This is a genomic window from Bradyrhizobium sp. CCBAU 53421, from assembly GCF_015291625.1.
Taxonomy (GTDB): Bacteria; Pseudomonadota; Alphaproteobacteria; order Rhizobiales; family Xanthobacteraceae; genus Bradyrhizobium.
In genome coordinates, this window is record NZ_CP030047.1 from 3,574,610 (window position 1) to 3,632,280 (window position 57,671).

The window sequence follows — 57,671 nt, forward strand, 5'->3', positions numbered from 1 at the left end:
GCGGTGCTGGCGGTGGTCCAGCTCGGACATGGGCTCAGCTTCGGCCTGACTCAGGTCGGCATCATGGGGTTGATGGTGCATCACGTGCCGCCTCATGTGATGGCGCGCGCGCAAGGCTATCTCACCGCCTGCGGCGGCATCGTCGCGAGCACCACGGCGATCGTCAGCGGCATGGTCTATGCGCGCTTCGGGCTCGGCGTCTATGACATGATGGCCGCGATGGCGGCGACCGGCGGGCTGGTGATGTGGCTGGCGCGGCATAGGTTCGTCGTTGCGACCAAGCCGGATACCGGTTCAGGCTAGGCAAAGCGACGCGTGTTCGAGCTGTCTCTCATTGCAATGGCGGCAGGAGTGCCTTGCTCCGACGATGCCGGATTAGACGCAGAGCAAAAAATGCCGCGACTATGCCACCGGCAATGCCGGCGGATGCCAGCCAGGCCAGAAAGAGACAAACGGCGAAGCGTGACTGGAATGTTGTCTCCCCCACAAAGGGCGACGCGGCGAAGATCGCGGGATAAAGCGAGAGAACCGCTCCCCCGGCAAAGCTGATTGCCACAGCAGATGCCAGGCGGATGGAGAACTTGAAAAGCAGGATGCCGAATGCGCAGACGAAGAGCATCCCGGCGAGCGTGGCCATGATGAGGAGTACGAACAAAGGTCCCATGGCTCTTGCCTTATCGACGAGGATGCCGAGACAGCCTTTTGGCCGCGGTCATCCCCAGAGCGCGGCATCCGGCGGATAGACCAGGCTGCCCTCGTAGCGCAGGCCATTGTCGCGGTCCCTGGCCAGCAACAGCGGGCCGTCGAGATCGACGAAGCGCGCGGCTTGCGCGATCAGCATCGCCGGCGCCATCGCGAGCGAGGTCGCGACCATGCAGCCGATCATGATCTCGAAGCCGAGCGCGCTTGCGGCGTCCGCCATCGCGAGTGCCTCGGTCAGCCCGCCGGTCTTGTCGAGCTTGATGTTGACGGCGTCATAGCGGCCGCGCAGGCCTTCGAGCGAGGCGCGGTCGTGCACGCTTTCGTCGGCGCAGACCGCGACCGGGCGCTTGATCTGCGCCAGCGCCTCGTCCTTGCCCGCCGGCAGCGGCTGCTCGATCAGCGTGACGCCGGCATCGGCGCAGGCCGCGAGATTGGCGGCGAGGTTGGCCTCGGTCCAGGCTTCATTGGCGTCGACGATTAGTTCGGAGGCCGGCGCGGCCTTGCGCACGGCGGCGATACGCGCCGCGTCGCCATCGCCGCCGAGCTTGATCTTGAGCAGCGCGCGATGCGCGGCCATGGCGGTGGCCTCCGCCATCGCCTCTGGTGTCCCGAGCGAGATCGTATAGGCGGTGGTGCGCCGCTCCGGCGCGGGCCGGCCGAGCAGGTTCCAGATGCGCTGACCGGCGCGTTTGGCCTCGAGGTCCGCCAGCGCGCAATCCAGCGCATTGCGGGCGGCGCCGGCGGGCATCCGGGTTTGCAGGGCGATCCGGTCCATGCCGCCGGCGAGCGGCTCCCGCATCGCCTGGATCGCCTGCAGCGTCGCTTCGGGCGTTTCGCCGTAGCGCGGGTAGGGTACGCATTCGCCGCGGCCGATCAGGCCGCCCTGGCTCACCTCGGCCACCACGACGACGGCCTCGGTCTTGGCGCCGCGGCTGATCGTGAAGCTCCCGGCGATCGGCCAGCGCTCGATCCCAACGCTCAGGGAAATCGCTTCGGATGGGCTGGAAGTCATTTTAAAGTCTACTATTTCCTGAACCGTAGCTTGCGACGCGCAACCAACTATGGCTGGTTAGCGACAGATTCGACAAGCCGATCCGGCAGCGCCGGAGATCTGAGTGAGCGGCGGCCAGCCGGCTTGAGGGGTAGGCAAAAGGTGACCGGCGACCCGACACTGGAGCGGATAGCCCAAGGCGAAGGACTGGCGTTGTGCGCGGCGGGCAATTGGACGGCCCGCTTTGCGCCCGCGCTCGAGCGCATCGTCTCCGACGCGGAAAAGTTGCGCGGCAGCCGGCCCCACATCTTCATCGACGTGTCGCAGGTCGCAAGCCTCGACACGTTCGGTGCCTGGCTGATCGAGCGGCTGCGCCGCAGCCTCAGCGATGCCAGCGCCGAAGCGGAGATCGCGGGCCTCTCGGCCAATTATTCCAGCCTGGTCGACGAGGTCCGCCGTGTCGGCCCTGCGCCGAGGGTCGTGAACGACCGGCTGTCGGTCACCGGCATGCTCGAGCAGATCGGCCGCACCGTGGCCGGGGTCGGCGGCACGATCATCGGCCTCATCGACATGCTCGGCGCGGTGCTGGCCGCGGCCGGCAAGGTGCTGATCCATCCGCGCAGCTTCCGCCTGACCTCGACGGTGCATCACCTCGAGCAGGTGTGCTGGCGTGCTGTGCCGATCGTGGTGCTGATCACCTTCCTGATCGGCTGCATCATCTCGCAGCAGGGCATCTTCCATTTCCGCAGGTTCGGCGCCGACATCTTCGTGGTCGACATGCTGGGCGTGCTGGTGCTGCGCGAGATCGGCGTGCTGCTGGTCGCGATCATGGTCGCGGGTCGTTCCGGCTCGGCCTATACCGCCGAGCTCGGCTCGATGAAGATGCGCGAGGAGATCGATGCGCTGCGCACCATGGGCTTCGATCCGATCGAGGTCCTGATCCTGCCGCGCATGCTGGCGCTGGTGCTGGCGCTGCCGATCCTGGCCTTTCTCGGCGCGATGGCCGCGCTCTATGGCGGCGGCCTGGTGGCCTGGCTCTATGGTGGCGTCGATCCGGAGGCCTTCCTGCTCCGCCTTCGTGATGCCATATCGATCGACCATTTCATCGTCGGCATGGTCAAGGCGCCGGTGATGGCCGCGGTGATCGGCATCGTCGCCTGCGTCGAAGGGCTGGCGGTACAGGGCTCGGCGGAGTCGCTCGGCCAGCACACCACCGCGTCGGTGGTGAAAGGGATATTCTTCGTGATCGTGATGGACGGCGTGTTCGCGATCTTCTTCGCCTCGATCGGGATGTGATCATGGCCGAGCAAGACGACGCCATCATCCGGGTCCGCGACATCACCGTGCAGTTCGGCAAGACGCGCGTGCTCGACGGCCTCGACCTCGACGTCAAGCGCGGCGAGATCCTCGGCTTCGTCGGCCCGTCGGGCGCCGGCAAGTCGGTGCTGACGCGCACCATCATTGGCCTGGTGCCGAAAGTCTCCGGCCGCATCGAAGTGTTCGGCGTCGATCTCGATGCCGCGAATTCGTCGCAGCGCCGCGCCGTCGAGCGGCGCTGGGGCATCCTGTTCCAGCAGGGCGCGCTGTTCTCCTCGCTCACGGTGCGCCAGAACATCCAGTTTCCGGCGCGCGAATATCTGCGCGTCTCGCAGCGGCTGCTCGACGAGATCATGGTGGCGAAGCTGGTGATGGTCGGGCTGAAGCCCGAGGTCGCCGATCGCTACCCGTCGGAACTGTCCGGCGGCATGATCAAGCGTGTCGCGCTGGCGCGCGCACTCGCGCTCGATCCGGAGCTGGTGTTTCTCGACGAGCCGACCTCGGGCCTCGATCCGATCGGCGCCGGCGAGTTCGACGAGCTGGTGCGCACCCTGCAGCGCACTTTGGGGCTGACCGTTTTCATGGTAACCCACGATCTCGATAGTCTATACACCGCATGCGACCGGATCGCCGTTTTAGGGAACGGTAAGATCATTGCTGCAGGATCGATCGCCGACATGAAGGCATCGCAGCATCCATGGCTGCAGCAATATTTCAACGGCAAGCGCGCCCGTGCCGTTGTGGCCTAGCCCATGATCCCGAAACCTGGAGCCGATTTTCGGACGAGATCATGCGCCAACAGGGAATTCGACGGGCCCGAACGCAGCCTGACTGCGTGCGGGTCCAAGAGTGATGAACGCGAGTAGGTGATGGAAACGCGGGCGAACTACGTCTTGATCGGGGCTTTCACGCTGGCGGTGATCGCCGCGGCGTTCGGCTTCGTGTTGTGGTTCCAGAGCCTGCACACCACCAAGCAGCGCAGCCCCTTGCGGGTAATCTTCGAGGGGCCGGCGTCGGGCCTGCGCAATGGCGGCAACGTCAATTTTAACGGTATCCGGATAGGGGAAGTGGTCTCGGTCAAGCTCGACAACCCGAGACGCGTGGTCGCGCTGGCGATGATCGAGAACAACGCACCGCTGCGCAAGGACACCCTGGTCGGCCTCGAATTCCAGGGCCTGACCGGCGTCGCCGCGATCTCGCTGAAGGGCGGCGAGGAGGCCGCCCCGCCGGTGCCGCTGGATGAGGACGGCATCCCGGTTCTGACCGCCGATCCGAACGCGCTGCAGGACGTCACCGAGGCGATCCGTGCCACCTTGCAGAACGTCAACCGCATCGTCGCCGACAACCAGCAGTCGGTGAAGAATTCGCTGAAGAATCTCGAGGTCTTCACCCAGGCCTTGGCGCGCAATTCCGAGAAGATCGACAACGTGATGCTCAAGGTCGACGGCGTGATGGGCAAGGCCGACAATCTGATGCTGGGCCTCAATGCGATCGCCGGCGGCAACAACGGCAGCGAGTTGAACCTGATGGTGAAGTCGATCCGCGAGCTCGCCGACAACGTCGACAAGCGTACCAATCTCCTGATCAACGACGGCCGCCGCACGCTGTCCGACATCAGCCGCGCCGTGAACAATTTCGATCGCAATCCGAGCCGGGTGATCTTCGGCGGCAGCAACAACGCCGCGCCCGAGCCTGCGCCGGCTCCCGCCGCAGCACCGGCCGGGCCGCGGCGGCGGCAGCAGTGACGTAGCGGGCCAGCGGCAAGTAGCGAGTAGGGTTCGCTGCTATAGACGACCGTCATTGCGAGGAGCGTAGCGACGAAGCAATCCATTCTCCCGCAAGCGGCGAAATGGATTGCTTCGCTCCGCTCGCAATGACGGTGGCTGATGCTGGCGCGCTACGCTCGATACGGTCCCCGCGAATCCATTCACGCCAATCTTTAAACAAAAACGGAGACCTTTCGGTCTCCGTTTTCCATTCGCTATTCGCTATTCGCCGCTCACCCCAGCCGTCCCGCGGCGTGGGCGAGCAGGGTGTAGACCAGCCCGGTCTCCGAGGTCAGGTGGCCAGCCAGCTCCTGCTGGCCGCGGCCTTCGCGGGCGACTTCGTCGAGCAGGCGCTCGAACTCCGCGATGTAGCGGTCGACCGTCTGCTTGAAGCCGCGGTCGGCGCGGTACTTGCGGGCCACCTCGTCGAAGGCCTTCTGGCCGGCCGGCGTGTAGAGGCGCTTGGAGAACGCCTTGTTCTCGCCGCGCTGGTAGCGATCCCACATCTCGGCGGCGAGGGTGCGGTCCATCAGCCGGCCGATGTCGAGCGACAGCGACTCCAGCGGATTGGCGGCCGGCTGCGCTTGCGGACGCGGGCGCTGCTGGGCGTCGCGGCCCTGCGGGGCAGGCGGCGGCGCGTCGCTGCGGTTGAGCAGGTCGGACAGCCAGCCGTCGCCGTTGTTGGGACCGGCCGGGCTGACTGACGGGGCCTCGGTGCGGCGCGAGGATGCCATGCCGAGATCCGGCGGCGGCAGCGTCGAGGCGCTGTTACCGTTGTCCCGCACGCTGTCGCGCATCCGCACGTCGGCGCGGCCGCCGGCGGCAGCCATCACCGCCGGCTCCTCGTGGCGGACGCTGGCGCGGCTGGTCGAGACCACGTCGAGCCCGCGGCCGTGATGGGCGACGATGCGGTTCAGCTCGGCCAGCGCCTCGATCTGGTCGACGATCACCTTGCGCATCTGCGCGGTGTTCTCGGCGGCCTCCTGCGGCATTTCGAGAACGCCGCGGCGCAGCTCGTTGCGGGTGGCTTCGAGCTCGCTGTGCATCTCGCTCGCCATCTGCTTCATCGCCGTGACCATCGCGGAGAACTTCTCCGTCGATTCCCTGAACATCGCATCGGTCTCGGCGTTGCTCTGCTGGTAGAGGTCGTTCATGGCGTCGACGGTCTGCTGACGCTCGTTCTCGGCGGCCATGCGCACCGCCTCGAACTGCTTGCTGATCGCAGCCGAACCTGCGCCTGCGGTCTCCGCCACCACACGCGCGATGTCGCGGGCGCGTTCCTCGGCCGCGCTGAGCGATTCATCGAGCAGCCCGGTGAAGCGCGACAGCCGCTGGTCGAGATCGGTGGTGCGCAGGTCGATGGTCGTGACCAGCGATTCCAGCTCCGACTTGCGCTCGCTGACGGAGGTCGTCGTCGAGCGGTTGGCCTGCTCGACCACGGCAGCCGCCTCGATCAGCGCCTTGCCATGGGTCTCGAACTGGCTCGACAGCGCGCCGAGATCCTCCAGCGCCTTGCCGGTCTTGCTGTTGAACACCGAGAGCTGGTCTTCCAGCGTCTGGGTGGCCACGCCGTTGCGCGAGGTGACGTCGTTCATGGCGGACACGAAGTCGGCCACGCGGGTCACCAGCGCGCGCTCGAGCGAGTTGAGGTTGTCGTGGGCGCCGGTCAACACTTCCTGCAGCAGGATGTTGCCCTCGCGCAGCCGCTCGAACAGCGCGACCGTGTCGGTGCGCAGGATCTTGCTGGTCTCCTGCATCTCCGTGACGGCCGAGATCGAGACCTGGCGCGACTGGTCGATCGCCGCGCGCGAGGCCTGCTCGAGCTCCTTGAGCGACTTCGCCACCGCACCGGTCGCCTGGTCGCCGGCCGAGGTGATGTTGCGCGCGACATCGCCGCCATGCGCCGCCATCGACTGCGAGAAGGCGAGGCCGCGGGTTTCGATCGCCTTCAGCGCATCCGCGGTGGCGCGATCCATGTCGTTCGACAGCTGCGTGGTCTTGGCGGTCAGCGCCTCGACCAGCGAGCCGCGGCGGCCGTCGACCATCTGCGACAGCCGCTCGGTCTGCTGCTGCACATAGGTGACGATCTCGTCGGTCTTGCCGGTCATCGCCGAGCCGAATGCGCTGGAAGCCGACAGCACCGAGCGTTCGATGTCGGCGGAGGTCGTCTTGACCTTGGTCGAGACCTCGTTGGACATGTTGATCAGCGCGGCCTGTGCGTTCTGCGCAGAGGTCTGGATGTTGTCGGTGGTCTTGGCCGTGACCGAACCCAGCGCGCGCTCGATATCTGTCGAGAGCGTGCGGATCTGGGCGGCGGCATCGGCGGAGGTCGCCGCAAACGAGCTCTGGGCCTCGCGGGCGCTGCCCAGGATGGCCTGTGCGGTCTCCGCGCTGGCCGCGGTCAGCGAGCGCTCGATCTCGACCGAGATCGCGCGCATCTGGCTTGCGGCCTCGCTGGAGGTCGACACGAACGAGGTCTGGGCATCGCGGGCACTGCCGAGGATCGTCTGGGCGGTGTTGGTGCCGACCGAGGTCAGCGTGCGCTCGACATCGGCTGCCAGCGACTTGACGTGGTTGGCTGCTTCCGTCGACGCCGTGACGAGGGTGTTCTGCGCCTCGCGGGCGCCGGCCGTCAGCACCTCGATTGTGCCGGAACCGGCCATCGACAGCGCGCGCTGGATGTCGGCGGCGAGCGCCGTCACCTTCGTCGCGGACTCGGTCGATGCGTTGACCAGCATGCTCTGGGCTTCGCGCGCGCCTGATGTGATCGATTCCGCGGTGGCGGAGCCGGCCATCGACAGCGAGCGCTCCATGTCGGCCGCCAGGCTGCGAACCAGATCGGCGGCTTCGGTGGATGCGCCGGCCAGCGTGCTCTGGGCCTCGCGGGCGGAGGCGACGACGGCTTCCGCGGTGGCGGAGCCGGCCATCGACAGCGAGCGCTCGATGTCGGCCGCCAGGGTGCGGACCAGATTGGTGGCGTCGGTCGACGCGCCGGCCAGCGTGCTCTGGGCCTCGCGGGCGGAGGCGACGATGGATTCCGCGGTGGCGCTACCGGCGGTCGAGAGCGAGTGCTGGATGTCGGCCGCGAGCGTGCGGACGACGTTGGTAGCGTCGGTCGACGCGGCGGCCAGCGTGCTCTGGGCCTCGCGGGCGGAGGCGACGATGGCTTCCGCAGTGCCGGAGCCGGCGGTCGAGAGCGAGTGCTGGATGTCACCCGCGAGCGTGCGGGCGAGGTTGGTGGCTTCGGTCGACGCACCGGCCAGCATGCTCTGGGCCTCGCGGGCAGAGGCGACGACGGCTTCGGCGGTCGCGGAACCGGCCATCGACAGCGAGCGTTCGACGTCGCTGGCAAGCGACTTGACCTGGCCGGTGACGTCGGTCGACGTCGAGATCAGCGTGGTCTGGGCCTCGCGGGCACCGGTCATGATCGCTTCGGCGGCGGCGGAGCCGGCCATCGACAGCGATTGCTCGACGTCGCTGGCGAGCGACTTGACCTGGCTTGCGGCTTCGATCGAGGCGGAGACCAGCGTGGTCTGCGCGTCGCGGGCGCCCGACAGCACCGAGGCTGCGGTGGCGCTACCGGCTGCCTGCAGCGTGCGCTCGACGTCCTCCGACAGCGACTTGATCTGCGAGGCGACGTCGCCGGATGCGGAGACCAGCGACACCTGGGCGTCGCGGGCACTGGTGAGGATCGAGTTGGCGGCGCTGGTGCCGACGGCGGTCAGCACGCTCTCGACCTCGGCCGAGCTCTGCTTGAGCTGGTTGCCGACATCCGCGGACACGCTGAGCAGCGCCTGCTGCGCGGTGCGCGCGCCGGTCTGGATGGTTTCGCTGGTATTGACCACGAGGTTGGTCAGCGAGCGCTCGGCGTCCTCGACATGGGACTTGATGCTCGACGACAGCAGCTCGGCGCGGGACATCATGTCCTCGCTCGCCTGGCGGCCGCTGCTCTCGATGCGGCCGGCGACGGCCTCGACGCGCGAGCCGAGCAGGTCCTCGAACTGCGCGACACGGGTGTCGATGTCACCGGCGATGACGCCGACGCTGCTCTCGATGCCCTGCTGGATGTCGGCGAAGCGCGCCGAGATGGTGTCGGTCAGGTTCGAGCTATGGCCACTGATGGTCTCGACGAGTCGGCTGTTGTGACCGTTGATGGTGTCGGCGAGGCGGGTGCTGTGGCCGTTGATGGTGTCGACCAGACGGTTGCTGTGGCCGTCGATGGTCTCGGTGACACCGCTGATGCGATGGTCGACCGCGGCGATCGCCTGCACGGTGCCCTCGGTCAGGGTCGTGGTCAGCAGGCCGAGGCGCGAGTCGATCGAGTGGATCGCCTGGGTGGCGCCTTCGGTCAGCTGGGTCGCGAGCGTGCCGAGATGGCCGTCGATGGTGTCGGTGACCGACTTGGCGCGGCTCTCGAAGGTGACCTCGAGCGTCCGCATGCGGCCGTCGATCGCGTCATCCAGCGACTGCAGGCGGCCGTCGAACGAACCGATCTTGGTGGCGAGCGATGAGTCGAACGACGACAGCTTGTCGGTCAGCGAGGCGTCGAGGTTGGTGACGCGGCTGCCGAGCGTGGTCTCGAACTGCAGCAGGCGCTGGTCGAGCGAAGCGGTGATCTCGCCGCTGTTGCTGGTGACGCGATTGTCGAAGGTGTCGACATAGGTCTTCAGGCTGTCGGCGATGTCCTGGGTCCGCTGGCCCATGCGCTCGACGATGTCGCCGCCGAAGGTCTTCACGGTGCGGTCGAATTCCGAGATGTGGCGGGTGATCAGCGCGCCGAGCGTGCCGGAGTCGCGGGCGAATTTCTCGGCGAGCTCGCTGCCGTGGTTCTTCACCAGGTCGTCGAACGCGCTCATCTGCAGCGACAGCGAGTCGTGCGCGGTCTCGGTCTGGCCCACCACCTTGGCGACCAGCGAATTGACGGTGACGTCGAGCGCCTCGCTCGCGCGGTCGCCGGACGTCATGATCTGGCCGGCGAGGCGGTTGCCGGCGTCGTCGATCTTGCTGACGAGGTCGTTGCTGCGCAGTTCGAGCTCGAGCAGCAGCGAGTCGGCGGAGTTCTTCAGGGAGTCGTGGACCTCCTCGGTGCGATCGGAGATGCCGTCGACGATGGCGGACGAACGCTGCTCGAACTCGCCGGTGATACGGTCGACACGCTCGTTCAGCATCTCGTGGACACGATCGGCCAGATCGACGAACTCGTCATGGACGTGGCCGGTCTTGAAGTTGAGGCTGGTGGTGAGCCGCTCGGAGGCGTCCATCACCGCGCGCGTGGTCTCGGCGCTGGCTTCCTCGAGGCGGTCGAGCAGGTCGCCGCCGCGCTCGCCGAGCGCGAGGATCATGTTGTCGCCGGCATGGCTCAGCGCGGTCGTGATGTGCTGGCCGCGCTCTTCCAGCGCGCCGGTGATGCTCTTGGCGACCTCGTCGACGCGCGAGGCGATCGCGTCCGAGATCAGCGCGATGTCGTGGCGCAGGTCGATCTGCACGCCGGAGATCGCGCTGCGCACCTGCTCGGCCTGGCCGACCAGATTGTCGCGCTGGTGGGCGATGTCCTGCAGCAGCGCGCGGATGCGCACTTCATTGTCGGAATAGGCGCGCTCCAGCGCCGCCACCTCGTTGGCAACCAGGGTCTCGAGTTCGCCGGCGCGCGCGATCGCGCGTTCGACGCCGTCGCCCATCGCCGCGACTTCGCGGCGGATCGCCTGGCCGACCGTCACCATGGAATCGGCGGCGGCGTTTTCCGGCTCGGAAAATCGCATCGCGACCTGCGCCATCGATTGCGCGATCATCTGCATGCGCTGACCGTGCGCGGCGAGGCTGGCGAGATAGTAGAACAGCAGGATCGGAACGGCGAACAACGCGGCGAGGCCCGCGAGCACCAGCACGCCGGTGCCCTGGGCCATCGAAGCCTGCAGGGCCGGCCAGAAGGCGATGGTGAGGATCACGCCGCCGAGCAGCCAGGCACCGGAGCAGACGAAGAACAGCGTGAAGGCGTTGCGGGCGCGCCCTCCCTGCAAGGTCTGCAGCATCTGGCCGATGGTCTCGCGATCATCATTGGCGGCGCGGCGCGGCGCGCGCGGTTCCTCGATCTGCTCGAACACCGAACGATCGGTATTCGGGCGCTGATCGAACGATGCGGCTGAAAAATCCGGAGCGGGCGGCGGCAGATTGGGCGGCGCGGCGCCGTCGTTGAGGGGGCTGCGGTTCTCCGCGCCTTGTTCGCTGATGTTGAGGGCTTCCTGGATGGCAGAAAGCGCGACTTCGGTGGGATCTTTGACCTTCTTGGGAGTGTTCGCCATGTTCAGTCTAAGCCCTCTCACTATTTTACGCGTCGGCGAGCCTGCGATTGTCCCCGCGCAAGCTCGAAGCCGGTGCCCACAAGCGGAGCGCAAGCGGCCCCCTCCGGCGGCTTGTCCGCTACATCCGCAAACATCCTATTGGGAGAGCGATGCGAATGAAATGCTTGCGATTAATACTTTCTTAATCATCGTTAACAGCTTTGCGCCATAAGGCCTTATGGGTACTCGAAATTCCGGCTGCAGAGGGTCGATTGTGTCCGGAAATTGTCCAGAATCGGGCGGTTTTGCCGATCATCCCGACAACAATTCGTTAACCAGTTTCGTGATTGGCTGGCCGACGGTCCGCCGGTGAAGCCCCGGCAGAGACGACAGGGACAGGCCATGCCGCTTCATCTCGAACGGGTTGAATGGACGCAATCGCCGCCGCTCGCGCCTGGCGACGGACCGATCGACGTCGACCACCTTCGGCGGATGACGCTGGGCGACCCGGCGCTGGAGCGCGAAGTGCTGGCGATGTTCTCGACCCAGTCGGCCCGGATCCTCGGCGAGCTGGCTGCCTTGCCGCCCGAGGCTCCGACCCACGCCCATACCCTGAAAGGATCGGCGCGTGCGATTGGCGCCTTCGGCGTCGCTGAGGCCGCCGCCAACCTCGAAACCGCGCTATCGGGCGGTTCCGACCCGGCTCAGCCGCTGGCCGCGCTCGGGGCCGCGATTGCCGAGGCGCGCACGGCGATCGAGCTGATTCTGGGCCGCCCCTAGGCTTCAGGCGCTTGCTGCAACGGCTTTAGGCTCTCCGCCGCCGGCTGGGCGCCGTCCTGGCCGGCCGGCAGGTTTTCGGTCTCCGCGCTAGCGCTGTGCGGATCGACCCGTTATACGACTGCCGGGACCTTTCCATCCATCGTCCGGCGCATTCCGGCAGCACGAGCAATCATGGCCAAAATCCACTTTATCGACCACTCCGGCGAGAAACGCTCCATTGATATCGAGAACGGCGCGACGGTGATGGAAGGCGCGATCCGCAACGCCATTCCCGGCATTGAAGCCGAATGCGGCGGCGCCTGCGCCTGTGCGACCTGCCATGTCTATGTTGATGAAGCGTGGCGCGAGAAGGTCGGCGCGCCGTCGCCGATGGAAGAAGACATGCTGGATTTCGGCTTCGACGTGCGTCCGAATTCGCGGCTGTCCTGTCAGATCAAGGTGACCGACGATCTCGACGGACTGGTCGTGTCGACACCCGAACGCCAGGCTTAAGATCGCTTATTCGCCGTCCGGGTTCACACCGCGACGGACCCAACGGCGGAAGTTCTCCTTGACCTCCGCCGGCAGCGGCGTCGGCCTGCGCGTGGTCTCATCGATCATCACGGTGACCGCCTTCGCCGACGCGACGCATCTGCCTTCCGAAAATACCACCTGATCGAAGGTGGTCGATGTCCGTCCGAACCTGACGAGACCGAGCCCGAGCTCGATCTGGCCCGGCCAGTGCAACTCGGCGCGGAAATGGATGTCGAGCCGCACCATGATCCAGCCAAGCCCGGCCGGCATCAGCCCCATGGTCGGATCCTTCACCAGCGTGACGCGGCCGGTCTCGAAGTAGCTCGCATAGACGGCGTTGTTGACGTGCCCGTTCGGGTCGAGATCGGCAAAGCGCACATTGTCGGACAGGCGATAGGGAAAGTCTTCCAGGCACAGTGCATCGTCGGCGCGGACAGGGGCGTTCACGAGGGGGATCTCCGTCGGTTTCCCGCCCATACAGCCGAGTTGCGCAGGCTCGGCAAGGGGTTGCCGCGCCAGCCGCTGTCCCTATTATGCATGTCGCGATCCGGCCCACTTGGCTGGACAGGCGAAAGAGCCGTCCAGTCGACCTCAACTGAAAAGAAGCGGACATGAGCGAAGCGATCAAGACCGATGTGCTGATTATTGGCGCGGGCCCCTGCGGACTGTTCGCCGTGTTCGAACTGGGCCTGCTCGACATGAAGGTGCATCTGGTCGACATCCTCGACAAGATCGGCGGCCAGTGTGCCGAGCTCTATCCCGAGAAGCCGATCTACGACATTCCCGGCATTCCCTTCGTCACCGGCCAGGGCCTCACCGACCAGCTGCTGGAGCAGGTCAAGCCGTTCAATCCAACCTTCCATCTCAACGAGATGGTGGAGAGCATCGAGAAGATCGGCGATCCCTTGTTCCGCGTGAAGACCGATGCGGGCAAGGAGTTCGAGTGCAAGGTCGTCGTGATCTCCGCGGGCGGCGGTTCGTTCCAGCCGAAGCGTCCGCCGGTGCCGGGCATCGAGGCCTATGAAGGCACCTCGGTATTCTATGCGGTGCGCAAGATGGAGCAGTTCCGCGACAAGAACATCCTGATCGTCGGCGGCGGCGACTCCGCGCTCGACTGGACGCTCAACCTGCATCCGATCGCCAAGCGCATCACGCTGGTGCACCGGCGCGACGATTTCCGCGCGGCGCCGCACAGCGTCGAGCAGATGCGCACGCTGGTGGCCGACGGCAAGATGGATCTGAAGATCGGTCAGGTCACCGGCCTCGAGGGCGCCAACGGCCAGCTGTCGGGCGCAGCCCTGAAGGGCAATGACAACGCGATGTCGACGATCGCCTGCGATACGATGCTGCCGTTCTTCGGGCTCACCATGAAGCTCGGCCCGGTCGCGAACTGGGGCGTGGCGCTGGAGAACAATCTGGTGCCGGTCGACACCGCGGCGTTCGAAACCAACGTTTCGGGTATCTTCGCGATCGGCGACATCAACACCTATCCGGGCAAGCTGAAGCTCATTCTCTCCGGCTTCCACGAGGGCGCGTTGATGGCGCAGAAGGCGCACCGCTACGTGTATCCGGACAAGCGGCTGGTGTTCCAGTACACAACCTCGTCATCAAGTTTGCAGAAGAAGCTTGGAGTGAATTGATTCCACTCCGGCAGCGACCAATGCCAAGGGGAAATGGGTCTGCACGGGTCATTTCCCGTGCGGCGCGGGCACTGGAACACTCCGCGAAATGGCCGTAGTCTGCTCGTAATCGAGCTTGTCGATTGATCAGGTGATGATGATGCGGAACACGCTATCCAGACTGCGGCTGATCCTGGCGATCGCCACGGCCTTTGCGCTGGCTGCTCCGTTGGCTGCGACGGCGGCCGACCCGACATCGGCGGCGGGCCTCTGGCAGAAGATCGAGGACGGCAAGCCGGAAGGCTGGTTCCTGGTGATCGATCACAACGGCATCTTCGAAGGCGTGATCGCCAAGATGTTCTCCGATCCCAATGATCCGCCGAATCCGGTCTGTTCGAAATGCACCGACGATCGCAAGAATGCGCCGTGGCTTGGTCTGTCCTTTATCCGCGACATGAAGCGCGATGGCCTGAAATACGAGAACGGCAACGTGCTCGATCCGCGCGACGGCAAGATCTACAAGGCCAAGATGACGCTGAGCGCCGACGGACAGAAGCTGACCATGCGCGGCTATCTCGGCATCTCGCTGTTCGGCAAGGATGAAGTCTGGACGCGCTTGCCGGACAGTGCGATGGCCCAGCTCGATCCCGCGATCGTCGCCAAATATCTGCCGGCGCAAGCCGCAGCGGTGAAGCCGCCGCCACCGCCAGCGCCGGCGGCTTTGCCGGCGACGAAGCGGCACTAAAGCGCGATGAGATTGGGTTGAATCGTCATCGCGTTTTAGATTCTTGTTTGAGCATGATCTTTTCGGAAAACCGCTTCGCACTTTTCCGGATCATGCTCTAGCACTTCCCTTGCGCTCCTGATCCGGATCGCGCTCGCAGCCGTGCGGCGCGAGCGGTCAGCGTTGCTCCGGTGCGGTCGGCAATGGCGCGACCGGCTCGGAGATCACCTCGGGCACGCTGGTGTTCAATCGCAGCACGGTGGCGGCTGCGGGCACGGCGGCGTCGGCCATCGCCGCATGACCTTCGGCGCTCGGGTGCACCGCACCGCCATACACCGCCGACAGGATGCCCCATGTCGCGTCGTGGATGTCGGTCGGCTGCATCGACGACGGCAGGCCCTGCGGGTAGGTCATCGCCGCGAAATAGCTGTCATTGGCGTCGCGGATCCAGCGCGCACGCGGCAGATAGGCGCGGTATTCGCCGGCGCTGCGGCCGCATTTGAGCGGCTGGCTGGCCGCCGCGACGATGTCGGAGACGAAGCTGTCGCCGTTGGCGGCGAAGCAGTCGCGGTCGAACTCCGGATCGGTCGAGGCGCGTGCGCAGAAGCCGTGACTTGCGAACGCATCCTGATGCGCATCGACGAAGGTCATGCGGTCGGCCTGCGGATTGCGGCAGATGATGCCGGACTGGCACTGCGCGATCGCCTTGAGCTGCGGCAGGAACTCGTTCTGCACGAAGCCCGAGACCGCCGCGAGCCGCTTCGGATCGGCGTTGAACGAGGGATGGATCTCGAAGCCGGCGCGGCCGCCGGGGCAGGGCGCGCCGCCGTTGGCCAGCGCCGGATTGGCGTAGGCCGTGTAGATCACGTGCGAGAGGTCGCCGCCGACCAAGGGCTTCAGCGCATCGCGCAGCTTGGCGAAATCGGCCGGCAGGTCGCGCGCCAATGCCGAACGCGCATCGTCGACGCTGGCCATCGAGCCGCCCTGGCTGAACAGCGTGCGTTCGGTCGGCGTGTCGACGATCACGTTGGCGACGAGGCCGGAGAAGTAGATGTCGTTGGCGCCGATCGACAGCAGCACGAGATCGAGCGCGCGGCCCGGCTGGCGGCGCTTGGCGGCCGCCATTGCCGTGCGCAGCTCCGCGATTTGGCCGTTGACGGTGCCCGAGCAGGTGTTGGCGGTTTTCGTCGGCAGACATTCCCGCGCCTGCTGCGAGCCGAGCAGGCCGTCGGCGATGGTGGCGCCGGTGCAGGCCAGCGGCAGATAGGTCACCGCGATGTGCGGGTATTGCACGGCGAGCGCAAGCGCGGTGCGGGTCTGGTAGCTGTACAGCGAACGATGACAGGCCGAGTTGAGCCACAGCGCGCTCTGGCGCTGCCAGTTGGTCAGGGTGTCGGGCGCTTCGCAGGCGCGGCCGCCTTTGTAGCCGGCGCGGCTCGGCCGGTAGTATTGCGCCCCGCCGAGATAGGAGCGGAAGCAGAAGCCTTCGTCGGACAGCGCAATCGCGCGATCGGGATTGCCCTCGCCCGATGCGATGCTGTCGCCGAGGCCGGCGATCAGCAGATCGCGCACCGCGATCTGGGTGGTCACGCGCTGGTTGGCGTCCGAGCCGCTGGCGACGTCGACCGTCGCGACCGTGGTGCGGCCGTAGCGGACGCGCAGATTGACCGGCTCGGCGCAATCGAAGGTCTGGGATTGCGGCCCGTCGCCGTCGTCGAACGACCAGGCGCAGGTCGCGCCGACCGGAACCGGGCCCGTCAGCCGTACGACGATCGGATGATCGATCGGCGTCAGATAGCTTTCCTTGACGTTGTCGCGGGTGCAGGGCTCGTTGACGCGGCCCTGCAGGTCGATGCAGAGCCGGTTGATCGTGTTGCGCGCCCAGCCGCGGCCGTCGCTTTGCAGTTCCAGCGCCTGTTCCGAGGCCAGCACGCTGCGGCCGAGCCCGCTTTCGACGTGCAGGCGGAAGTCGCGTTCCTCGCGGAACAGCCGGAAGCGGTTGCGGACCTCCCAGGAGATCGAGAGCTGGTCATCCTGCGCGTCCGCGGCCGAAGCCAATACCGCCGCGAGCGCGCTGCCGAGCAGCACGCTGCAAACCGTGACACGAAACGAAAATCGAACCAAAAAGCCAATCATGGCGCGGTTTGACGCGAGTGGTACGGCGAAAATAAGAGAAGCGGCGGCGGAGAGCAAAAATCCGGGATCAAAGCAGGGACCCTGGGGCCGATAACGTCGTCTCTGTTACCGTCTCAGCCGCCTGATCTGCTGCTGCCGGCTTTCGATCGGTTGCCGCACGGTCGCCGAAGCCGTGCAGGCTTGGCTCAATCTCTTTCGTTCTTGCCATGGTCGCACCACGTTGAGCCACAGCTCGCGCATGCCCATGATCGAGATCGAGATCCCGAATGGAATGAGGAAATAGAGGATACGGAACACGACCAGCGTCGCCAGCAACTGCTCCTTGCTGAACTCCGGCAGCGCCACCAGCATCGCAGCGTCGAACACGCCGATCGAGCCGGGGGCGTGGCTCGCAAAGCCGAGCAGCGTCGCCAGGATGAACACCACCGCCAGCGAGACGAAGTCGATATGCGGCTCGCTCGGCATCAAGAGATACATCGCGAGCGCGCAGAAGCCGAGATCGACCACGCCGATGACGATCTGCAGCAGCGTCAGCTTGGCCGAGGGCAGCACCACCTTCCAGCCGTTCTGGCCGAGCTCGCGGCGCTTCTCGCCGGTCAGCAGCCAGACGAAATAGACGCCGATGCCGGCAAGGCAGCCGAGCGCGATCAGCCGGTTCATCGCCGGCGGCAGCAGGTCCATCGCCGACGCCGCGGCGGGGTGCCAGGCCATGCCGAAGCCGAGCACGAACAGATTGCCGAGCCAGAAGGTCAGCCCCGACAGGAAGCAGATCTTGGCGACGTCGATCGCGGAGAGGCCGTAGTCGGAATAGATCCGGAAGCGGATCGCGCCGCCGGTAAAGACGGTGGCGCCGATATTGTGGCCGATGGTGTAGCTGGTGAAGCTCGAAAGTGCTGCGATGCGGTAGGGGACGTGGGTCTTGCCGATCGTGCGCAGCGCGAAGAAGTCATAGAAGGTCAGCGTGCAGAACGCCCCGACCACGCACAGCGCCGCGAGCGCGATCCGGTGCGGCGCGATGTCGGTCAGCGCGGTGAGGATGATCCCGGTATCGACGCCCTTCAGGGTGTGGACCAGCGTCGTGATCGCGAACACGATGATGAGCACGCTCGCAGCGATCCCGAGCCGTTTCCAGCCGATCTTTTCCTTGAAGCCACGCCCGAGCGTGGTCAGCAGCCGAAGCATTCATCCTCCCGGCAGGGACAATTTCAGTGGGACCCGGTCACGGACGGCGACGGGTGACGGGCAAACGCACCGTACGCGATGACCCATAAGGCAAAACCGATGCGTTGTGCAGCCCTTGACAAGCCAACCTTCGGCTCCCGTCCAGCGTTGTTGTCATACTGGCTACATATGTTCTCGCTCTGCGGAATGTGAGTCGCGGCCATATCGTGCTCCGCGACGGGACCATTGTGTGTTCCGCCGTCCTTCGGCCGTTCATGGCGATTCGTCGGTATTTCCGCCGATTTTGCTGCAGTCACAGCGCAGTCGGAGCGGAACGAATAGACGATATGCATCAGCGTGGGGACGTCCGGGCCGGCCGCGGCGTTTACCAAAGCGTGAAGTCGGTGTGCGCATATGCGTGATCGGGCTGTGGACCGCCGTTCGGGCCGGAATGAGGCGCCGCCGAGGCAGTCCGTAGGTCTATTGAGGCAAAACGCCGCGCAACGCCGCTGCGGCCGGATCGGCCGGCCGGCATGATCATGACACACTTCGACCGATGGCGAAGTATCCTTGAGAAACGAAGATCTATCTCTGGCATTGGTTGCCCAGAGCGAGGTCAAGACCATGCAACAGACATCCCTGAATCTCCGGCGCGTGCCGGACCAGCGCGCGGCTTCGCAACAGCAGTCGACCGGGCTTGCGGCGACGTTGACGCTCGCCGCGATGAGTCTCGGCTACGGCGTCGTGCAGCTCGACGTCACCATCGTCAACACGGCGCTCAACGCCATCGGCGGCTCGCTCGGCGGCGGCGTTGCCGAGCTGCAATGGGTGGTCAGCGCCTACACCATCGCGTTCGCCGCCTTCATCCTGACCGCGGGCGCGCTCGGCGACCGGATCGGCGCCAAGCGGGTCTTCATGGCGGGCTTTGCGATCTTCACCGCGGCATCGGTCGCGTGCGCCGTTGCGCCTGACGCCGTGACGCTGATCGCCGCGCGCTGCGTGCAGGGGCTGGCCGCGGCCATCCTGGTGCCGAACTCGCTCGCGCTGCTCCGGCACGCCTATGCCGACGAGAAGGAGCGGGGACGCGCGGTCGGCGTCTGGGCCGCCGGCGCGAGCCTTGCGCTGACCGCCGGCCCGTTCGTCGGCGGCGGGCTGATCACGCTGGTCGGCTGGCGCGCGATCTTCCTGGTCAATCTGCCGATCGGCCTCGCCGGCCTCTGGCTCGCCTGGCGCTTTGCCGGCGAAACCACGCGCCATCGGCAGCACCGGCTCGATCTGCCGGGACAAATTGCGGCGATCGCCGCGCTCGGCACGCTGGCCGGCGCGCTCATCGAGGGTGGCGCGCTCGGCTGGAGCAGCCCGTTCGTGGTCGCGGGCTTCGTTCTCGCGGCCGTCTTCTCCGTGCTGTTCGTGTGGCATGAGGCGCGCGCGGCGCAGCCGATGCTGCCGCTCTCGCTGTTCAGCCACAGGATGTTTGCCCTGGCCTCGCTGGTCGGCCTTTTGGTGAACGTTGCGTTCTACGGGCTGATCTTCGTGCTCAGCCTCTACTTCCAGCAAGTCAATGGGCTGTCGGCGTTCACGACCGGCCTCGCGTTCGTGCCGATGCTCGGCGCCGTGCTGCCCGCCAACCTGATCGCGCCGCACGTCGCCGAGCGGATGGGCGCGCCGCGGACCATCGCGCTTGGCGCCGCGATCTCGGCCGCCGGATGCCTGGCGATGCTTTTCATCGGTCCCGGCACGAGCTATCTCGCGATCTGCCTGCAACTGCTCGCCATCAGCGGCGGCCTCGGCCTGCTGGTGCCGCCGTTGACCTCGACGTTGCTCGGCAGCGCCGAGCCGCAGCATGCCGGGATCGCGGCGGGGGTGCTGAATGCGACCCGGCAGACCGGCAGCGTGCTTGGCGTCGCGCTGTTCGGCTCGATGGTCGGTCGCTCCGCGGCGTTCATCGCCGGCCTGCATGCGGCACTGGTGATCTCCGCCGGCGTCTTGCTTGCCGCTGCCGCGCTGATCTGGGTCGGCGCATCATCACAAGCGCGGCAATGAGCGAGGCCGTCGTTGCGTGGTCGCGGCGCGGCATCTAACCTTGCGCCGTTGGGGACTGTCGCCGCCGGGGGCCGACCAGATGCCTGCGCCAATCGACCGTCGTCTGTTGCTGCGCCGCGCCACCGTGCTCGGCGCCTCGCTTCCCTTTGTCGGCCTGATCGGTCCGGTGCGCGCAGAGCCGCCGGCTCTGATCGCGCGCAGGGTGTTCTTCGACAATCCCGATTACATCAATGTCCGTCTCAGCCCGGACGGCACGCAGCTGTCCTGGGTCGCGCCGCTCGACGGTGTGAACAATCTCTGGGTCGCGCCGCTGTCCGACCTCAGGGCGGCGCGGCCGGTGACCCGCGTCACCGATCGCAACATCTCCGCTGAATATCGCTGGGCCCACACCAACCGCCACGTGGTGTTCTTCCGCGAGCGCGACGGCGACGAGAACTGGCGCGCCGCCAGCGTCGACATCACCGACGGGAAGATTGTGCCGTTGACGCCGGAGACCGGCGTCAGAGCCTTCCTGCAGGAGTCCGATCGCAAGTTTCCCGAGGAGATGCTGCTGCGGCATAACCAGCGCGACAAGCGCTACTTCGACATGTACCGCGTCAACGTCGTGACCGGCGCCAGCGAACTGGTCTACGAGAACCACGACTATACCGGGCTGATCACCGACAGCACATTCCAGCTGCGGCTGGCGTCGCGCCTGATCGCCGACGGCTCGGCCGAGGTGTTCGAGCGCCATCCGGACGGCAGCTGGGCTCCGTTCATGACGGTGCCGATCGCCGAGACCGACACGACCCATCTGCTGGATTTCAGCGCCGACGGCAAGATGCTGTACCTGATCGATTCACGCGGCCGCGACAAGGCGGCGTTGTTCGCCGTCGACATGGCGACCCGCCAGACCACGCTGCTGGCCGCCGATGATGATGCCGACATCGTACGGGCGATCTTCGACCAGGATCGCCGGCCATTGGCGGCGCTGGCGATCACGGACCGGATGCGCTGGCACGCCGTCGATCAAAGCGTCGCCAACGACCTCGCCGATCTCGGCCGCTATGGCGCCGGGGATATCAACTTCGTCAGCAACAGCGACGATCTCCGGCTCGGCACGGTCCATTTCGAGCGCGACACCGAGAGCGGTGAATTCGCGCTGCTCGACCGGAGGACGCGGGAGGTACGCAAGCTCTTCACCCAGCGGAGTGCGCTCGATGGTCTCGCATTGCGTACGCTGCAGCCGGTCGTGATCCCCTCGCGCGATGGCCTGCGCCTCAACGGCTATTTGACCCGCCCGGTCGAAGCCGCGGCCGGGGTGGTGCCGCTGGTGCTGGTGATCCACGGCGGGCCGTATTACCGCGACACCTGGGGGTTCAGCCCGGTCCATCAATGGCTCGCCAACCGGGGCTATGCGGTGCTTGCCGTCAACTACCGCGGCTCGACCGGCTTCGGCAAAGCCTTCATCACCGCCGCCGACCACGAATGGGGCGGCAAGATGCATGACGACCTGATCGATGCGGTCGATTGGGCGATCGCGCAAGCCATCGCCGATCCGAAGCGCATCGGCTTCTTCGGCGGCAGCTATGGCGGCTATTCGGCGCTGGTCGCAGCGACCAGGACGCCCGACGTCTTCGCCTGCATCGTCGATCTGTTCGGCATCTCCAATCTCGTGACCTTCATGGCGACGATCCCGCCCTATTGGGGCCCGTGGATCAGCGTCTGGAAGAACCGGCTCGGCGATCCCGGCACCGAGGCCGGCCGGGCGTTCCTGGTCGAACGTTCGCCGCTGACCCACATCGACCGTGCCGTGAAGCCGATCCTGATCGCGCAGGGCATGCGCGACGTGAGGGTTGTGGCTGCCGAGTCCGAGCAGATGGTCAATGCGCTCAAGCAGCATGGCGTGCCCGTGACCTACATCACATTCGCCGACGAAGGGCACGGCTTTGTGCGGCCTGAAAATCGGCTCGCCTTCTATGGCGTCACCGAAGCCTTCCTCGCCAAGCATCTCGGTGGTCGCTGCCAGCCGGTCGGAAACGATTTCGCCGGCTCGTCCCTCAAGGTCGAGACCGGGGCTGAACTGGTGCCCGGATTGCACGGCTGAGACGAATTGCACCGGCGGATTGCGGTTTTCCGTGATCATGTCGCGTGCATTCAAGGCTTTTTCACCATGGCACAGCCTTGCTGCGGTGCGGTTACCGTTCGTACACGAATGCACTTGTTTTTATAGGCCCATAACGGGGGCCTATATGTATCGCGTTCTGACCTGTCTCACCCTGGAACATGACTGGCGGTTGGTCGTCCTTGGCGGGGTGATCTGCCTGCTCGCCAGTGCCGTCGCGATCAGCCTGTTTCACCGGGCTCGCGCTGCAGAGGGCCGCGCCCGCGAGATCTGGATCGGACTTGATGCGGCGGTCGGCGGATGCGGCATCTGGGCCACCCATTTCGTCGCCATGCTGGCGTACGATCCCGGCATCGAGGCCGGGTACAACATTCCGATCACGCTGCTGTCGCTGGTGCTCGCGGTTGCGATCCTGGCGGTTGGCCTGGCGGTCGCAACGCTCAACCAACGCTGGCACACGGTCGCGGCCGGCGGCGCAATCGTCGGCGTCGGTGTCGCGGCGATGCACTACACCGGCATGCTCGGGCTGGAGCTGCCCGCGCGCATCGTCTGGTCGCCCGGCATCGTCATCGCATCGATCGCATTCGGAAGCCTGTTTGGCGCGCTTGCGCTGGTCGTGGCCGCGCGCGGCGAGCGCCTTGGCATCACTGCGGCTGCGACGGGTCTTCTGACGCTTGCGATCGTCTCGCATCATTTCACCGGCATGGGTGCGGTGACGGTGGTCCCGGATCCGACGATCGTGCCCGACGGACTCTCGGTCTCGCCGCGCGTGCTCTCGTTCATGACCGCCGTGGCGGCCTTCGCGATCCTCGGCCTGTCGCTGATCGCCTCGATCCTCGATCGTCGCGCCAAGACCGAGCTGCACAAGCAGAAGGTGGTGCTCGATACCGCGCTCGAGAACATGTCGCAGGGGCTGTGCATGTTCGATGCGGATGGCCGCATCATGCTGTTCAACGAGCGCTACAGCGAGATGATGGGGCGCAGCCGCGTGCCGCTGCAAGGACGCCTGCTGATCGACGTCCTGCAGGACCTGCATTCCATCGGGGAGTGGGACGGCGATCCCGAGGAGTTCTGCAATGCGCTCGTCGCCGAGGCAAAGGCCGGCCACAGCGCGACGCGGATCGTCAGCCGCAACCAGCGCGCGATTCGCGTCGTCGATCAGCCGATGAAGGGCGGCGGCTGGGTCGCGACCTTCGAAGACATCACCGAATGGCAGCAGGCGCAGGAACAGATTTCCCACATGGCGCGGCATGACGCGCTGACCAATCTGCCGAACCGGACGCTGTTCCGCGAGCAGCTCGAGAAGGCGTCAAGGCTGGCCAAGCGCTCCGACCAGCTCGCGGTGCTCTGCCTCGATCTCGATCATTTCAAGGAGATCAACGACACGCTCGGACATCCGATCGGCGATGCGCTGCTGCGTGAGGTCGCGCGGCGGCTCGGCGAGTGCGTCACCGAGCACGACACCGTGGCGCGGCTCGGCGGCGACGAATTCGCCATCGTGCAGTTCTGCAGCAATTGCGAGCCGTCCGTGGTGTCGTCGCTGGCGAGTTGCGTGGTGGAGCGGATCGCGGCCCCTTATGAGATCGAGGGCCACCAGCTCGTGATCGGCGTCAGCATCGGCATCTCGCTGGCGCCCGAGGACGGCAAGGACCCCGACGAGCTGCTGCAAAAGGCCGACCTTGCGCTATACCGCGCCAAGGCCGACGGCCGCGGCACCTACCGGTTCTTCGAGGCGGGGATGGATGCGCGGGCGCAGGCGCGCCGCCTGCTGGAGCGTGACCTGCGGCTCGCGCTCGAGCGCGACGAGTTCACGGTCTATTACCAGCCGATCCGTGATGTCGAGGGCGACCGGGTCGTCGCCTTCGAGGCGCTGGCACGCTGGAATCACGCGCAGCGCGGCTTGATCGCACCGAACAATTTCATTCCCGTCGCCGAGGAAACCGGACTGATCGTTCCGCTTGGCGAGATCGTGCTGCGCAAGGCGTGCGCCGATGCCGCGGGCTGGCCCGAGGACATCGCGGTCGCCGTCAACCTGTCTCCGGTGCAGTTCAAGAACCCGAACCTGGTGTCGTCGGTGAAGGCGGCGCTGGATGCGTCGGGTCTGTCGGCGGATCGGCTCGAGCTCGAGATCACCGAATCGGTGCTGCTGCAGAACAGCGAGACGACGCTCGCGGTGCTGCATGAGCTGCGTGGCTTCGGTGTCCGCATCTCGCTCGACGATTTCGGCACCGGCTATTCCTCGCTGAGCTATCTGCGCAGCTTCCCGTTCGACAAGATCAAGATCGACCGTTCCTTCGTGACCGACCTTGCGACCCGCGAGGACTCGATGGCGATCGTGCGCGCGGTCACCGGCCTCGGCAAGAGCCTCGGCATCGTCACCACCGCAGAAGGGGTCGAGACCGACACCCAGTTCGATCTGCTGCGTCAGGAAGGCTGCACCCAGGCGCAGGGCTATCTGTTCAGCCCGCCGCGGCCGGCGGCCGACGTCGCCAAGATGTTGCGCCGGGCGCCGGAACGATCGGTCGCCTGATCTGGGAGAAGGTTGGGGCGCTCAGCTCTTGCGCAGGGCAAAATAAGCGCCGCAGAACGCCATCACCGCGCCGAGGCACAGCGCGGCGAGGCCGGCGAGCACGGCGGATATGGTCGACACCGTGCTTGGCGCCGATGCGGCCTGGCCGGCGCCGGCCAGCATCAGCACGCCCACGACGATCAGAAACTGCCGCATCCGCTGCGGGATCTGGCCGGCCACCGCGCTGTGCATCAGGTTGGCCGTGAAATAGCCGCCCGAAAATCCGACGCTCGCGATCAGCCACCACGCGATCGCCGCGCCCGCCGGCATGAACTCGTGGCTATCGGAGCGCCACAGGCCGCCGAGATCGAGCCCGTAGCGCGCGCCGAGCATGTGCACGGCGAGCGCCAGCAGCACGCCGGATATCATCGCGCCGCCGAGGATGAGGTAACGCGGAAAATAGGTCGTCTCGGGCATGGCTCGCTTGTAGGATAGGCGTGACATCGCATGCAAGCGTGTGGATGTGTTCGAACAGGCGGAACGGCGGATTGCCAACAGCGTTGCAGGACCGGTCGGAGGCGGGCGAGGGCTCGCCGCTGCGCTATGCCTACAAAGCCTCATTGGTCGGCTCGGCGCACCAGTTCGAGCTGACCGGGGACGGGTTGTCGTGGCGGATCGCCGGCAGGTCGGGCGTATGGGATTACGCCGACATCTCCGCCGTGAAACTGTCCTATCGGCCGGTTTCGATGCAGCAGCAGCGGTTTCGCGCCGACATCGACAACGCCAAGGGCGGCCGGATCGCGATCCTGTCGACCACCTGGCAGACCGCGACGCTGGTCGCGCCGCAGGGGCATCTCTACCGCGACTTCATCGTCGAGCTGCATCGCCGCATGCAGGCGGCCGGCAGCACGGCGAGGCTGGTCGGAGGCCTCGGGCCGAAGACGTACACCGCCGCGCTGGCGCTGCTGGCGTGTCTTGCGGTGGCAATGGCGGGATTGCTGGTGATGGCGCTGCTGGCTGCGAACTGGATGGGCGCGCTGTTCCTGGTCGGCTTTGCCGCGCTGTTCACCTGGCAGGTCGGCGGCTTCGTCACCCGTAACCGGCCGCGGCGCTATGGCTTCGATCGATTGCCCGATGCGCTTTTGCCGCAGGCCGATCGCAGTCAGTGAGTTGGCAGCTCCGGCGACCGGACTGTAAGCGGGCTGTAAGCAACACGCTGTAACATTGGCGACTGAATTGCTTTTGGCTGGAGTGTCAGATGACAATCCGGGCTCCATTTTTGGCTCTATGCCTCGTGCTCCTGAGCATCCCGCCGGCGCTTTCCAAGGGCAGCGTAGGCAACAAGCATGATCCGCTTGATCGTAATCACGTCGACAATCTGCCGCCCGACGTGCGGCAGTATGTTGCCGGAATTTGCAAGGGAACGCCGGTCGCGCAGCACGACTTTGCGACCTACTCACCGCAAGAAAAACGCTGGCGGATCAACCTCGAATATCTGCAGTGCGGCGTGATCGGGGAATATCGTAGAGGCAACCAATGCCTCGATGTGGACTTCGTCGCCGACGGCGCGCATTTTCGTCTCGTGAGAAAGACCTATGCGGCCTGTGGCTTTTGATGCTCCAGTTCCGGACTGCCGCTTCGGAGTGAGCGTGCGATATTACTCCGTCGAGTCAAAATCCTCTTCGGTCGCGCTCAGCATGCCCGCCAGGGTCCGCAGGCCGATGTCGAGCTGCTCCATCGGCGGCGCGGCAAGCGCGAGCCGCACCGCATTGGGCGCGTGTCCCGGGGTGGCGGCGAAGGTCGTCGAGGGCGTCAGCGCGATGTCGCGGCGTGCCGCGGCCGCGACCAGCGTCTGCGAGCGCCAGTGCGGCGGCAAGGTCAGCCACAGATGATAGGATTTCGGGTTGGTCTGGATCTCGAAATTGGCCAGATGCTTGGCCGCGATCTGCTGGCGGCGGCCGGCGTCGATCCGCTTCAGCCGTGACAATTCGGCGGCGGTGCCGTCGGCCATCAGCCGTTGCCCCGCGGCGAAGGCGTAGCCCGACGCCGTCCAGCCACCCGAGCGCACCGCGGCCATGATGCTTTCGCGCAGCCGCGGCGGCGGGACGATGAAGCCGAGCGCGAGGCCCGGCGCGACCTTCTTCGACAGGCTGTCGAGCACGATGCAGCTGTCCGGCGCGAGCACGGCCAGCGGCACCTCGTCGTCGAGGAATCCATAGACGCCATCCTCGATGACGACGAGGCCGAGCTTCTCCACCACGCGCAACAACTCGGCGCGGCGCTCGGCCGGCATCGTAATGCTGAGCGGATTCTGGATCGTGGGCTGGACGTAGAGCGCGGACAGATGCGCCTCGCGGTGCGCCTTCTGCACCGCGTCGGGGCGTACGCCATGCTCGTCCATCGCGAGCGGCACCAGCGTGATGCCGAGCCGCGCGGCAATGCCCTTCACGAACGGATAGGTCAGTGCCTCGACGCCGCAGCGTCCGCCGGGCGGCACGACCGCGGCGAGCGCCGAGGCGATGCATTGCCGGCCGTTGGCGGTGAATACGATCTGGTCGGGATTCGGCGCCCAGCTCTTGCGCGCCAGGAATTCCGCGGAGATCGTGCGGGCCGCCCGCGTGCCGAAACTGGTCGCCGGGCGCAGCGCGCCCTCGAGCACCTCGGGCCGCTCCAGCCCCTCGAGGCTCTTGGCGATCATCGTCGCCTGATGCGGCAGCAGCGGATAGTTGAATTCGAGATCGATGCGGGCGCCGCGCGGCTCGGGTGGGGCGGCGTTGCCGCCGCGCGCCTCGCCAGACACGAAGGTGCCGCGGCCGACTTCACCGACCACCAGCCCGCGCCGCAACAGCTCGGTGTAGACCCGGCTCGCGGTCGAGACCGCGATGTTGCGGTCATAGGCGAAATGGCGTTGCGGAGGCAGGCGGTCGCCCGCCTTCAGCGCACCGCTGGCGATCTCGGCGGCCACCGCATCCGCCAGCTTCAGATATTCGAATCTCGACATTATTGCACCGAGAGCAATGTTTTACTTGCTCCGAGCAATGTACCGGATCATTTAAGAGGGAACAAGCCCATGATTGCACCGAGGAGTGCGCAAGCAGTCCGAGGTCACGACGGCGCAGGTGCTGAAACGGCATTTGCGTCAATGGCATAGCTTTGCCGTTTGGGCCGCGAAGGAGATGACAATGACGACGATATCCTCAACCGCCGCATCGCCCGCGCGCTCCAGCACGCTGATCGGATTGCTCCGATTGCTCCGAGTGTGGGGCGATACACTCGCGACCTATTGGGTGCGCCGCGAGGCGATCAAGACGCTGCGCCAGCTCGACGACCGGACCCTGCGCGATATCGGAATCTCGCGTTGCCAGATCGAGCCCGCCGTCGCCGGCGATCTCGATATCGAGCTGGTGCGGATCCGCTAAGCAGTCGCGTGACGCAGCGCCGGAGCGGGATGGATTCAGGTCTGGCCGTATCCCGCTTTGGCGCATGAGTTGGCGCGACGGCTTTGCGTGATTGGAACGATGCATCGCGGATTGCCCGCTGGTTCGTGGTGCGGCTTTTGAGCGACCAGTATCCGAGTGTGGTGAAGACCCTTCAGATTGGGGCGCTTCCGGACATGTGCTGCCGGTTGCAGAATTCACGGAAACTACACCAAAGAAGCGGAACAACCCCGGTTTGTGCCCGCCGTCGCTCCAAGGTTGTGGCGCTCTATGCTAGCGTAATAGTTGCGTACGCTAGCGTTGTAGTTGGGGACCGATGGCCGCTCGCAAATTGTCGCAAGGGCAGGCCCCGACCCGGGAAGCGCGTCGCCGCTGGCATGAGGAGCGGTCGCTGCGTTGCGCCATCAGGCTGGCCCGCATGGGCTATTGGGAGTCGCAGAGCGCCGCCGCGACCGATCTCTGGATATCGCCCGAGCTCGCTGCCTTCTACGAATTCGAGACGGTCGACGGCTACGTCCCGATCGCGACAGTGCGCGCGCGCTATCTGCCCGAAAGCCGGAAGATTCTGGAGACGCACTACGCGGCCTGCTGGGCGGAGGGGCAGCCCTACGCGGTGCGGACGCGGCTGCGCAGCTCCGATGGCAGCCTGCTCGACTGCGTGGTGCATGGCGAGCCGGAATTCGACGCGCGCGGTCAGGTCCGACGCGTATCCGGCATTGTCCGCGACGTCACCGAGGAGACGTCCGCGCTGCGGCGCCTGACGGAGAGCGAGCAGCGGCTGGCGGATTTTGTCTCGACCGCCTCGGACTGGTGCTGGGAGAGCGACGCCGCCCATCGGCTGCTGCCCTATCCCAAGTCGCTTGCGGGCAATGCAGCCTTCCAGACGGTGGCCTCCGGCGGCAAGGCGCGCTGGGAGCTGGCCTATGCGCCCGAGGACGCCGAGGCCATGGCGCGGCACCGGGCCGACATGGAGGCCTATCGCCCTTTTCGCGACTTCACCTATACGCTGATCGGCCAGGACGGGTCGCGCGTCAGTATCTGCACCAGCGGCAAGCCGATCTTTGCCGACGATGGCAGCTTTCTCGGTTATCGCGGCACGTCCAGCGACATCACCCAGCTCCGGGCGGCCAAGGCATTGCTCGACCAGCGCACGCGGGCGCTTGAGGAAGCGCACCGGCTCGGCAAGATCGGCACCTGGAGCTACCGCCTGGACACCGGGCGCACGATCTGGGCGCCGGAGCTCTACCAGCTTCTCGGCTTCGACCCCGACGGGTTCGAGCCGACCGATCAGAGCATGAGGCCCCATTTCCTGGACGGCGACGCCGAGCGCTTCAAGGACGTGCAGCGCAGGGTGCTCCGCAGCCGCCGGACCGAGGCCACGGACCTGCGCATCCTGCACGCGGACGGCACGGCCCGCGATCTGGCTGTCATCTGCAAGGCGGAGGTCGCCCACGACGAGGTCATCGGCATCATCGGCACCGTGCAGGACGTCACCGAGCGCAAGGAGGCCGAGCGCCAGCTCGAGCAGCTCGCCTACAGCGATCCCCTGACCGGCCTCGCCAACCGCGCACTGTTCACGCGCCAGCTCGCCGCATCGATCGAGGGCTGCGCCCGGGACGACCGCGGCGCCGCGCTGCTGCTCATCGACCTCGATCGCTTCAAGGAGGTCAATGATTCCCTTGGCCATGCCGCCGGCGACAAATTGCTGATCCAGGTGGCGGCTGCGCTGCGGCAGGAGCTGGGGCCGCGCGCCTTCATCGCCCGGCTCGGCGGCGACGAATTCGCCGTGCTGGCGGAGGGATGCGGCACGTCCGATGCCGCGCTGACCGGACTCGCCGAACGGCTCATCGGCAAGCTGTCCGTCCCCGTCGATCTCGCCGAGGGCGAGGCCTTCATTGGCGCCACCATCGGCATCGCCCGCCTGCCGGAGCACGGCGCGACGGCCGAGGCCGCCGTGCGCAACGCGGACCTCGCGCTCTACATGGCCAAGGAGGCCGGACGCGGCCGCGCGCAACTGTTCGAGCCGGTCTATGCGCAGGCCGTCGATCAGAGGCTCGATCTCGGCCGGCATCTGCGCCATGCCGTCGAGACCGGCGCGCTCGAGGCCCATTACCAGCCGCAACTGGATTTGAGGACCGGCCGCGTCGCCGGCTTCGAGGCGCTGCTGCGCTGGACCCATCCCGAGCGCGGGCCAATCTCGCCGGCGGAATTCATCCCGATCGCCGAAAGCTCCGGGCTCATCGTCGATCTCGGCCTGTGGGTGCTGCGCGAGGCCTGCCGGCAGGGCCGCGCCTGGCTCGATGCCGGGCTGCCGCCGCGCTCCGTCTCGGTCAACGTCTCGCCGGCGCAGATCTGGAACGTGGATTTCGATGCGGCGGTCTCGGCCGTGCTGGCGGAGACCGGCTTTCCGGCGCGGCTGCTCTGCCTGGAGCTGACCGAAAGCCTGTTTGTGGATCATACCGAGCAGCGGATCAGCCGCACGCTCACCGCGCTCTCCGGTCTCGGCGTCCGGCTGGCGCTGGACGATTTCGGCTCGGGCTATTCCTCGCTCGGCTATCTGACGCGGCTGCCGTTCGACTGGCTGAAGGTCGACCGCGCCTTCGTGGATGGCATTTCCACCGCGCCGGAGAAGCGCAAGCTGCTCGGCGGCATCATCGCCCTGTCGCACGGGCTCGGCATGACCGTGGTGGCGGAGGGTGCCGAATTGCCGGCCGAGGTGGACGTGCTCGGCGGGCTCGATTGCGATCTGGTGCAGGGCTTCGTGTTTTCCCCGCCCGTCACCGCCGACGAGGCGCCGCTGGTGGCCGCCAGCATCGAGCGCGAGGCGGGCAGGATCGAGCCAAAACGGAATCGCCTCTAGGCGAACATCGCGTCGGCGCGGGCGCGCGTGGGTTCATTCGGGCAACCCTGCTTTTCGAAGGCCCTCAATCAAAAGCTGCGAGTTTGATTGTCCGCCCCGGGCGATCCACGTCGATATTGTAAAGGCGGGATCGACCTCAAGCAGACGCGCCGCCGCCTCACACGCCTCAGCATCTCGCCCGAGATGAGCGAAAGCGGACGCGAGACAGCGGTGAGCTGGTGAGTAGGACGGGTCCTGACGAAGGGCTTTATTCCCTGCGGCGATGGCCTCGTCAAAGCGACCAAGCTCGATCAACGCCGTCCCCATCGCCGCAAACATCAGGTGCAGCCGCGGGTCTACCGGGCTCATGCGCATGGCGCGCTCAAAGCTCCGGACCGCTTCCTCCGGTAGCCCCGCAATTCTGTAGACTTGGCCTCTGCTGTTCCAAGCGCCGAATGAATTTGGGTTCAGCGCGACCGCCCGGTCAGCCATTTCAATCTCACTTTCACTATCGCCGACCATGAACGCCGAGGTTATGGCAGCCGTCGCCAATGTGTCCGGATCACCATCGTCGATACTCAATGCCAAGCGACAAAGCCGAATAGCTTCCTTGCGCTCGAATTGAGGATCCATCGCGTAGCCCAAAACGACGTTGAGCATGTGACAGTTGCCTGCCAGCGCAGCGACAAAGCCGAACCGAGGGTCAAGCTCCAAGGCGCGGTGAGCAAGCCTTATTGCCTCCGCCATCCGTTCGCGGGTCGTTAGGTAAAACTGCTGCCTCGCGCGGAGAGAAAAATCATACGCGCTGAGGTTCTCCGGTCGCCGCCGCGTGGCCATTGCAATTTCTGTTTGAAGCAATTTTGGCTGAATGGCCGAGACAACGGCGACCGTGACTTCGTCCTGCAGCGCGAAGACGTCTGTCAGGTCGCGCTCGAACCTGTCCGCCCAGATGTGCGCGCCTGTTACCGCGTCGATCAACTGCCCTGCGATGCGAACTTTCCCCGACGCCTTGCGCACTGACCCCTCAAGGACATAGCGCACACCGAGCCTGCGTCCGACCTCCTTGACATCGACGACTTTGCCCTTGAACGTGAAGCTCGAATTACGCGCGATCACGAACAGCCATTTGAACCGCGACAGCGCCGTGGTGATCTCTTCGACCATCCCGTCGGCAAAATATTCCTGTTCGGGGTCGCCGCTCATGTTCTCAAACGGCAGCACGGCTATTGACGGCTTGTCGGGAAGCGCCGGAGCGCTCGCGGGCGCATCGCCGGGATTTGGGCCGGCAGCTTCTCGCGCCTCGCGCACCTGTCCGACGAAACGGAATCCCTTGCGCGGCAGCGTCTTGATCAGGCGCTGTTCCTCCCCGGAATCGCCGATCGCGCTTCGCGCGACGTTCAGCCGGGTCGTCAGTGCTGCATCCGAAACGCTGCGCCCATTCCAAACCGCATTGATGAGGTCGTCCTTACTGACGACGCGCTCTCTGTTGCGGATCAGGTAATCGAGCAGATCGAACACCTGTGGTGCGACGGAGACGACGTCCGCCCCGCGACGTAACTCGCGCCGGTCGGTGTCGAATACGTACTCCTCGAAGAGATAGCGCAAGATACGAATCCCCTTGGATGATGCAGACTCATGCAGCACAGCAAATGGAATTCGGCCAAACTAAGCTGGCCGCTTTATGATCACCGCATCGGAGCAAACCTGCGCGTGGGTTCATTCGGGCAAGCCCGCTTTCCGGAGACCCTCAATCAACAGCTTCGCGTTTGATTGCCCACCCCGGACAATCCACGAAGATATTGTAAAGGCGGGATCGACCTCGAGCACACGCACCGTCGCCTCGCGCGCCTCAGCGTCACGTCCGAGATGGGCGAAAGCGGCCGCGAGACAGCGGTAAGCGCCTGCATAGGAGTGGTTCTGACGTTGGGCCTTCTTGCCTAAGACGACGGCCTCGTCAAAGCGACCAAGCTCAATAAAGGCAAACCCCATCCCAACGAGCGAGTTTGGTAGCAATGGGTCGACCGGGCTCACGCGCATCGCACGTTCAAAGCTCCGGACCGCTTCCTCCGGTAGCCCCGCAATTCTGTAGACTTGGCCTCTGCTGTTCCAAGCGCCGAATGAATTTGGGTTCAGCGCGACCGCCCGGTCAGCCATTTCAATCTCACTTTCACTATCGCCGACCATGAACGCCGAGGTTATGGCAGCCGTCGCCAATGTGTCCGGATCACCATCGTCGATACTCAATGCCAAGCGACAAAGCCGAATAGCTTCCTTGCGCTCGAATTGAGGATCCATCGCGTAGCCCAAAACGACGTTGAGCATGTGACAGTTGCCTGCCAGCGCAGCGACAAAGCCGAACCGAGGGTCAAGCTCCAAGGCGCGGTGAGCAAGCCTTATCGCCTCCGCCATCCGTTCGCGGGTCGTTAGGTAAAACTGCTGCCTCGCGCGGAGAGAAAAATCATACGCGCTGAGGTTCTCCGGTCGCCGCCGCGTGGCCATTGCAATTTCTGTTTGAAGCAATTTTGGCTGAATGGCCGAGACAACGGCGACCGTGACTTCGTCCTGCAGCGCGAAGACGTCCGTCAGGTCGCGCTCGAACCTGTCCGCCCAGATGTGCGCGCCTGTTACCGCGTCGATCAACTGCCCTGCGATGCGAACTTTCCCAGACGCCTTGCGCACTGACCCCTCAAGGACATAGCGCACACCGAGCCTGCGTCCGACCTCCTTGACATCGACGACTTTGCCCTTGAACGTGAAGCTCGAATTACGCGCGATCACGAACAGCCATTTGAACCGCGACAGCGCCGTGGTGATCTCTTCGACCATCCCGTCGGCAAAATATTCCTGTTCGGGGTCGCCGCTCATGTTCTCAAACGGCAGCACGGCTATTGACGGCTTGTCGGGAAGCGCCGGAGCGCTCGCGGGCGCATCGCCGGGATTTGGGCCGGCAGCTTCTCGCGCCTCGCGCACCTGTCCGACGAAACGGAATCCCTTGCGCGGCAGCGTCTTGATCAGGCGCTGTTCCTCCCCGGAATCGCCGATCGCGCTTCGCGCGACGTTCAGCCGGGTCGTCAGTGCTGCATCCGAAACGCTGCGCCCATTCCAAACCGCATTGATGAGGTCGTCCTTACTGACGACGCGCTCTCTGTTGCGGATCAGGTAATCGAGCAGATCGAACACCTGTGGTGCGACGGAGACGACGTCCGCCCCGCGACGTAACTCGCGCCGGTCGGTGTCGAATACGTACTCCTCGAAGAGATAGCGCAAGACGCGAATCCTCTTGGATGAGGGGCCCCGATAACCGGTAGCACTTTAGCCCGGCTGGAAATCGCAAGAATAGGCTGCCGGTGAGGAAAATGTAGCCTGCCGGTCAGGCACACCCGCCGCTCTCGCGGCATCCTCCTGCCGGCTGTGACGGCTCCTGACACCATGGTGGCACCAGGGAGCGCTAAAGCGGTGGAAGAAACACCGTCCCAGGGAGACTTCGCAATGAGCTCGACGCACAGCACAACGTGGCTGGAACGGACATCCGTATCGACCCGGCATGTCTCCAGCTTCATCTTGAAATGTTGGGATGCCTTTCAAGAGCGCCGCGAACGCCAAAAAATGCGCGCCGCCTTGTCCAACTTAAGCGACACGGAGCTGATGGACATCGGCACCACGCGCGGCGAGATCGACTACGTCGCCTCGCACCGAGGTATTGACCCGCGAGGCATCCGATCCGGCGAATGGCTCCGATAGCTGCCAACGGTGGACGGCCAGGTTGGGCCCATCGACTTCCGTTAGGGGCCAGACTCGGACATTAATCCGCGCTGAATATGCGACCCAAGGTCCCTCTTTTAACCGACTATGATATGGTCGCGCCAAGTCGCTAGGGATCGGAGACGCAATCTCATGGTTGATCTGTCCAAGCTCGACCCGGCCACGATGGCGCAGCATCTCGGTAAGCCAGAGGGCGAGATCGGTCGCGCTCTGGCTGACAGCATGGCCGAACGAAACTGGTCGATTTATGAGCTGGCATTCAAGCACCTCGGTGTCCGATCGGGCGAGCGAATCTTCGAAGTCGGCTTTGGCAACGCAAAGGTGGTCCCTCGCTTGACGGGGCTCGCGTCGGGAATAATCTATACCGGCATCGACTACTCTGAAGCGATGGTCGCCGAAGCAAAAGGCATTCAACAAAAACCTGATTGCAGCCGGTAGCGTCGAGTTCATCCATGCGTCGGTTGAGGCAATACCGTTTGCCGACGACGCGTTCGATCACGCACTGACGGTCAACACCATTTACTTCTGGCCAGAACCGGTCCGCGCTCTTGCTGAAATCCGCCGCGTCCTACGGCCCGGTGGCAATCTCCTCCTCGTCGCGGGGACTCCCGAGCAAATGGCCCAGAACAGCTTTACGCAGCATGGTTTCCGTCTCTATGCCGACGCTCAACTGCGCGAGTTGTTTGTAAAGGCTGGCTTCCGTGAGGTCGCGGTCGAATTGTATCGTGACCAGGCACCGACATTGGATCGTAGCAAAACGGCGGAGCGTGAAAGTCTTTTCGTCGTAGGTATCGCGTAAAGCCGCGAAGACAACGCGCAAACGAGTCGATGTTCGTGATGTCCGGTTCGGGTCACAGCGTCGCCCTCAGCAACAACTCGGCCATCCATCAACTCGCTATGACCGGTTCGCGACCGAGGGTCTTCCTCCGGTATGCGACGTCCCGGATACCCGAGACCGCCTAGATGATCCTGCGACCGTACTTCCGAAGTGCCTTCTCCGACAACGTGACCCCGATACCGGGCGCCTCGTTCAGCCTGAGCATGCCGTCCGTCATTTCCGGCGGATTTTCGAACAGCTCGGCCTGGAGCGGGTCGCGATCCGCGTCGAACGATTCGAGTATGAGGCCGGCCGGCGAGGATGCCACCAGCGGCGCATGCAGGTAGCAGTCGTGGTGAGGTGCGAAATCCACGTGATAGAGCTCGCACAGCGCGCTCAATTTCTTCAGGGCCGTATATCCGCCCGACATCGTGCTGTCGGCCTGCATGATCTGGATCGAATGATCCTCGATCAGGTCGCGGCAGCGGAAAACGGATAACTCACTCTCTCCCGCCGACAACGGAATTTTCGTCTCTCGCGCCAGAAGCCGAAGCTGCCTGTGATCGTCAGCCCATCGCACCGGCTCTTCGAGCCAGCAGATATTCAAGGGCTCCAGCGCCCGCGCGCCATCGATCGCTTCCTTGAGGGACCACGCGCGGTTGATGTCGATCATCAAATCGAGATCGCCAATGACCTCGCGCAGGGCCTCCATGCGCTTCATGTCGTCCTTCAAGGGCAGGCCGCCGAACTTGGCCTTGAAGGCGCGATGGCCCTTCGACTTCAGCGCGAGCGCTTCGTCCCTGATTTCGGAAATCGTCTTGCCGTCGCGGTAGTAGGCGCATGTGACGTAACACGGCACCGTATCGCGGTATCCGCCGAACAACTTGTAAAGCGGCAGCCGGGCCGCTTTGCCGATCGCATCCCAACACGCGATATCGACGGCGGAAAGAATCCGAATGAGGGTCTCGCGGCCCCAACCCTTTTCGTGCGCGACGCGTTGCGACGTCAAACTGAAAAGCCTCTCGTAGAGCCGTTCAGGCGATGCCGCGTCCTCGCCGACGATGAGTTCGCCGATGCCCGATTTGAACGCCTGAACGATCGGCTCCACCGAACTGAAGCTGGTGGCGAGACCGAAGCCTTCGATGCCGCTCGCGGTCCGGATGCGAACCAGCAATTCGTTCGCCCGCGGAACCGTAAAATTGCTGACCCAGTAGGCCGGCCCCTCATTCGGCGCGGTCAGGATCTGGACTTCGATTTCGGTAATTCTCATAGGTCTCCGGGCGGCGGTTGTTATTGGATGATCAGATACGACGTTCTTTAGAACCGTCGTCCGGCAGGCTGAAAATCAAATGGTTGTGCACGCGCCCGGCGGCATCGCCATCACGTTCATGGATCTTCTGCGCGCCAACCGTCTCCTTCGACGCGGCGCGCCGTACACGATGCCCCCTTTTGATAGGTCGGGCCGGGTTTGATGAGCGCGACCGAGGCCTTGTGGCGACGCAATATGTGCGAAGGGCCACGAGCTGACATCCGGGCTGCGGGGCAAATCGCCAGTTCGCTTTAGCGTGCTGGGGGCTTAGGCTATGGTCCGGTGTCTACCGAGCAGAAGGGGGCTAGTATGGCTGAGGGAAAAGTCGTGCTCTGGCGGTCGATGTACCACCCCGAGGGCCACCAGATGCTGGCCGAGGCAGGGCTAGATGTCGTCATCGTCGACAGCACGAACGTTGACGAGATCAAGCAAGTCCTCCACGGGGCGCGCGCTTTGTGGGTCCGGACGCCTGAGCGCGTGACCGCCGAAATATTGGACTCCGGCACTGAACTGGCGGTGGTATCGACATCGGGGTTCGGCACCGACAACATCGATATTCCGGCTGCTACGGAACGCGGTATTCTCGTTGTCAATCATCAGGGGTTCGGCCGAGTGCCGGTCTCCGAGCATACGATCATGATGATGTTGGCTTCGGCCAAACAACTCGTGTGGGGCGATCGAGGTGTGCGGGACGGCTCGGCTTGGAGTAATCGCTCTGGTCTTCAGATCAGCGAACTGGAGGGAAAAACGGTAGGCATCGTTGGGCTCGGTTACATCGGCTCGGAAATTGCTCGGAAGCTGAAATATGGGTTCAATTGCCGCGTCCTTGCATACGATCCATACGTCAACCCGAGAGTTGTTCGCCTGGTTGATGCGGAAATTGTGAAAGACCTTCATGCAATGCTTCCGGAATGCCAATTCCTTGTGTTGGTGCCCGAGCTAACGCCGGAAACGCGCGGCCTAATCGGAGCGAAGGAGCTGGCCGCTTTGCCGAAGGGCGCCATCGTCGTCAATACGGGGCGAGGGCAGGTGCTCGATTTCGATGCGCTGAATGATGCTCTGGTAAATGGTCAACTCTTTGCGGCGGCTATCGACGCCTATTTCCCGGAGCCATTGCCGGCGGAACATCCGCTGCTACGAAATCCGAAGGCAACGCTGTCGCCTCACATCGCCGGCACAACGGTCGAGGCATCGCTGCAGCTCGCGCGTTCTGCTGCGGATCAGATCCTGGCGGCACTCTCCGGGACGCTGCCCGCATTCCCGGTAAACAAAGTAGCCTGGGACGGCCCAAAGTCCCGCCGCCCCAAATGCACATGACAGGAGAACGGCCTGCCACGAGCGAACGACCGCCGCGTCAACGGCATCTTCGTGCGTAATTTCGGAATATTAGAATAGTATTCCTGAGAGCAGATCACGTCGACAACGATTTTGCCACAGATCTCGCTTGTTCAATGAACAATTTCGCCAACGGACCCGGGGTGCGGTTTTTCACGGTGAGAATGGCGATCGCATCAAGCGTAGTCGGAAGTTTTGCAGGCAGGATTTTCAATCCCACGCGTCGGGAACTGAATTGAGCAACGGAGTTTGGCAGAACGCCAACGAATTTTCCGGTCGCGATCAGTGTAGTGGTTAGTTGAATGGACAACGTGGCAATCTCTGGCCGCGGCGATTTCAATCCGCTGGCGACGAATATTCCTGAGATGATTCTGCCAGGCGTGCTGTCGAGCGGCGGAAGCACCCAGGACTCCTCCATCAAATCGGCAAGCTCGACGCGACGCCGGCGCGCCCACGGGCTGTTCACGCCGGCGACCGCGACAAACGGCTCCTGCAGCAATGGCTCGACCGCCAAGTCATCCTCGACAAAAGGATCCGGCAGTCGCCCGACCATGAGTTCGACCTTGCGCTCACGTAACGGATTGAACTGCAACAGCGCGACGTCGGCGTGGATCACCTGCAACTGCACGCCCGGATGCTGCTGCAGCAGGCGTTCACAGATCGCCGGCATGATGCCGGCGTTCATGATTTCGGAGCAACCAACCGCCAGTTCGCCCGACGTCGGGTCGGTGAGAAACTCAATCTGCTTCAGCCCCTGCCGCATCTCGTCGAAGACGCTGACGCCGCATTTGAGCAGGGCTGCCCCGCAATTGGTCACTTCCACCCCTCGCGAAGTGCGATCGAACAGCTTTACCCCAAGCGTTTGCTCGAGATCGGAAATTGTCTTCGACACGACGGGATGGGAGATCGCGAGCTTCTGCGATGCCTTCGCCATGCTGCCCGATTCTGCTACGGCGAGCATCACGTGAAGGTCGCGCAGCTTGATGCGGCGGCCGATGCGGTCCGACCAGTCCATCTCTGCCCCCTTAGTCCAGAGGCTATAGGGATGTCTCAAAATCCAACTTTTAAACTACAGCGGGGAGAGCCAGTATTTCAACCCGCAGTCGGCGATCCAATTCCGGTCGGGAGGTGCGCCGACTCCGACGGAGGAGGCCAGCTATGCCAAGGAATTCAATCCTTTCGGCTGCCGTTCTCGCAGCCTCGATCGCCATAGCCGGCAGCGCCGGCGCGCAAGGCACCGTCAAGATCGGGATGGTCATGCCAATGACCGGCGCGTTGGCAGGGGCAGGGCAACAAGTGCTTGCGGGCGCTCGCCTTTATATCAAGCAGCACGGCGACATCGTGGCCGGCAAGCGGATCGAACTGATCGTCCGGGACGACGCCTCGTCCGGCGAAACCGGCCAGCGCCTGATCCAGGAACTCGTCGTCAACGATCAGGTCGACGTGATCGGCGGCAGCCTGACGGCCGACCTTATGCCCAGCGCATCGTTTGTCACCAAGGCGCAGAAGCCGACTGTGATCATGATTTCAAGCACAACGGCCGTGATCGAGAAGTCGCCGTTCTTCGTGCGGACGAGCTGCACGCTGGCGCAATCCTCGGCCATCCTCGCGGACTGGGCCGTGAAGAAGGGGCTCGGCAAGGCGGTGACGCTGGTCACCGAATTCGCGCCTGGGCTTGAGGCAGAAGAAACCTTCACCAACAACTACAAGGCGGCCGGGGGCCAGGTCGCCGAGGCGATCCGCGTACCGGTCCGCAGTCCAGACTTTGCGCCGTTTCTACAACGGGTCAAGGAGGCTGCTCCGCAGGCACTGTTCGTGTTCGTGCCGTCCTCGCAGGCCGCGGTGTTCGCCAGACAGTTCGTCGAACGTGGCCTCGACAAGTCCGGTATTGCGCTGATCGGGCCCGGCGATCTCACTGACGACGAAGCCCTGCCGAACATGGGCGACGTCATGCTTGGAGCTGTGACGGCGCATTTCTACTCGAGTGCGCACGCGTCCGCCCTGAACAAGGCGTTTACAGAGGCCTACCAGAAGGAGACCAAGGCGCGCGCGAATTTCATGGCCGTGTCAGGCTATGACGGCATGCACCTGATCTATGAAGCCTTGAAAAAGACCGCCGGCTCGACCGACGGCAGGACCCTCGTCGGCGCAATGAAGGGCATGGCCTGGGATAGCCCGCGTGGACCGATGTCGATCGACAAGAACAGCGGCGAGGTCGTCCACAACATCTACATCCGCAGGGTCGAGAGGGTGGATGGCGAACTGCGAAATGTCGAGTTCGAGACCTTCCGCAATGTCAGGGATCCTAGCGTGGCTGCCGCGAAATGAGGGATGTGCATGTCATCGTCACCGGAGGCGGCATTGGCGGGCTGAGCCTTGCGCTCAGCCTGCATCAGGTGGGAATACGCGTCCGCGTCTACGAAGCGGTGCGCGATCCTCTCCCGCTCGGCGTCGGCATCAACCTGCAGCCCACGGCGGTACGCGAGTTGACCGAGCTTGGACTCGGCGATGCTCTTGCAGAGACCGGAATCGCCACGCAGCGATTGAAACTCTGCAACAAGTTTGGGCAATTGATCCATGATGAGCCGAGGGGATTGGCAGCAGGATATCGCTGGCCGCAAATTTCCATCCATCGCGGAGAACTCCAACTTATGCTGCTTCGCGCGGTGCGAGAGCGGATCGGCGACGGAAATGTCCGCACGGGAATGAGGCTTAGAGGCTTCGAGCAGCGCGGTGGGCGCGTGCGGGCTCGCTTCAGCGATGAGGACTCCGGTTCAGACCTGTTTGAAGAGGCCGACATCCTCGTCGGCGCCGACGGCATTCATTCCGCCGCGCGGCGCCAGGTTTATCCTGACGAAGGAGTGCCACGCTTCGCTCACCAGATCCTGTGGCGTGCGGCGATCGAGGCCCAACCGTTCCTCGATGGGCAGACGATGGTCATCGCCGGGCATTTCGATCAGCGAATTGTCGTCTATCCGATCGGCAAGACTGCAGGAGGCAAGTTGCTCACCAACTGGATTTGTCAGATGACGGTGCCCGATCGGGCGCCAATCCCAGAACACTGGAATCGACGCGTCGGGAAGGAAAAGGTGCTTTCGGCATTTGAGCGCTGGCGATTTCCCTGGCTCGACCTGCCGACACTGATCGAACGATCGCAGGACATCTACGAGTTTCCACTCGTCGATCGCGACCCGGTTCCGGCGTGGTCATTCGGCTGCGTCACTCTCCTCGGCGATGCGGCACATCCCATGCAGCCGATCGGTAGCCAGGCCGGTTCGCAAGCGATCCTGGACGCCCGCACCCTTACCCGCGCTCTGGCTGAGACTGATGATCCCGTTGCCGCGCTGGAACGCTACGACGCGGAGCGTCGGCCCGCAATGAACGACATTATCCTGCGAAATCGGAATCTCGGACCTGAAGCCGCGATGCAGCTTGTAGAGGAACGAGCGCCGAGCGGGTTTGCCCGCATCGAAGACGTGATCTCGCAACATGAGCTCGACGTCATCACAAGATCCTTCGCCACGGCCGCGGGCCTCGATGTCGCAACAGTCAATCACAGGCCGTCGTATCTGGCTCCGTAGCAGAACCACCTGAGAGAGTCTGCTATTGGCGCGAACGGAGTCCTACGAAGGTCAACCTCCGGTGAGGGGCACACCGCTTCGTGTCAAAAGGTGAAGAGTTCAACGTGAGCACAATGCGTCCACCTTCGGGTGCATAGCGGCCAATCGCCGTCGGTCAGCGCCTCATTGAGTCTGACTGCCGAGTCGTGGCTCCGGCGCCTGACCGAAGGGGCAGAAATCATGCATCACGAACTCCCCGGCGACGAATGAACTGCCATCGCGCTGATGCTGCCAAACAGGCCGCGCGGCCTGCCACGAGCGAATGGCCGCCGCGTCCTCAACGGCATCCTCATGCGAAATTTCGGAATACTGGAAGAATATCCCTGAGTTGCGTGTCACGTTGCATGATCGAACGCCGGCAGCCGCCGGCCAACAGGCGACATAGCAACCGGACGGTGAGGAGCACATCTGTGCAACGATCAGCCTTTCGCAGTGTCTTGCGGCCTTGCATCCGGCTATTGTTCAAGTCCGATAGGTTTTGAAGGTTCGCTAATGCTGTTCGAAACGGGGCTCCGAGGCGCCGCGCTGGCGCTGATCGGCTTACTTGCGATCATTGGCCTTCCCGGCACGCTTCGATCGTCGATCGGTCGCGCCACACTGCTGTTCGACCTGTGCGTCATCGCGTTCCTCATCGAAACGGCTCCCGGAATACACGAAGGGCTCGCCTGGTGGATCATTCCACTGCGGATTCTCAGCAACTCGATCGCGGGCGTTTTCGTCGTGTGGGCCGAGACAGTGTTCGGGGATGCATCCGAGGCGACGCGATGGCGGTGGGTGGTCTTCGTTGCCGTTTTGCCGCTCGCAGCGGTGGCAACCTTGTCCGGCTCGAGCTTGGCCTGGAATGCGACGCATGCTGTGACGCTGATCGTGGTCGTCATCGAAACCGCTCGGGTACTTGCAGGACGTAAGGCAGACCTGGTCGAGGGGCGACGGCGCTTCAGGATTATTTTCGCCTGCGCCGTGGGTCTGGTCATTCTGGCGACAACGCTGCTCGACGCAGCCGGTGTCAGCTGGCTCCCCGGGCTTTCGGCCGTGCTGGGCTTGGCCATCGTCGCCGCGATGACACGTCTGCGTGCTGTCATGCCTGAGCCAACGCTTGAACCGGCGCCAGCTGCGCGAGGGGGCCTTACGATCTCCGTCGCGGCAACGGAGATGAGCGCCGAGGAGCGCCAACTGGCGGAGCGGCTGCGGCGGGCGATGGAGCAAGACCGTGCCTACCGCGACCCGGACCTTTCGGTGGATCGACTGGCCGAGCGGTTGGGGGTGCCTGAGTATCGTCTCCGGCGAACCATCAACCAGCGCCTCGGCTATCGGAACTTCACTGATTTCGTCAACGAGCACCGGTTGAAAGAGGCGCGGGAGGCGTTGTCTGACCCTGCGCAATCGCGCGTCCCGGTCCTTACCATCGCCCTCGATGCCGGTTGGGGATCGATCGGTCCGTTCAATCGCGCCTTCAAGGGTCAAACCGGCCAAACGCCCACTGAATTCCGCCGCCGCGCGCTGGCCGATTTCGCAATCGGCCATGTTTTGCCGGTATCGGCCAGGTCCGACGCGACTTCCGGCAAGACCCCGACCTCGGCATGAGGCCTGATCCCGGCGCAAACCGGAGGACAGGTCATGCCTGGAGAGAGACCGAGCCATCGCCTGCTATATATCGACAACCTGCGTTGGTCAGCGATCAGCATGGTCGTCGTCATGCATGCGGCCGTGACTTACTCGCCGTTTGGCGAGTGGTACTACCGTGAGCATCCGGAGCTGGGTATCGGAGCGAAGGTTGGCTTCGCTGCCTATCAATCCTTCCAGCACGCGGTGGCAATGGGTTTGCTTTTCGGCCTGGCAGGCTTCTTTTCAGCCGGTGCCGTTGCACGCAATGGCGTCCGTAGCTTCGTCCGCGAGCGTCTGCAAAGACTTGGCCTGCCATTGCTGCTCTATGTGACCTTGATCGGTCCGCTGACCGAATATTTCGTCGCAGGGTCGTGGCGGTCGAACCCGCCGCGAACGTTCGTCCAGGATTGGTGGCTGCACCTTCGTTCAGGGGAACTCCTCGACGGCTCGGGACCCCTGTGGTTCTGTCTGGTGCTTCTCCTGTTCTCCGCTGCCTACGCGGTGGTGTGCCAGGTACGCCCGATGCAGTTCGCTCGGCGTGATCCGCCTTCGGCGGGGGCCGTGTTAGGTTACGCGACCCTGATTGCCATCGTGACCTTCGTCGTCGGCGCTGCTTTTCCGAACGCGACGACTGTTCTCAACATCGATGTGCACGACTTTCCGCAATACCCCTTCATGTACGTTGCCGGAATTGCCGCATGGAAAGGTGACTGGTTACGCCAGATACCATCCCGCGTCGGAAGGCGTTGGTTGTGGAATGGCATTTGGATCGGTGGTGCGCTGTGGATCATCCTCGTCGTTGCTGGCGGCGCCATGCGCGGCGACGTGTCCCCCTATGGCGGGGGCTGGCACTGGCAGGCCGCCGGCATCGACGCCTGGCGCTCATTCACCTGTCTTGCTCTCTCGCTAGGGGCGATCGTCCTCTACCGAGACCGCTTTGACGGCCAAGGACCGATCGCTCGATTCCTCACGCGCAATGCGTTTGGCGTCTACGTCCTGCACGCGCCGATCCTGGTCGCGATTACGCGTCTGCTGCACCTTCTACCTGCTTCAATTGCCCTCAAGTTCGCGCTCGCCAGTCTGGGCGGCATCCTGGCAAGCTTTCTCATCGTCGGCTTTGTGGCCCGGCGAACACCTGGTTTGCGCGCGGTTCTCTGAATGTCAGCTTCGGGGTCAGTCGCCTATTGCGGCCAAACCGGGCAGCGTCCGCTCTGCCCAAACGAACTGACGTGCTGACGAACGAGTGGACGTTCGGCTACGGGCCAAAGGGGGACATCCTTACGTCAGTCATTTTGATACCCCTTAAGCACAGCCGACATCTGGCCCTTTTCCTTCAGCCATTGCGGCCAAATTTCTGGCCGCGGCGTCACTGGATCGCCGGTTAATTGCAGGATGACACGTTTGAGCTTGACGCCCGGCCCAAAATTCGCGGCTAAGTCATCGGGCGGAAGATCGACATACTTGTGCTGACCGTCGATATCGACGAACCGTATGAGCTGCGGCAGCGTGACGAATGGCACGTCACGCGGCCCGCGTTGACGAAGCAGGTCTTCAAGCGCCGTCTTCTTCCGCGCATAGTCGGCCGCTCCGCCGGTTAAGCGATAGGCTGCAAAGGGCAGGCATCCGATATCGTCAAACAGGCAGAAAACCTGCTTGTTGCGCTCGGCATGCTGCGCGGCTGTCCTTGTCGCATCCGAGAACGTTAGAAACAACAACCCCTTTTCGCCGAGATCGACGGTTGGTGCATATCCGACAGGCAGCGGAAATGAGTTGTACTGGCTGGGAGACCAACTCGGTTCTATATTGTAAGAGACATCAATGACGCTCGATCCGGTCTTGATCTGGTCGCCATCCTGTACCTCGACGGTGAGCCGGTAGCGGACGTGAACAGTATAAAAATTGAGCCACAATAGGATCACCAGACCTACAGGTACGCCGAGCGCCATCAGGCAGCCGTTCCGCATTCGATATCTCTCAAGCCCAAAACTTCACGGATCAACCAATCGCCAAATATTACTGGTTGTATGAACTGTGTTCGTCAACCGTTAACGCTTCCAATGCTCAATTTTGAACGAAGCAGGCGACTTCCGTTCTGGGTCAAGAGCCGCCATCGTTCCGTGCCGCCGCGGTGTCCGCTTTGGGCCACGAGCAGACATCGCAGGCTTGGCCTGATATCAATGCGGGGCGATAAATTGGCGGCCGTGATGGGAGAGAAGTCGTGACGACGTATATTCGTGCCGAGATTACGAAATGGGTCAGTGACGCTTTTCCGGGATTTGTGGAATGCCAGTTTGCCGATAGATTTGGCAGAGAATGGGTAGTAGTCGAGAAGGCCTCGGTTCTTACAGATACAGAACTACAGTCCGACAGCCGATTTCCTCAGCCGGGTCTTATTGCATGCGAGGTCGTGGCGAGACACCACGATGATGCAGGACGCGAAATCACCGACATCACCACCGAGATCCCGTGGGCTATAAAAGCGACAGATGGAACGGCTCGCTTCCAACTGTACGCTGAACAGCTGCAAACTGATCCGAACAATGCCTAGATGGCCTCGTCCGCTATGGGTCAGAAGCGGCGGTCGGCTCAACGATCCGTAACGTCGCGTCTTGCCCGGAGAGCGGAAGTGGCGGCGGCTCTTGCGATGTTCAGCTTTGGGCCAAAAGGCGACATTGCGTTGCTTGCCGCGTCTACGCAAGTCCCCGTTCGCGATCTACAACTGTTTCAGGAATTCCAGGAGCACATTGCTCACGTCTTTGGCGCGCTCTTGCTGAGTCCAATGACCGCAACCTTTCAAGACTATTGTCTCGCGAAGCAAGGGCACGAACTGTTTCAGGCTAGGGACGAGATGGCTCCAACTCGGCGATCTGTAAACCCCGTCTCGATCGCCAACGACATAGAGTGCCGGGACCTGAACCTTTGCGCCGGACCATGGTGCGAGCAACTCCCAATTGCGATCAATGTTGCGATACCAATTCAAACCTCCTCCAAAGCCGGTGCGCTTGAACTCCTCAACGTAAAATTCGATGTCACTGTCCGTGAGCCACGGCGGCAATGATTGGGTTGTAGGCTTCCCATCAAGCCACCCCCCCTCACTAGGAAGCATCGTGAGCGACGCAGGATCTTCAACCGGCGCATCGCCAGATAGGGCGAACAAGGTCGTCTTGATTGCGTTGTGGACGTCTTTTTCGAGTTCTGCCTCGGCAACGCCCGGCGTCTGGAAATACAGTTGATAGAAGCGCTGCTTTTCGGTCCTCGGCATGACAGTGCTTGGTCGGTCGGCGCCACGCACCGGAAACGGCACGCTCAAGCCAACGACAGCCCTAAATCGATCCGGTCTAAACAGAGCGCAGCGCCAAGCGACCGGCGCTCCCCAATCATGTCCGACAACGACTGCTTGATCCGTGCCGATCGCGTCGAGCAATCCGACCATGTCTCCGGTCAAATGCAATAGAGTGTATTGATCGATCGCATCCGGTTTGTCCGTCTGCCCGTAACCACGCATGTCGGGCGCGATGGCGCGATATCCGGCGGCAGCGAGCGCTTCCAATTGGTGCCGCCACGAATACCAGCACTCCGGAAAGCCATGGCAGAGAAGCACGGTGGGGCCTCTCCCTGCTTCGGCCAGGTGCATTCGAATGCCATTTGTCTCGATAAATCGAAGCGAGATCGTCATGCCAACCTCCGCAAGATCATTGATCTGATAGCTAATCAGTCACATTGTGAGCTCCAGCCACAACCGAAGTGGCTCCGCCGACCCCAGTCGAACGGCGGACCGCCAAAACGACATGCTCTACGGATTTATTTTCGAGCCCTCCGGCAGCATCGGCGCAAGGTCGGCTTCAGGTCAGAAGCGGCGGTCGGCTCGACGATCCGTAACGTCGCGTCTTGCCCGGAGAGCGGAAGTGGCGGCGGCTCTTGCGATGTTCAGCTTTGGGCCAGAAGGCGACGTCGGCCACTCAAGAACCTGCCGCCATTTTCCCGATCGGGGCTCACGCTACTCCCGTCCGCCCTGGTCTCGATAGTCGTATGACCTGCGTTCGCGGCCCCTGCCGATCAATCGGTTCGTACGCAGACTGTCGTTAGAGTCATCGAGGGCTTCGACGTCACGCTCGAGCCCTCGCCGCAAAAACCAGAGAAGCAACGGCACCCAACAAAGAAATACGGCCACTCCCATGAAGATATCGTAGCCACTCGCCAAGTAGATTAGAAAGAGGCCGCCCCATAGAAGGGCCTCGGAGGCCGCGTAATGTACGCCGTCAGCCAAAGGCCTTTCCTGAACCCAGGCGCCGAGCCGTGACTTCGGGTCACTCAAGGCCCCCCATGCTACCAAGGCAAAAAAAGCGCCCGTGGCAGCGATTGCGGCGACAAGTGCCGCAACCACGACCCAACCCCAAGCTTGGTTTGCCGCCGCACGATTTGCTTGTCGCACCAGAGCGCAGTCCACGCCGAACAGGAATAGCGACATCCCGCCAAAGATGAGTGAAGAGGCGACGCGGTAGCGCAGTGGGACATCTCGCAGGTATTTCATAGGTGCAGCATCGTTTTGCGACGTACACGTGCGGGCGAGGGGACGCAGTGCAATTTCGGAATATTAGAAGAATACCCCTGAGTTGCCCGACGTGTCAAGTCGCCTGACGAACGCCGGCAGCCGCCGGCTACTGTGCATGGGGTTGTTTTCGATATTTTGGCAGCGCCGCCTGCGGCGGCCCCGTATCTCATCCCGCCTTAGTGCCGCACCACCAGCACCGAGCATTTGGCGTAGCGCACCACGTGCCCGGCATTGGAGCCGAGGAAGTAGGTGCGCATCGCCGGGCGGTGCGAGGTCATCACGATCAGGTCGGCCTTCATGTTGGCGGCCTCTTCGAGGATCTCGTGATAGATGCCGCCCTGACGGACCACGCCGGAGATGCGGGAGGGCGCGATGCCGGATTCGCGCGCGACGATCGCGAGCGCTTCCTCCGATGTTTCACGCTGCTGGCTGTCGAAATCCGCCGGGACATATTCGGCGAGCATCACCGGCGTCATCGGCAGCACGTTGAGCAGACGCACCGTCCCGTTCCATGTTTGCGACAGCGTTGCCGCGGTTGCGATCGCCGGCTTCGCCAGATCGGTGTCGGCGAGGTCGATCGGCACGAGTATGGACTTGTACATCTGCGCCTCCTGTCCGCGATGGGTATGGAGCCGTTTGGTCCCTGTGCCGGGACGCGCGCTTCTTGTTCTTGACGTAGCCTGTGGTGTCGCCGCGAACCGGTCCCCCTGTCGCGCCGGCATCAACATAGCATGGCAGAGCGGCGCTGTCCGCTTGCGTCAGCCGCGCGAGGCCTGCTTCAACAGTTTAGGGCTGACGAACAGGACGAGCTTGCCGCGCCGGAAGGAGACCTCGTTCCAGTCGTCGGTCGCGAAGTCGAACACGGCGAGCCCCGAGGTCGGCAGATTGTCGTTGAGCGCCCGCTTGGCGGCCTCGTCGCCGCTGCCGGTCAGCGTCAGCGCGAGCTCGTGCATGCCGGGATTATGGCCGATCAGCATCAGCCGCTTCGGGTCGGTGACGGACGCCATCCGGATCGCGATGAGCAACTGCGCCGGATCGGCGCCGTAGAGTTCCGGCACGAATTCGACTTTCGGCGCAGGTCCGGCACCCTTCAACGCCTCACGCACGATCTCCCAGGTCTGCGTGGTGCGGACCGCCGGCGATACCAGGGCCAGTTTGGGCAGGGGCTGGTGGCGGGCGATCCAGCCGCCGATCTCCGCCGCATCGCGGTGACCGCGCTCGTCGAGACGGCGGTCCTGGTCGTGCCCCGAAGGCGCGTCGGTTTCGGTCTTGGCGTGACGCAGCAGCAGCAAACGGCGCATGGACTTCCATTTCGATTCGGTCTGGTCGAATTAATTCTACAGGCTCATGCCCTGGACAAGGTGACAAGCGCCGCAGCGGTTCGTAAGAAACGACATGAGCGAGACTTCCACAAGTGCGGCGGACGGCCCCGACGAGGCGGCCCCGCCGTTCCGCGACCGTCTGGCATTCGACCTCGATGTCGACATTTGCGTGGTCGGGGCGGGGCTGGCCGGCCTGACCGTGGCACGCGAGGCGGCGCGGCTTGGTGCCAGCGTCGCCGTGCTCGAGGGCCGCCAGGTCGGCTGGAACGCCTCCGGCCACCATCTCGGCACCGTGATGCCAGGTTTCGGCCTGCCGATCTCGGATGTGATCGAGCGCGTCGGCCTCGATGATGCCCGCGAATTGTGGGCGCTGTCGAAAGAGGGTGCGGACTATGTCCGCGCCACCGCCACCGAGGATCTGATCCCGGGCATCAGCCCCAGCGACGGCGCGCTCGAGGTTTCCAATGTCGATGTCGGCGAGGCGCTGATCAGCCGCCTGCAGACGCTGGGCGAGGAATTCGCCACCGAAGTCGAAGGCTGGCAGGTCGATCGCGTGCGCAGCGTGCTGAGGACCGGCCGGTATTTCCACGGCATCTATTATCCGAAGGCATTCCAGATCGACGGCCGCAAATATGTGCACGGTCTCGCCGCGCTGGCGACGCGGGCGGGCGTGCGGATCTTCGAGGAGACGCCGGTCGTCAGCATCGATTTTTCCGGCATCCGCAAGCGCATCGTGACGCCGACGGCGCGGCTGCGCGCCAACCATATCGTGCTTGCCGGCAACATCCATCTCGGCGCGCCGCTGAAGCGCCTGTCCGATACGCTGCTGCCGGTGTGGCGCTACGCGGCGTTGACCGAACCGCTCGGAGAACGGCTGGCGGAGGCGATCGCCTTTCCAGGCTCGGTCGTCGACAGCGACGGCATCGACCATTTCCGCGTCGTCGACGGCGATCGCCTGCTGTGGGCCAGTCCCGAAACCACCTGGGACGCGCGGCCGCAGCGGCTCGGTGCGGCGGTGCAGCGCCGCATCGCCACGGTGTTTCCCCAGCTCGGCAAGGTTCCGGTCGCCGACACGTTCGGTGGCGCGGTCGGCGTCACCGTGCACGGCATGCCGCAGATCGGGCAGTTGCGCAGGGGCCTGTGGGTGGCGAGCGGCTTCGGCCGGCAGGGGCTCAACACCTCGGCGCTCGCCGGGCAGCTGATCGCGCGCAGCATCCTGTGGGGCGACGACCGCTGGCGGCTGTTTTCGCCGTTCGAGCTGGTCTGGGCCGGCGGCACCACCGGCCGCGTCGCCGGTCATTTCGTCGGCCTGTGGGCGAGGGGCGCCGCGTCCGCGGCGGGCGTGCTGGCGCGCTACCGCGAGGGGGCACGTGCGAGGGAGCGCCTCCGCGAGGCGCGGCTGGCCGAGGCCAATCTCAAGGCGGGAACCCGGGGGCCGGCGCCCCGCCGTCCGCCCGGGGCCATTGTGCGGCCGGTCCCGCCGCCCGCGCCGCGACAGGCGGAGGACGGTGACCAGCCATATGCCCATCGCTCGCAAGAAAGTGAGCAGATCTCCGACGGGCGGATGTAACGTCCGGCGGCTGGGTTCGTATCTGTTGGCAACCCTGTTCGCCGGTCCTGTTCGCCGGCTTTGGCCGCCCGCATCGGAGATGATTGATGATCGATCGCCGCATCCTGCTTGCTTCCGTCGCCGGCCTGTTCGGCCTTGCCGCCTTCCGCTGGCTGCGCGCCTCGCCGGCCAAGGCCTCTGATAACAAGGCCGCCGAGAAATTCGAGGTCGAGAAGACCGACGCCGAATGGCGCGCGCAACTGACGCCGCAGCAATACGAGATCCTGCGCAAGGAGGGCACCGAGCGGCCGGGATCGAGCCCGCTGCTCAAGGAGCACCGCAAGGGTACCTTCGCCTGCGCCGGCTGCGACCTGCCGCTGTTCTCGTCCGAGACCAAGTATGAGAGCGGCACCGGCTGGCCGAGCTTCTGGAAGCCGCTGGACAATGCAGTCGGCACCACGTCGGACCGTACCTTCGGCATGGTGCGCACCGAGGTGCATTGCCGCCGCTGCGGGGGCCATCTCGGCCATGTCTTCGACGACGGCCCGAAGCCGACCGGGCTGCGCTACTGCATGGACGGTTTTGCGCTGGTGTTTCATCCGGCCGCGCCGTCGGCGACCTGACGTCTTATTCCCGGCAATTGTTGCCGGCCCGGCAATTGTGCCCCGGTTAAACGGCCGGGGCCTTTTTTTCAAGCGCATGATTTTGTTACGTTTCGTTTCGTGGCACGACCTTTGCGACATGCTCCGCCGATGCGGCCATTCCTGTGATTGCCAGCCGCCGGGAATCGAATTGGAGAACATGTCATGGGTATCTTCGGCGCTCTTACGACGGCGGTCGGTGGCTTGCGCGCAGGGTCGTACGCGCTCGAGAACATCTCCGGCAACATCGCCAACTCGCAGACCACGGCTTTCAAGCGCATCGATACCTCCTTCCTCGACCTCGTCCCGCAGACCGCGCTGACCGCGCAACTCGCCGGCGGCGTCACGGCGCAGTCGCGCTCGACCAACTCGGTGCAGGGCGACGTGCAGTCGGCGTCGGTCGCGACCTTCATGGCGATCAACGGCAACGGCTTCTTCGCGGTGCAAAAGCCCGGCAGCTTCACCGACGGCGCGCCGGTGTTCGACGGCGTCGACCGCTATACCCGCCGCGGCGATTTCCAGCTCAACAAGGACGGCTATCTCGTCAACGGCGCCGGCTATTATCTCGAGGGCGTGCCGATCGACCCGACCACCGGCAACCCGTCGGGCTCGTCGCCGCAAACGCTGCGCTTCAAGAACGACTTCCTGCCGGCGCAGCAGACCACCAAGATCGATTATCGCGCCAACCTTGCGTCCTATCCCTTGACCACGGCGCACGACACCTCGGTCCCCGGCTCGGAGCTGATCCGGCCTGGCGCGTTCAGCGCCGGACATAACCCGCTGGTGCTGGGCACGCCGGCCGCGCCGTACACCGATTCGTCGGTCACCGGCACCGCGCAGAACAACAAGGCGACGCCGTCGGTCGCCAATACCGCCGCGACCCTGCTTTCGGGCACAGCCGGCACCGATTCGATCAATGCCAATTTCAGCGCCGGCTCGGCCGGCCCCCCGGTCGTGCCGGCCGATACGATCACTGTGAACGGTACCGTCATCACCTTCGTGGCTTCGGGCGCGACCGGCAACCAGCTCAACGTCACCGACAGCATCGGAACGCTGCTCGCCAAGATCGACGCGATCACCGGTACCGCGACGCCATCGACGATCAGCGGCGGCAAGATCACGCTGCATTCCGGCACGTCGTCCGATCTCAGCGTGACGAGCTCGAACTCGACAGCCCTCGCGGCGCTCGGCTTCACCGGCTCGGCGGTTGCGACCCGCGGCGGCGGCGGCACGGTCGGCACCGGCCAGGTCGTCGGCAACGACAACTCGACCTTCCTGAACGAATCCGTCTCGGGCGGCGCGGTCACGGCCTATGACGTGTCGGGCGCGCCGGTGAACCTGCAATTCCGCTGGGCCAAGACCGACAGCTCGTCGCTGGGTTCGGGGCATACCGATAGCTGGAACCTGTTCTATCAGGTCAATCCGAACGCCACCGGCACGCAGGTCTCCTGGCAGAACGCCAACGTCAACTTCACCTTCGCATCGAACGGCCAGATGTCGCCGGCGATCTCGTCGGTGACGCTCAACAATGCCGTCGTCAACGGCGTGTCGCTCGGCAGCCCCGTGATCAATTTCGGCTCGGGCGGCGTGACCCAGTTCGCGGACGCCAACGGCAACGTCCAGGTCAACCAGATCCAGCAGGACGGCTTCCCGGCCGGCCAGCTGCAGTCGGTCAGCGTCTCGACCAACGGCCGCATCGTCGGCAACTACACCAACGGCCGCAACATTGACCTCGCGGAAATCTCGGTGGCGACCTTCAACGGCACCAACTTCCTCAAGCGCATCGACGGCGGCGCGTTCGAGGCGACGGACGAGTCCGGCGCGGCGTTGTTCGGCAAGGCCGGCACCATCGTCGGTTCGTCGCTCGAGAGTTCGAACACCGATATCGCCGACGAGTTCACCAAGCTGATCGTGACCCAGCAGGCCTATTCGGCCAACACCAAGGTGATCACGACAACCAATTCGATGGTGCAGGATCTCCTGAACGTGGTGCGCTGATCGCATCGACGATCCACGCGTGAAGCAGTAAAGGCGAGTACGCAACATGGGTTTGAGCCAAGCCCTTTCCACCGCGATGTCGGGCCTGCGCGCCACGCAGGCCTCGCTCTCGCTCGTGTCGTCGAACGTCGCCAACGCGGAGACGCCCGGCTACGTCAGGAAGACGCTCAACCAGTCCACCGGCACCACCGGCCAGTTCGGATCGAGCGTCCTCATCACCGGCGTCAACCGCCAGCTCGACGAATTCCTGCAGACCCAGTTGCGCACCGAGACGTCGGGCGCCGCCTACGCCGACGTCCGCTCGAACTTCCTGGCCAATCTGCAGGGCGTCTACGGCAATCCCGACTCGACCGGAACCATCGAGGACGCCTACAACAAGTTCCTGACCGCGCTGCAGGGGCTCTCGACCAGCCCCGACTCGCAGTCGGCCCGCATCGGCGTCGTCAATGCCGCGCAATCCATGGCGCAGCAGCTCAACGCGACCTCGCAGGGAATCCAGACGCTGCGCGCCAACGCCGAGGCCGGCATCAGCGATTCCATCAACACCGCCAACAATGCGTTGCAGCAGATCGCGCGCCTCAATGTGCAGCTGGCGGCCAATAGCGGCACGACCGATGCGTCGACCGCGGCATTGCTCGATCAGCGCGATCGCTACGTCACGCAGCTTTCGCAGCTGATGGACATCCGCACCGTCACCAACAGCCAGAACCAGGTGACGGTGTTCACCAATTCCGGCGTGCAGCTGGTCGGCACTGAAGCTGCGACGCTCAGCTTCAACGCCCAGGGCACGATGACGCCCAACACGCAGTACAATTCCGATCCGACCAAGAGCACGGTCGGCACCATCACCATCACGTTCCCGCATGGCGGCACCTACGACATGGTGTCGACCAACTCGATCCGCTCCGGCAAGATCGCCGCCTATCTCGAGCTGCGCGACAACACGCTGGCGCAGGCTCAGACGCAGATTGACCAGTTCGCCGCCGCGATGTCGAGCGCGCTGTCGGACAAGACCACCGCGGGCACCGCGGCGACGTCCGGGGCGCAGTCCGGCTTCGATCTCGATCTCTCCGGGCTGCAGAGCGGCAATACCATCCACGTCTCCTACAAGGACAACACCACCGGCCTCACGCACAATCTGTCGATCATCCGCGTCGACGATCCGAGCGTGCTGCCGCTCAGCAACACTGCAACCGTCGATCCGAACGACGAGGTGCTGGGCGTGGATTTCTCCGGCGGCATGAGCTCGGTGCTGTCGCAACTCAACGGCGCGCTCGGCGGCACCGGCCTGCAATTCTCCAATCCGTCCGGCTCGACGCTGCGCGTGCTCGACGACGGCGCCGCCAACAAGGCCGACGTCACCGCAGCCTCGGTCACGACAACGGTATCGTCGCTGACATCGGGCGATCCGCAGCTTCCGCTGTTCACCGACAATGGCGGGCTCTACACCGGCGCGATCACCGCGAACGGCTCGCAGTCGACCGGCCTTGCCGCACGCATCAGCGTCAACACCGCTCTCGTCGGCGATCCCTCGCGCATGGTCATCTACTCGACCAACCCGCAGACGCCGGCCGGCGACACCACGCGCGCCAACCTCATTCTGAACCAGCTGTCGAACGCCTCGTACAGCTATTCGCCGAAGACCGGCCTCGGCACCACTGGCGCGCCGTTCACCGGCACGCTGCTCAACTTCGCCAAGCAGTTCATCAGTCAGCAGGGCGAATCGGCGACCGCCGCCAAGCAACTGGCCGACGGTCAGGACGTCGTGCTGAATACGCTGCAAACCAAGATGGACTCGACCTCCGGCGTCAACATGGACGAGGAGATGGCGCATCTGCTGTCGCTGCAGAACGCCTATTCCGCCAATGCGCGCGTGATGTCGTCGATCAAGCAGATGTACGACGCGCTGCTGCAGCTCACGTGAGGGTAACATGTCGATCGACGGCGTAAGCGGCAGAACTTCCTATATCGGCACCACGATCCTCAACCTGCGCAGTCAGCTAAACGACCTGACGACGCAGCTTGCGACGGGCAAGGTATCGACGACCTATGCGGGGCAGGGGCTCGATCGCGGCTTCGCGCTCAGCCTGCGTGCGCAGATCAGCGGCATCAACGCATTCGCCGACACGGCTACCAACCTCAACACCCGCCTGAGCGTCGCCAACCTCACCCTGCAGGGGCTGTCGGACGTCGGCACCCAGGTGAAGAACGCCTCGACGACGGCAACGCTGACGCTCAACGACAGCGGCCAGACCTCGGGCCAGATCACCGCGCAAGCCGCCTTCGCCAACGCGGTTGCGATGCTGAACAGCCAGTCGGGCGACCGCTATCTGTTCTCCGGCCGTGCCATGGATACGCCGGCCACGGTGTCCGCCGACACGATGTTGAAGGGCACTGCAACCCAGGCCGGCCTCACCCAGCTCATCAATGAGCGCAAGCAGGCCGATCAGGGCACCAATTTGATGGGACGCCTGAGCGTCTCTTCGCCGCCGGCGACCACGACGGTGACCAGCGTCGCCGAGGACGGCTCTCCGTTCGGGCTGAAGCTGCTGTCGGTGCAGTCGTCATTGACCGGCGCCACCGTGACCCAGCCGAGCGGCACGCCGAAGTCGACCTCGGTCGATCTCGGCGCGGTCAATCCGAAGGACGGCGACAAGATCAAGTTCAACTTCACGCTGCCCGACGGCACCACGGATTCGATCGAGCTGACGGCGACGACGACGAATCCGCCGCCGGCCGGGTCGTTCCTGATCGGCGCCGACACCACGGCGACGACGGCCAACCTGCAGTCGACGCTGACCACGTCCATCAAGACGCTGAGCGACACGTCGCTGGTGGCGGCCTCGGCGGTCGCGGCATCCAACAACTTCTTCAATCCGGTCGCGACCGTCGCGGGCGCCGCCGTCAACAACCAGAACACGCCGCCGGCGCCGATCTCAGGCGCCACGGCCCTTTCGGGAACAGCCGGCACCAACTCGCTGTCGACGAGCTTTGCGGCCGGCGACACCATCACGGTGAACGGCACCCCGATCACCTTCGTGGCCTCGGGCGCCACCGGCAACCAAGTCAACATCACCGACAGCGTGCAGACGCTGATGGCGAAGATCGACCAGATCAGCGGCACCAAGAACCCGTCGACCATCAGCAATGGTGCGATCGCGCTGCATGGCGCCGATGGCGCGAGCCTCTCGATCTCGAGCTCCAACACGGCAGCACTCGGCGCGCTTGGCATCGCCAACAACACCACCGCTGCCCCGGCGCCGCTCAGGGTAGGGGGACCGCCGTTCGACACCGCGACCAGCCTGGTCGCCGGCACGCCTGCCAACACGGTGTACTGGTACACCGGCGAGAACGGCCCGGGATCGGCGCGCGGCACCGCCGTCGCGCAGGTCGATCAGTCGATCACCGTGCAGTATGGCGCGCGCGCCAACGAGCAGGCGTTCCGCTACCTGCTGCAGAACGTCGCGGTGTATGCGGCGGTGACCACCAATGCCAGCAATCCGAATGCCAGCGCGCAGGTGACGGCGCTCGCCCAACGCGTCAGCGCGAACCTCGCGCCGCAGAACGGCCAGCAGCAGATCCAGGACGTGCAGGCCGAGTTTGCCGGCGCGCAGACGGCGACCAAGGCGGCCACTGATCGTCAGACCCAGCTCAAGGGCATGGCGGAGACGATGCTCGACTCGGTCGAGGGCGTCAATCAGGACGAGGTCGCGACCAAGATCCTGGCGCTGCAGACCAGCCTGCAGGCGTCGTACCAGACCACGTCGATGCTGTATCAGACCACGCTGTTGAAATATCTGCCGATCAGCTGATCACGCCCCCTCATCTCCAGCCAGCAAAAAAGGCCTCCTCGCGGAGGCCTTCTTGTTGCGGCGAGAGGCATCTAGGCGCTCTTGCGGGCGTCGTCCTGATTGGCGCGCGCGCTTTCCAGCAGCTTCTCCTCGTGCGCGATCAGCTTCTTGGATTCCTTCAACGCGTGATAGAGATCGCCGTTGAGGATGAAGTTGTTGACGCTTTCGATGAACGGCCAGGCGCTTGGCATAGCGGTGATGATGTCGCGCACCAGGCTGAAATAGGTTGGGTGGTGCGCCATCGGGTCCGGCGACAGATACATCAGCTGCACCGCGAGATAGATCAGTTTCGCCGGCGTATCGGCGGTCTCCGGCGTCAGGATATCCTTCTCGCGCAGGATCGGGATACGGTCGCCGTCGATCAGGAGGCGGGCGCGCTGATCGGTGTTGG

General features: G+C 64.4%; 48 protein-coding genes and 1 pseudogene (2 of these 49 running past the window's edge). 30 read left to right on the forward strand and 19 right to left on the reverse strand.

Translation table 11 applies throughout. The annotated features are described in order from the left end of the window. Positions 1–303, forward strand: partial view of an MFS transporter gene (locus XH92_RS16880; protein ID WP_194460201.1) — the 3' portion only. It extends 897 nt beyond the left edge of the window; 303 of the gene's 1,200 nt are visible here — the last part of the coding sequence; the start codon falls outside the window, past its left edge; the stop codon is at positions 301–303. 28 nt (positions 304–331) lie between these two features. On the opposite strand, the gene XH92_RS16885 is transcribed toward XH92_RS16880, so the two are convergent. Further along, positions 332–664 (reverse strand): hypothetical protein, encoded by a 333-nt coding sequence (locus tag XH92_RS16885; protein ID WP_194460202.1) that lies wholly within the window; start codon positions 662–664, stop codon positions 332–334. 48 nt (positions 665–712) lie between these two features. After that, positions 713–1,714, reverse strand: a complete 1,002-nt coding sequence (gene dgcA, locus XH92_RS16890; protein ID WP_194460203.1) for an N-acetyl-D-Glu racemase DgcA — start codon at positions 1,712–1,714, stop codon at positions 713–715. A gap of 141 nt (positions 1,715–1,855) precedes the next feature. Between dgcA and XH92_RS16895 the strand changes: the two genes are divergently transcribed. The 3 genes from XH92_RS16895 (at position 1,856) to XH92_RS16905 (ending at position 4,755) form a co-directional block, all read left to right on the forward strand. Next, positions 1,856–2,989, forward strand: a complete 1,134-nt coding sequence (locus XH92_RS16895; RefSeq protein ID WP_194460204.1) for an ABC transporter permease — start codon at positions 1,856–1,858, stop codon at positions 2,987–2,989. Between the two features lie 2 nt (positions 2,990–2,991). Further along, entirely contained in the window at positions 2,992–3,759 is a 768-nt protein-coding gene (locus tag XH92_RS16900) for an ABC transporter ATP-binding protein (protein WP_194460205.1), read from the forward strand. Between the two features lie 120 nt (positions 3,760–3,879). After that, positions 3,880–4,755, forward strand: a complete 876-nt coding sequence (locus tag XH92_RS16905; protein ID WP_194460206.1) for an MlaD family protein — start codon at positions 3,880–3,882, stop codon at positions 4,753–4,755. A gap of 254 nt (positions 4,756–5,009) precedes the next feature. Here XH92_RS16905 and XH92_RS16910 read toward each other — a convergent pair whose 3' ends face one another. Continuing rightward, complete coding sequence (locus XH92_RS16910) at positions 5,010–11,075, reverse strand: negative regulator of septation ring formation (RefSeq protein ID WP_194460207.1); 6,066 nt, start codon at positions 11,073–11,075, stop codon at positions 5,010–5,012. A 381-nt stretch (positions 11,076–11,456) separates the two neighbouring features. Between XH92_RS16910 and XH92_RS16915 the strand changes: the two genes are divergently transcribed. Both XH92_RS16915 and XH92_RS16920 read left to right on the forward strand, forming a co-directional pair. After that, the gene (locus tag XH92_RS16915; RefSeq protein ID WP_194460208.1) at positions 11,457–11,834 is read left to right on the forward strand and encodes an Hpt domain-containing protein; all 378 of its coding nucleotides are present in this window, start codon (positions 11,457–11,459) and stop codon (positions 11,832–11,834) included. Between the two features lie 171 nt (positions 11,835–12,005). Continuing rightward, complete coding sequence (locus tag XH92_RS16920; protein WP_029085343.1) at positions 12,006–12,326, forward strand: 2Fe-2S iron-sulfur cluster-binding protein; 321 nt, start codon at positions 12,006–12,008, stop codon at positions 12,324–12,326. A gap of 6 nt (positions 12,327–12,332) precedes the next feature. Here the strand turns inward: XH92_RS16920 and XH92_RS16925 are convergent, their stop codons facing one another. Beyond that, entirely contained in the window at positions 12,333–12,794 is a 462-nt protein-coding gene (locus XH92_RS16925) for a thioesterase family protein (protein WP_194460209.1), read from the reverse strand. Between the two features lie 164 nt (positions 12,795–12,958). On the opposite strand from XH92_RS16925, the gene XH92_RS16930 reads away from it, so the two are divergent. Both XH92_RS16930 and XH92_RS16935 read left to right on the forward strand, forming a co-directional pair. Further along, a complete protein-coding gene (locus tag XH92_RS16930) occupies positions 12,959–13,987 on the forward strand; it encodes an NAD(P)/FAD-dependent oxidoreductase (RefSeq protein WP_194460210.1) in 1,029 nt (342 codons plus the stop codon). Positions 13,988–14,126: 139 nt separating this feature from the next. Beyond that, positions 14,127–14,711, forward strand: a complete 585-nt coding sequence (locus tag XH92_RS16935) for a DUF2147 domain-containing protein (protein ID WP_194460211.1) — start codon at positions 14,127–14,129, stop codon at positions 14,709–14,711. 156 nt (positions 14,712–14,867) lie between these two features. Here the strand turns inward: XH92_RS16935 and XH92_RS16940 are convergent, their stop codons facing one another. Together XH92_RS16940 and XH92_RS16945 are read right to left on the reverse strand one after the other, a co-directional pair. Beyond that, a complete protein-coding gene (locus XH92_RS16940) occupies positions 14,868–16,826 on the reverse strand; it encodes a hypothetical protein (protein ID WP_194460212.1) in 1,959 nt (652 codons plus the stop codon). A 105-nt stretch (positions 16,827–16,931) separates the two neighbouring features. Then, positions 16,932–18,008: a YbhN family protein gene (locus XH92_RS16945; protein ID WP_194460213.1), complete on the reverse strand. Its 1,077-nt coding sequence runs from the start codon at positions 18,006–18,008 to the stop codon at positions 16,932–16,934. Between the two features lie 603 nt (positions 18,009–18,611). Here XH92_RS16945 and XH92_RS16950 point away from each other — a divergent pair. From XH92_RS16950 to XH92_RS16960, 3 genes are all read left to right on the forward strand, one after another. Beyond that, positions 18,612–20,030 carry an MFS transporter gene (locus tag XH92_RS16950; RefSeq protein WP_194460214.1) on the forward strand — a complete coding sequence of 473 codons (1,419 nt, stop codon included), beginning with the start codon at positions 18,612–18,614 and terminating at the stop codon, positions 20,028–20,030. A gap of 79 nt (positions 20,031–20,109) precedes the next feature. Further along, positions 20,110–22,116 carry a S9 family peptidase gene (locus XH92_RS16955; protein ID WP_194460215.1) on the forward strand — a complete coding sequence of 669 codons (2,007 nt, stop codon included), beginning with the start codon at positions 20,110–20,112 and terminating at the stop codon, positions 22,114–22,116. Between the two features lie 145 nt (positions 22,117–22,261). Then, a complete protein-coding gene (locus XH92_RS16960; protein WP_194460216.1) occupies positions 22,262–24,664 on the forward strand; it encodes an EAL domain-containing protein in 2,403 nt (800 codons plus the stop codon). A 21-nt stretch (positions 24,665–24,685) separates the two neighbouring features. On the opposite strand, the gene XH92_RS16965 is transcribed toward XH92_RS16960, so the two are convergent. Next, complete coding sequence (locus XH92_RS16965) at positions 24,686–25,120, reverse strand: hypothetical protein (RefSeq protein WP_194460217.1); 435 nt, start codon at positions 25,118–25,120, stop codon at positions 24,686–24,688. A 44-nt stretch (positions 25,121–25,164) separates the two neighbouring features. On the opposite strand from XH92_RS16965, the gene XH92_RS16970 reads away from it, so the two are divergent. Then, entirely contained in the window at positions 25,165–25,812 is a 648-nt protein-coding gene (locus XH92_RS16970; RefSeq protein WP_371818044.1) for a hypothetical protein, read from the forward strand. 89 nt (positions 25,813–25,901) lie between these two features. Continuing rightward, positions 25,902–26,258, forward strand: a complete 357-nt coding sequence (locus XH92_RS16975) for a hypothetical protein (protein ID WP_194460218.1) — start codon at positions 25,902–25,904, stop codon at positions 26,256–26,258. Between the two features lie 42 nt (positions 26,259–26,300). Here XH92_RS16975 and XH92_RS16980 read toward each other — a convergent pair whose 3' ends face one another. Further along, positions 26,301–27,644, reverse strand: coding sequence for a PLP-dependent aminotransferase family protein (locus XH92_RS16980; RefSeq protein ID WP_194460219.1), 1,344 nt, complete (start codon positions 27,642–27,644; stop codon positions 26,301–26,303). A gap of 181 nt (positions 27,645–27,825) precedes the next feature. On the opposite strand from XH92_RS16980, the gene XH92_RS16985 reads away from it, so the two are divergent. Together XH92_RS16985 and XH92_RS16990 are read left to right on the forward strand one after the other, a co-directional pair. Then, positions 27,826–28,062: a DUF1127 domain-containing protein gene (locus XH92_RS16985; RefSeq protein WP_194460220.1), complete on the forward strand. Its 237-nt coding sequence runs from the start codon at positions 27,826–27,828 to the stop codon at positions 28,060–28,062. A gap of 334 nt (positions 28,063–28,396) precedes the next feature. Then, on the forward strand, positions 28,397–30,940 hold the full coding sequence (locus XH92_RS16990; protein ID WP_194460221.1) for an EAL domain-containing protein: 2,544 nt from the start codon (positions 28,397–28,399) through the stop codon (positions 30,938–30,940). A 33-nt stretch (positions 30,941–30,973) separates the two neighbouring features. On the opposite strand, the gene XH92_RS16995 is transcribed toward XH92_RS16990, so the two are convergent. After that, positions 30,974–32,524, reverse strand: a complete 1,551-nt coding sequence (locus tag XH92_RS16995; RefSeq protein WP_194460222.1) for a winged helix-turn-helix domain-containing tetratricopeptide repeat protein — start codon at positions 32,522–32,524, stop codon at positions 30,974–30,976. Between the two features lie 111 nt (positions 32,525–32,635). After that, positions 32,636–34,186, reverse strand: coding sequence for a winged helix-turn-helix domain-containing tetratricopeptide repeat protein (locus XH92_RS17000; protein ID WP_194460223.1), 1,551 nt, complete (start codon positions 34,184–34,186; stop codon positions 32,636–32,638). 222 nt (positions 34,187–34,408) lie between these two features. On the opposite strand from XH92_RS17000, the gene XH92_RS17005 reads away from it, so the two are divergent. The 4 genes and pseudogenes from XH92_RS17005 to XH92_RS43055 all read left to right on the forward strand — a co-directional run bounded on the left by XH92_RS17005 (position 34,409) and on the right by XH92_RS43055 (position 35,480). Continuing rightward, the gene (locus tag XH92_RS17005; RefSeq protein WP_194460224.1) at positions 34,409–34,660 is read left to right on the forward strand and encodes a DUF1127 domain-containing protein; all 252 of its coding nucleotides are present in this window, start codon (positions 34,409–34,411) and stop codon (positions 34,658–34,660) included. A 153-nt stretch (positions 34,661–34,813) separates the two neighbouring features. Next, positions 34,814–35,119, forward strand: coding sequence for a class I SAM-dependent methyltransferase (locus XH92_RS17010; RefSeq protein ID WP_194460225.1), 306 nt, complete (start codon positions 34,814–34,816; stop codon positions 35,117–35,119). Positions 35,120–35,129: 10 nt separating this feature from the next. Then, positions 35,130–35,252, forward strand: a pseudogene (locus tag XH92_RS43880) (methyltransferase domain-containing protein); the annotation flags it as partial. A gap of 45 nt (positions 35,253–35,297) precedes the next feature. Continuing rightward, positions 35,298–35,480: a hypothetical protein gene (locus XH92_RS43055; protein WP_246788464.1), complete on the forward strand. Its 183-nt coding sequence runs from the start codon at positions 35,298–35,300 to the stop codon at positions 35,478–35,480. 160 nt (positions 35,481–35,640) lie between these two features. On the opposite strand, the gene XH92_RS17020 is transcribed toward XH92_RS43055, so the two are convergent. Next, positions 35,641–36,768 carry a mandelate racemase/muconate lactonizing enzyme family protein gene (locus XH92_RS17020; protein WP_194460226.1) on the reverse strand — a complete coding sequence of 376 codons (1,128 nt, stop codon included), beginning with the start codon at positions 36,766–36,768 and terminating at the stop codon, positions 35,641–35,643. Positions 36,769–37,116: 348 nt separating this feature from the next. On the opposite strand from XH92_RS17020, the gene XH92_RS17025 reads away from it, so the two are divergent. Further along, on the forward strand, positions 37,117–38,124 hold the full coding sequence (locus tag XH92_RS17025; protein ID WP_194460227.1) for a D-isomer specific 2-hydroxyacid dehydrogenase family protein: 1,008 nt from the start codon (positions 37,117–37,119) through the stop codon (positions 38,122–38,124). Between the two features lie 94 nt (positions 38,125–38,218). On the opposite strand, the gene XH92_RS17030 is transcribed toward XH92_RS17025, so the two are convergent. Then, positions 38,219–39,157: a LysR family transcriptional regulator gene (locus tag XH92_RS17030; protein WP_194460228.1), complete on the reverse strand. Its 939-nt coding sequence runs from the start codon at positions 39,155–39,157 to the stop codon at positions 38,219–38,221. 143 nt (positions 39,158–39,300) lie between these two features. On the opposite strand from XH92_RS17030, the gene XH92_RS17035 reads away from it, so the two are divergent. Together XH92_RS17035 and XH92_RS17040 are read left to right on the forward strand one after the other, a co-directional pair. Then, positions 39,301–40,470 (forward strand): ABC transporter substrate-binding protein, encoded by a 1,170-nt coding sequence (locus XH92_RS17035; RefSeq protein WP_194460229.1) that lies wholly within the window; start codon positions 39,301–39,303, stop codon positions 40,468–40,470. Positions 40,471–40,475: 5 nt separating this feature from the next. Further along, positions 40,476–41,723, forward strand: a complete 1,248-nt coding sequence (locus XH92_RS17040) for a flavin-dependent oxidoreductase (RefSeq protein WP_194460230.1) — start codon at positions 40,476–40,478, stop codon at positions 41,721–41,723. Positions 41,724–41,885: 162 nt separating this feature from the next. Here XH92_RS17040 and XH92_RS17045 read toward each other — a convergent pair whose 3' ends face one another. After that, complete coding sequence (locus XH92_RS17045) at positions 41,886–42,101, reverse strand: hypothetical protein (protein WP_194460231.1); 216 nt, start codon at positions 42,099–42,101, stop codon at positions 41,886–41,888. A gap of 153 nt (positions 42,102–42,254) precedes the next feature. Here XH92_RS17045 and XH92_RS17050 point away from each other — a divergent pair, with 153 nt between their 5' ends. Next, positions 42,255–43,346, forward strand: a complete 1,092-nt coding sequence (locus XH92_RS17050) for an AraC family transcriptional regulator (protein ID WP_194460232.1) — start codon at positions 42,255–42,257, stop codon at positions 43,344–43,346. 33 nt (positions 43,347–43,379) lie between these two features. Further along, positions 43,380–44,525, forward strand: a complete 1,146-nt coding sequence (locus XH92_RS17055; protein ID WP_194460233.1) for an acyltransferase — start codon at positions 43,380–43,382, stop codon at positions 44,523–44,525. A 125-nt stretch (positions 44,526–44,650) separates the two neighbouring features. Here XH92_RS17055 and XH92_RS17060 read toward each other — a convergent pair whose 3' ends face one another. Continuing rightward, positions 44,651–45,331: a hypothetical protein gene (locus XH92_RS17060; protein WP_194460234.1), complete on the reverse strand. Its 681-nt coding sequence runs from the start codon at positions 45,329–45,331 to the stop codon at positions 44,651–44,653. 254 nt (positions 45,332–45,585) lie between these two features. On the opposite strand from XH92_RS17060, the gene XH92_RS17065 reads away from it, so the two are divergent. Beyond that, on the forward strand, positions 45,586–45,915 hold the full coding sequence (locus tag XH92_RS17065) for a hypothetical protein (protein ID WP_194460235.1): 330 nt from the start codon (positions 45,586–45,588) through the stop codon (positions 45,913–45,915). A gap of 165 nt (positions 45,916–46,080) precedes the next feature. On the opposite strand, the gene XH92_RS17070 is transcribed toward XH92_RS17065, so the two are convergent. From XH92_RS17070 to XH92_RS17085, 4 genes are all read right to left on the reverse strand, one after another. Beyond that, positions 46,081–47,043 (reverse strand): alpha/beta fold hydrolase, encoded by a 963-nt coding sequence (locus XH92_RS17070; RefSeq protein WP_194460236.1) that lies wholly within the window; start codon positions 47,041–47,043, stop codon positions 46,081–46,083. A 321-nt stretch (positions 47,044–47,364) separates the two neighbouring features. Next, a complete protein-coding gene (locus tag XH92_RS17075) occupies positions 47,365–47,898 on the reverse strand; it encodes a hypothetical protein (protein WP_194460237.1) in 534 nt (177 codons plus the stop codon). A gap of 197 nt (positions 47,899–48,095) precedes the next feature. Beyond that, positions 48,096–48,521, reverse strand: a complete 426-nt coding sequence (locus tag XH92_RS17080) for a universal stress protein (protein ID WP_050403509.1) — start codon at positions 48,519–48,521, stop codon at positions 48,096–48,098. A gap of 156 nt (positions 48,522–48,677) precedes the next feature. Beyond that, the gene (locus XH92_RS17085) at positions 48,678–49,220 is read right to left on the reverse strand and encodes a histidine phosphatase family protein (RefSeq protein ID WP_194460238.1); all 543 of its coding nucleotides are present in this window, start codon (positions 49,218–49,220) and stop codon (positions 48,678–48,680) included. Between the two features lie 94 nt (positions 49,221–49,314). On the opposite strand from XH92_RS17085, the gene XH92_RS17090 reads away from it, so the two are divergent. From XH92_RS17090 to XH92_RS17110, 5 genes are all read left to right on the forward strand, one after another. Next, positions 49,315–50,811, forward strand: a complete 1,497-nt coding sequence (locus XH92_RS17090; protein WP_194460239.1) for an FAD-binding oxidoreductase — start codon at positions 49,315–49,317, stop codon at positions 50,809–50,811. 86 nt (positions 50,812–50,897) lie between these two features. Continuing rightward, complete coding sequence (gene msrB / locus XH92_RS17095; protein WP_194460240.1) at positions 50,898–51,413, forward strand: peptide-methionine (R)-S-oxide reductase MsrB; 516 nt, start codon at positions 50,898–50,900, stop codon at positions 51,411–51,413. A 183-nt stretch (positions 51,414–51,596) separates the two neighbouring features. After that, positions 51,597–53,429, forward strand: a complete 1,833-nt coding sequence (locus tag XH92_RS17100) for a flagellar hook-basal body complex protein (RefSeq protein ID WP_194460241.1) — start codon at positions 51,597–51,599, stop codon at positions 53,427–53,429. 46 nt (positions 53,430–53,475) lie between these two features. Beyond that, entirely contained in the window at positions 53,476–55,353 is a 1,878-nt protein-coding gene (gene flgK, locus XH92_RS17105; protein WP_194460242.1) for a flagellar hook-associated protein FlgK, read from the forward strand. A gap of 7 nt (positions 55,354–55,360) precedes the next feature. Beyond that, entirely contained in the window at positions 55,361–57,241 is a 1,881-nt protein-coding gene (locus XH92_RS17110) for a flagellar protein (protein WP_194460243.1), read from the forward strand. Between the two features lie 71 nt (positions 57,242–57,312). Here the strand turns inward: XH92_RS17110 and flbT are convergent, their stop codons facing one another. After that, on the reverse strand, positions 57,313–57,671 hold the 3' portion of the coding sequence (flbT, locus tag XH92_RS17115; RefSeq protein WP_194460244.1) for a flagellar biosynthesis repressor FlbT. It continues 61 nt past the right edge of the window; the window shows 359 of its 420 coding nt (coding positions 62–420); its start codon lies off the right edge, out of view; it ends in the stop codon at positions 57,313–57,315.

Coding starts and splice junctions, on each gene's coding strand:
- XH92_RS16885 (WP_194460202.1), bottom strand. CDS start 664: ATGGGACCTTTGTTCGTACTCCTCATCATGGCCACGCTCGCCGGGATG.
- dgcA (WP_194460203.1), bottom strand. CDS start 1,714: ATGACTTCCAGCCCATCCGAAGCGATTTCCCTGAGCGTTGGGATCGAG.
- XH92_RS16900 (WP_194460205.1), top strand. CDS start 2,992: ATGGCCGAGCAAGACGACGCCATCATCCGGGTCCGCGACATCACCGTG.
- XH92_RS16905 (WP_194460206.1), top strand. CDS start 3,880: ATGGAAACGCGGGCGAACTACGTCTTGATCGGGGCTTTCACGCTGGCG.
- XH92_RS16910 (WP_194460207.1), bottom strand. CDS start 11,075: ATGGCGAACACTCCCAAGAAGGTCAAAGATCCCACCGAAGTCGCGCTT.
- XH92_RS16915 (WP_194460208.1), top strand. CDS start 11,457: ATGCCGCTTCATCTCGAACGGGTTGAATGGACGCAATCGCCGCCGCTC.
- XH92_RS16920 (WP_029085343.1), top strand. CDS start 12,006: ATGGCCAAAATCCACTTTATCGACCACTCCGGCGAGAAACGCTCCATT.
- XH92_RS16930 (WP_194460210.1), top strand. CDS start 12,959: ATGAGCGAAGCGATCAAGACCGATGTGCTGATTATTGGCGCGGGCCCC.
- XH92_RS16935 (WP_194460211.1), top strand. CDS start 14,127: ATGCGGAACACGCTATCCAGACTGCGGCTGATCCTGGCGATCGCCACG.
- XH92_RS16940 (WP_194460212.1), bottom strand. CDS start 16,826: ATGATTGGCTTTTTGGTTCGATTTTCGTTTCGTGTCACGGTTTGCAGC.
- XH92_RS16945 (WP_194460213.1), bottom strand. CDS start 18,008: ATGCTTCGGCTGCTGACCACGCTCGGGCGTGGCTTCAAGGAAAAGATC.
- XH92_RS16950 (WP_194460214.1), top strand. CDS start 18,612: ATGCAACAGACATCCCTGAATCTCCGGCGCGTGCCGGACCAGCGCGCG.
- XH92_RS16955 (WP_194460215.1), top strand. CDS start 20,110: ATGCCTGCGCCAATCGACCGTCGTCTGTTGCTGCGCCGCGCCACCGTG.
- XH92_RS16960 (WP_194460216.1), top strand. CDS start 22,262: ATGTATCGCGTTCTGACCTGTCTCACCCTGGAACATGACTGGCGGTTG.
- XH92_RS16965 (WP_194460217.1), bottom strand. CDS start 25,120: ATGCCCGAGACGACCTATTTTCCGCGTTACCTCATCCTCGGCGGCGCG.
- XH92_RS16970 (WP_371818044.1), top strand. CDS start 25,165: ATGTGTTCGAACAGGCGGAACGGCGGATTGCCAACAGCGTTGCAGGAC.
- XH92_RS16975 (WP_194460218.1), top strand. CDS start 25,902: ATGACAATCCGGGCTCCATTTTTGGCTCTATGCCTCGTGCTCCTGAGC.
- XH92_RS16980 (WP_194460219.1), bottom strand. CDS start 27,644: ATGTCGAGATTCGAATATCTGAAGCTGGCGGATGCGGTGGCCGCCGAG.
- XH92_RS16985 (WP_194460220.1), top strand. CDS start 27,826: ATGACGACGATATCCTCAACCGCCGCATCGCCCGCGCGCTCCAGCACG.
- XH92_RS16990 (WP_194460221.1), top strand. CDS start 28,397: ATGGCCGCTCGCAAATTGTCGCAAGGGCAGGCCCCGACCCGGGAAGCG.
- XH92_RS17005 (WP_194460224.1), top strand. CDS start 34,409: ATGAGCTCGACGCACAGCACAACGTGGCTGGAACGGACATCCGTATCG.
- XH92_RS17010 (WP_194460225.1), top strand. CDS start 34,814: ATGGTTGATCTGTCCAAGCTCGACCCGGCCACGATGGCGCAGCATCTC.
- XH92_RS43055 (WP_246788464.1), top strand. CDS start 35,298: ATGGCCCAGAACAGCTTTACGCAGCATGGTTTCCGTCTCTATGCCGAC.
- XH92_RS17020 (WP_194460226.1), bottom strand. CDS start 36,768: ATGAGAATTACCGAAATCGAAGTCCAGATCCTGACCGCGCCGAATGAG.
- XH92_RS17025 (WP_194460227.1), top strand. CDS start 37,117: ATGGCTGAGGGAAAAGTCGTGCTCTGGCGGTCGATGTACCACCCCGAG.
- XH92_RS17030 (WP_194460228.1), bottom strand. CDS start 39,157: ATGGACTGGTCGGACCGCATCGGCCGCCGCATCAAGCTGCGCGACCTT.
- XH92_RS17035 (WP_194460229.1), top strand. CDS start 39,301: ATGCCAAGGAATTCAATCCTTTCGGCTGCCGTTCTCGCAGCCTCGATC.
- XH92_RS17050 (WP_194460232.1), top strand. CDS start 42,255: ATGCTGTTCGAAACGGGGCTCCGAGGCGCCGCGCTGGCGCTGATCGGC.
- XH92_RS17055 (WP_194460233.1), top strand. CDS start 43,380: ATGCCTGGAGAGAGACCGAGCCATCGCCTGCTATATATCGACAACCTG.
- XH92_RS17060 (WP_194460234.1), bottom strand. CDS start 45,331: ATGCGGAACGGCTGCCTGATGGCGCTCGGCGTACCTGTAGGTCTGGTG.
- XH92_RS17070 (WP_194460236.1), bottom strand. CDS start 47,043: ATGACGATCTCGCTTCGATTTATCGAGACAAATGGCATTCGAATGCAC.
- XH92_RS17075 (WP_194460237.1), bottom strand. CDS start 47,898: ATGAAATACCTGCGAGATGTCCCACTGCGCTACCGCGTCGCCTCTTCA.
- XH92_RS17080 (WP_050403509.1), bottom strand. CDS start 48,521: ATGTACAAGTCCATACTCGTGCCGATCGACCTCGCCGACACCGATCTG.
- XH92_RS17085 (WP_194460238.1), bottom strand. CDS start 49,220: ATGCGCCGTTTGCTGCTGCTGCGTCACGCCAAGACCGAAACCGACGCG.
- XH92_RS17090 (WP_194460239.1), top strand. CDS start 49,315: ATGAGCGAGACTTCCACAAGTGCGGCGGACGGCCCCGACGAGGCGGCC.
- msrB (WP_194460240.1), top strand. CDS start 50,898: ATGATCGATCGCCGCATCCTGCTTGCTTCCGTCGCCGGCCTGTTCGGC.
- XH92_RS17100 (WP_194460241.1), top strand. CDS start 51,597: ATGGGTATCTTCGGCGCTCTTACGACGGCGGTCGGTGGCTTGCGCGCA.
- flgK (WP_194460242.1), top strand. CDS start 53,476: ATGGGTTTGAGCCAAGCCCTTTCCACCGCGATGTCGGGCCTGCGCGCC.
- XH92_RS17110 (WP_194460243.1), top strand. CDS start 55,361: ATGTCGATCGACGGCGTAAGCGGCAGAACTTCCTATATCGGCACCACG.